Raw genomic sequence first — 50,772 nt, 5'->3', positions numbered from 1 at the left:
CCGCCTTCCATGGGCCTGCTCGTCGGCCGGTCTCGCGCCTGCCGGGGCCTGGCTCGCGGGCTCGCCGCCTCGCGCTGCTGCCGCTTGCGCGGGTCTGGTGTCTGCCGCGGGCTCTGTGAGCCGCCTTCCATGGGCCTGCTCGTCGGCCGGTCTCGCGCCTGCCGGGGCCTGGCTCGCGGGCTCGCCGCCTCGCGCTGCTGCCGCTTGCGCGGGTCTCGTGTCTGCCGCGGGCTCCGTGAGCCGCCTTCCATGGGCCTGCTCGTCGGCCGGTCTCGCGCCTGCCGGCCCAGCTCGCGGGACCCGTACCTGCTGCCGCCTCCGCGACCGCCTTCCGGGCCCTGCTCGCGGGCTCTCCCCGCTCCGGCCGCGCTGGCGCCTGCCCGCCCAGCGCTTGCCGTGTCTGGGTCCGCCCCCGTGAGCGCCGCTCCGACCGCCGCCTCCGGGGGCGTGCGGAGCGTGGTTCGTGCGCGGGCGCGTGATACGGCTCCAACAGCGTGTCCAAGGGGGCGGATACCGTTCAACCTCTTGACGGGAGGGGACCCGAACAGCTCAGCTTAGAGTTCACTAGTTGGACATGGACGGGGCCTCGCCGATGCGGCCCCGCGCTCAGGAGGTCGTCGTGGAGACTCCAGGGTCGCAGTCGTCGCTGCACCGAGCCAACCTGGAGCGGGTCGTACGTGCCGTGCGCCTTGCCGGATCACTCACGCAGGCGGAGATCGCGCGGACCACGGGCCTGTCCGCGGCGACGGTCTCCAACATCGTGCGCGAGCTCAAGGACGGTGGAACGGTCCAGGTCACGCCCACTTCCGCAGGTGGGCGCCGGGCCCGCAGCGTCTCCCTGAGCGGGGACGCCGGTATCGTGATCGGCGTCGACTTCGGGCACACCCACCTGCGGGTGGCGATCGGCAACCTCGCCCACCAGGTGCTCGCCGAGGAGTCCGAGCCGCTGGACGTGGACGCCTCCTCGGCGCAGGGCTTCGACCGGGCGGAGGAGCTGGTCAACCGCCTCGTCGCGGCCACCGGCGTCGACCATTCCAAGATCGCCGGCGTGGGTGTCGGCGTACCCGGCCCGATCGACGTCGAGTCCGGCACGCTGGGCTCCACGGCCATCCTGCCGGGCTGGACGGGCGTCAGGCCCGCCGAGGAGCTGCGGGGGCGCCTCGGAGTGCCGGTGCACGTGGACAACGACGCCAACCTCGGCGCGCTGGGCGAGCTGGTCTGGGGCAGCGGCCGGGGCGTGCGCGACCTGGCCTACATCAAGATCGCCAGCGGGGTCGGCGCGGGCCTGGTGATCAACGGCAGGATCTACCGCGGCCCCGGCGGCACGGCGGGCGAGATCGGCCACATCACGCTCGACGAGTCCGGCCCGGTCTGCCGTTGCGGCAACCGCGGCTGCCTGGAGACCTTCACCGCCGCCGGGTACGTGCTCCCGCTGCTGCGGCCCAGTCACGGCACCGACCTGACCATGGAGGGAGTCGTACGGCTGGCGCGGGACGGCGATCCGGGCTGCCGCCGGGTGATCGCCGACGTCGGCCGTCACATCGGCAGCGGGGTCGCCAATCTCTGCAACCTGCTCAACCCCAGCCGGGTGTTGCTCGGCGGGGACCTCGCCGAGGCCGGTGAGCTGGTGCTCGGCCCGATCAGGGAGTCGGTCGGGCGGTACGCCATTCCCAGCGCCGCCCGCCAACTCTCCGTGCTTCCCGGCGCACTTGGCGGCCGCGCCGAAGTACTCGGCGCGCTGGCCCTCGCGTTGAGCGAGATGGGTGATTCGACCCTTTTGGACGGCACGCTCCACGCGGCCACCCCTGCCTTCACTTAGAGAACGGATGGCACCGTTGCCATCTCGTTAAGGATTTACTTCTTGACGTCGCACGCGCGGCCGAGTTGACTTCCAGCCACCTCGGCCGCAACGTCGCGGCCTCGTCAGGGAGGTTCGAAGAAGTGAACACGCGTATGCGTCGCGCGGCCTTCGCCGTTGCCGCTGGTGCCATGGCCGTCTCGCTCGCGGCCTGTGGGAGCGCCAAGGAGTCCGGTGGCTCCTCGAAGCCGTCCGGCAGTGAGAAGAAGGGCGACGCCATCACGGTCGGCCTGCTGCTGCCGGAGAACCAGACCGCTCGTTACGAGAAGTTCGACAAGCCGATCATCGAGAAGCAGATCGCGGAGCTGACGAACAACAAGGGCAAGGTCGAGTACCTCAACGCCAAGCAGGACGCGACCCTCCAGGCGCAGCAGATCGACACGATGATCACCAAGAAGGTCGACGTGCTGATCCTCGACGCGGTCGACTACAAGGCCGTCGCCTCGGGCGTGAAGAAGGCCAAGGAGGCCGGCATCCCGGTCGTCGCCTACGACCGCCTCGCCGAGGGCCCGATCGCCGCCTACACCTCGTTCGACAACGAGGAGGTCGGCAAGACGCAGGGCGAGGCCCTGCTGAAGGCCATGGGCGACAAGGCCAAGTCCGGCAAGATCGTCATGATGAACGGCGCCGTGACCGACCCGAACGCCGCGCAGTTCAAGAAGGGCGCCCACGCCGCCCTCGACGGCAAGGTGGACATCGGCAAGGAGTACGACACCAAGGAGTGGAAGGCGGAGAACGCCAACGCCAACATGGAGGGCGCCATCGCCGCCCTCGGCAAGGACAAGATCGTCGGCGTCTACTCCGCCAACGACGGCATGGCGGGCGGCATCATCACCGCGCTCAAGGGCGCGGGCCTCAAGACCCTTCCCCCGGTCACCGGCCAGGACGCGGAACTCGCGGGCGTGCAGCGCATCATCACCGGCGAGCAGTACATGAGCGTCTTCAAGTCGTACCCGCAGGAGGCCGAGACCGTCGCCAAGATGGCCGTCTCGATCGCCAAGACCGGCAAGGTCGACAGCTCGCTGAACACGAGCACCGTCGACAGCGGCAGCGAGAAGGGCATCCCGGCGGTCATCGTCCCCGTCGTCTCGCTGACGAAGGACAACATCAAGGAGACCGTCATCCACGACGGTTACTACACCCTCGGCGAGATCTGCACGGCCAAGTACAAGGCCGCCTGCGACAAGATCGGCCTGAAGTAACACCCCCGGGGCCGCCCGCGCGGCGGCCCCGCCGACCTGCACGGGATGCCGCGTCCAGCCGTGACGCGCGCCCGTGTCGGCGCGTCCGGCGCCCCGCCGCCGACAGCCCCGCAGCACAACGGCGGGGCGCCGGACGGAACACACCCCCCTCACTTTTGTCCAACCTCCCGCCGGGGTCAGGCTCAGGCGGCGAAGGAGATGGTTCACGTGTCCGCTACGCCCGTGCTGGCGTTGCGCGGGGTCTCCAAGCGATTCGGTGCGGTCCAGGCGCTCACCGACGTAGAGCTTGAGGTCCACGCCGGAGAGGTCGTCGCCCTCGTCGGCGACAACGGCGCCGGAAAGTCCACCCTTGTCAAGACGATCGCCGGCGTGCACCCCATCGATGGCGGTGCCATCGAGTGGGAGGGCAGGCCGGTCACGGTCAACAGGCCGCACGACTCCCAGGACTTGGGCATCGCGACGGTCTACCAGGACCTCGCCCTGTGCGACAACATCGATGTCGTCGGCAACCTGTTCCTCGGCCGTGAGATCAGGCGCCGCGGTGTCCTGGACGAGGTCGAGATGGAGCGCCGCTCGCGCGAGCTCCTGGACCAGCTCTCGATCCGCATCCCGAGCGTCCGCATCCCGATCGCCTCGCTCTCCGGCGGTCAGCGCCAGGTCGTCGCCATCGCCCGCTCCATGCTCGGCGAGCCCAAGCTGGTCATCCTCGACGAGCCGACGGCCGCCCTCGGTGTCGAGCAGACGGCCCAGGTCCTCGACCTCGTCGAGCGGCTGCGCGAGCGCGGCCTCGCGGTCATCCTCATCAGCCACAACATGGCGGACGTGAAGGCTGTCGCCGACAAGGTCGCCGTTCTCCGGCTCGGCCGCAACAACGGCGTGTTCGAGGTCGGGACCACCTCGCAGGAAGAAATCATCTCCGCCATCACCGGTGCCACGGACAACGCCGTGACCCGTCGTGCGGCGCGCACCAACGCGGAGGCTCAGAAGTGAGCATCGACAAGTCCCAGGCCGCCCCCGCCGACGCCCCCGTGGACGCGCCCGCCGCCGCGGCCGACGCCGCCCCCGCCGTCGACCCCCGTCTTCTCGTGCGTGAGCAGGGATTCGCCGGCTACATCGGCGAGTTCAAGCGCAAGATGCGCGCCGGTGACCTCGGGGCGATCCCGGTCGTCGTCGGCCTCATCGTCATCTGCGCGATCTTCCAGAGCCTCGACTCGGCCTTCCTGGGCGCGGAGAACCTCAGCAACATCTTCGTCGCCATGGTGGCCACCGGCATGATGTCGGTCGGCATCATCTTCGTGCTGCTGCTCGGCGAGATCGACCTGTCCGTCGGCTCCGTCTCCGGTGTCTCCTCGGCGATCATGGCCGTGATGAGCATCACCCACGGCGTGAACGAGTGGCTCGCCGTCGTCACCGCCCTCGCGGCCGGCGCGGTCATCGGAGCCCTGCACGGCTTCTTCTTCGCCCGGATCGGTGCGCCCGCGTTCGCCGTGACCCTGGCCGGTCTGCTGTTCTGGAACGGCTTCATGCTCCAGGTCCTGGGTGACAACGGCACGATCAACATCGACGGCGACGGCGTGGTCGGCAAGCTCACCACGTACTACTTCTCGGACGTGGCGGCCGCCTACTTGCTGGCTGTCGTCGCGGTCGCCGGATACTTCCTGTCGGCCTTCTTCGGCAACCGCCGCCGCGAGGCCGCGGGCGTCCCGTCCCGCCCGCTGAGCGACATAGTGCTGCGCACCGTGCTGCTCGCGGTCGCCGCGTTCGCCGTCGCGATCATGTTCAACCAGTACAAGGGCCTGCCGCTCGCGGTGCTGCTCTTCGCGGTCGTCCTGGTCGGCAGCGACTTCGTGCTGCGCCGCACCGCGTACGGCCGCAAGGTCTTCGCGCTCGGCGGCAGCGTCGAGGCCTCCCGCCGTGCCGGTATCAACGTCACCGCGGTCCGTGTCTCGGTCTTCGCCATCGCGGGCCTCTTCGCCTCGGTCGGCGGTCTCTTCTGGGCCTCCAAGATCGCGGCCGCGAACCAGAGCGCCGGCTCCGGTGACCTGCTGATGAACGTCATCGCCGCGGCCGTCATCGGCGGCACCAGCCTCTTCGGTGGCCGGGGCCGCACCTGGAACGCGCTGCTCGGTGTACTCGTCATCACGTCGATCCAGTACGGCCTCGCCCTCCAGGGCATCGCCACCCCGGTCCAGTACATGATCACCGGTGGTGTGCTCCTCGCCACGGTCGTCATCGACTCGATCACCCGCAAGACCCAGAAGTCGGCCGGACGCGCCTGAGCGCCGCCCGCACCATGGCCGTGCCCGGCGCCGACGACGGTGCCGGGCACGGCCATGCCTAACAGGTCTGCTGCCGGGTACCGCCGTTCGCGTGACGTACGACCCCCGGCCCGGACACCGGTCGCCCGGGCGGAACATTAGACTCGTCGAGCCCGGCAACAGCTCGATCAGCTCTACGCAAGGAGGCACGGGTGCCGCTGCTGACCCGCATCAGGGGACCGCGCGATCTGGACCGGCTCAGCCTGGAGGAGCTGGACCTGCTGGCGCAGGAGATCCGGACCTTCCTCGTCACCGAGGTCTCCAAGACCGGCGGCCACCTCGGCCCCAACCTCGGCGTGGTGGAGCTGACCATCGCCCTGCACCGCGTCTTCCAGTCGCCGAAGGACAAGGTGCTGTGGGACACCGGCCACCAGTCCTACGTGCACAAGCTGCTCACCGGGCGCCAGGACTTCTCCAAGCTGAAGATGAAGGGCGGCCTGTCCGGCTACCCCTCGCAGGCGGAGTCCGAGCACGACGTCATCGAGAACAGCCACGCCTCCACCGTGCTGGGCTGGGCCGACGGCATCGCGAAGGCCAACCAGCTCCTTGAGCGGGACAGCCACGTCGCCGCCGTCATCGGCGACGGCGCGCTGACCGGCGGCATGGCCTGGGAGGCGCTGAACAACATCGCCGACGCCAAGGACCGCCCGCTCGTCATCGTCGTCAACGACAACGAGCGCTCCTACGCCCCCACCATCGGCGGCCTCGCCAACCACCTCGCGACCCTGCGCACCACCGACGGCTACGAACGCTTCCTGGCCCGCACCCGTGAGGTGCTCGAGCGCACCCCGGTCGTCGGCAGGCCGCTGTACGAGACCCTGCACGGCGCCAAGAAGGGCCTGAAGGACTTCATCGCCCCGCAGGGCATGTTCGAGGACCTGGGCCTGAAGTACGTGGGTCCCATCGACGGCCACGACATCGAGGCCCTGGAGTCGGCGCTGGCCCGCGCCAAGCGGTTCAACGGTCCCGTCATCGTGCACTGCCTCACCGAGAAGGGCCGCGGCTACCAGCCCGCCCTCCAGGACGAGGCCGACCGCTTCCACGCCGTGGGCAGGATCCACCCCGACACCGGACTGCCGATCGCCACCTCCGGCGCCGACTGGACGTCCGTCTTCGGCGAGGAGATGGTCAGGCTCGGCAAGGAGCGCAAGGACATCGTCGCCATCACCGCGGCGATGCTCCAGCCGGTCGGCCTGGACAAGTTCGCCAAGGCTTTCCCCGACCGGGTCTACGACGTCGGCATCGCCGAGCAGCACGGCGCCGTCTCCGCCGCCGGCCTCGCGCACGCGGGCGTGCACCCCGTCTTCGCCGTCTACGCCACCTTCCTCAACCGCGCCTTCGACCAGGTCCTGATGGACGTGGCCCTGCACAAGTGCGGGGTCACCTTCGTGCTGGACCGGGCCGGTGTCACCGGCACGGACGGCGCCTCCCACAACGGCATGTGGGACATGTCGATCCTTCAGGTCGTCCCGGGCCTGCGGCTGGCGGCCCCGCGCGACGCCGACCAGGTCCGCGCCCAGCTCCGCGAGGCCGTCGAGGTCGACGACGCGCCGACCGTGGTCCGCTTCTCCAAGGGCGCCGTCGGCCCCGCCGTACCCGCGGTGGGCCGCGTCGGCGGCATGGACGTACTGCGCGAGCCCGGCACCGAGACCCCGGACGTCCTCCTCGTCTCCGTCGGCGCCCTCGCCCCGATGTGCCTGGAGGTGGCGTCGCTCCTCGACAAGCAGGGCATCACCACCACCGTCGTCGACCCGCGCTGGGTCAAACCCGTCGACGAGGCCATGGCGCCGCTCGCCGCTCGGCACCGCGTGGTCGTCACCGTCGAGGACAACTCGCGCGTCGGCGGTGTCGGCTCGGCGGTCGCCCAGACCTTGCGGGACGCGGGCGTGGACGTGCCGCTGCGCGACTTCGGCATCCCGCCGCGCTTCCTCGACCACGCCTCCCGTGCCGAGGTGCTGGCGGAGATCGGCCTGACCGCGCCGGACATCGCCCGTCAGGTCACGGGCCTGGTCTCCAAGCTGGACGGCCGGTTCGAGCGGCCGGAGGCCGAGACGGGGGTCGACGCTTCGGTGCAGTCCGCGCGCGACTGACCGCCGGGACCTCCCCGACCCGGTACGGGCCGGTCGTGCCCCTCTTACGGGTGGCGCAACCGGCCCGTCTGCGTGAACCTGCCAGTGCCGGGGCATACGCATCCCCAGCTCTCTCGATCATGCCGAGCCCTGTCGAGCCGGATCGAGGACGACAAGCAGGGGAGGTCACGCCGTGAGCAGCACGCTCTTCAGGACGAAGAACGTCGAGCAGTCGATCCAGGACACCGAGGAACCCGAGCACGCGCTCAGAAAATCCCTGTCCGCCCTCGATCTGACGGTCTTCGGCGTCGGCGTCATCATCGGCACCGGCATCTTCGTCCTCACCGGCACGGCGGCCAGGAACACCGCCGGCCCCGCCGTCTCCCTGGCCTTCGTCGTCGCCGGGGTGGTCTGCGCGCTCGCCGCGCTGTGCTACGCGGAGTTCGCCTCCACGGTCCCGGTGGCCGGCTCCGCCTACACCTTCTCCTACTCCTCCCTCGGCGAGTTCCCCGCCTGGATCATCGGCTGGGACCTGGTCCTCGAACTCGCGCTCGGCACGGCGGTGGTCGCCGTCGGATGGTCCGGCTACATCCACTCGCTGCTCGACAATGCGGGCTGGCACCTGCCGGAATACCTCAGCGGGCGTGACACGGCGTCCGGATTCGGCTTCGACATCCTCGCCGCTCTCCTGGTCCTGGTCATCACCGTCATCCTCGTGCTCGGCATGAAGCTCTCCGCGCGGGTCACCTCGATCGTCGTGGCCATCAAGGTGGCCGTGGTGCTCGTGGTGATCATCGCGGGCGCCTTCTTCATCAAGGGCGGCAACTACGACCCGTTCATCCCGAAGGCGCAGCCGGTGCCCGCGGGCGGCAACCTCAAGGCACCGCTCATCCAGCTGATGTTCGGCTGGGCACCCTCGAACTTCGGTGTGATGGGCATCTTCACCGCCGCGTCCGTCGTCTTCTTCGCCTTCATCGGCTTCGACGTCGTCGCCACGGCGGCCGAGGAGACCCGCAATCCGCAGCGCGACGTGCCGCGCGGCATCCTCGGCTCGCTGATCATCTGCACCGTGCTGTACGTCGCCGTGTCGATCGTCGTGACCGGGATGCAGAAGTACAGCGCGCTGTCCATCGACGCGCCGCTCGCCGACGCGTTCAAGTCCACCGGGCATCCGTGGTATTCGGGCCTGATCAGCTTCGGCGCGGCCATCGGCCTGACCACCGTGTGCATGATCCTGCTCCTGGGCCAGGCCCGGGTCTTCTTCGCGATGAGCCGGGACGGACTGCTGCCCCGGTTCTTCTCGCACACCCACCCGCGGTTCCGCACCCCGTACCGGCCGACCATCCTGCTCGGCGTGATCATCGCCGTCGTCGCAGGGTTCACCAGTCTCAGCGCACTCGCCGAACTCGTGAACATCGGGACCCTGTTCGCGTTCGTCGTCGTCGCGATCAGCGTGATCATCCTGCGCAACACCCGGCCCGACCTGCCCCGCGCCTTCCGCACCCCCTGGGTCCCGGTGATCCCCATCCTCTCCGTCTGCGCCTCCCTCTGGCTGATGGTCAACCTCCCCGCGGAGACCTGGCTCCGCTTCGCCATCTGGATGGTCATCGGCTTCGTCGTGTACTTCCTCTACGGCCGCACCCACAGCAGGCTCGCCGAACGCCAGGCACTGGAACGCCGCACGACGGGCGACGGCACGCCGTAGCGGCGGCAGGCGGTTCGCAACGGTGGCCGACGGGCCCTCCGGGCGGTCGGCGCTCCGACGCTCGGTAATGTGCGGGGGCACGGGGTCGGACGGGTCACCCCGGCGGCAGCGAGCCGGAGAGGGAGCACGTGACGACCACCCTGATCGCCGAGGTGGCGCTGGTCACTGTGCTGGCGTCGTTCGCGCAGGCGCTGAGCGGCTTCGGGTTCGCGCTGGTGGCGGTGCCGCTGCTGACCCTGCTCACCACCCCTCAGAACGCCGTCGTCGTGGTCACCGCGCTGGGCGCGGTGCTCTCGCTGGCGGTCTGCGTCCACCAGAGGGAACACGTCAGTGTGCGCACCGCGGGCCTGGTGAGCGGAGCGGGACTGGTGGGCATGCCGCTCGGGCTGCTCGCGGTGACCGTGCTGGGCGCCCGCTCGCTGTCCGTCCTCATCGCCTGTGTGGTGCTGGTGTTCGCCGTCCTGATCGGCCGGGGTCTGACCTTCCGGCGCGGTACGGGCCCCACCGTCGCCGCGGGTGTCGCCAGCGGGGCGCTGCTGACCGCGACCGGTATGAACGGGCCGCCACTGGTCGCCGCCTTCCAGGCCATGGGCCTGACGCCCCGGGAGTTCCGGGCCACGCTCCAGGCCACGTTCTCCGTCCAGGACGCCCTGGCCCTCGCCGGGTTCCTCGCCGTCGGCCGGCTGACCGCGGACAGCCTGCTGCTGACCGGCGCCGGGCTCCCCGGTCTGCTTGTGGGATGGTGGCTCGGCGACCGCCTCTTCACCCGCACGGACCCCGCACGCTTCAAGAAGATCGTCCTCGGGGTGCTGGTCGCCAGCGCCTGCGCGGCGCTGTACCAGGCCACACTGACCTGACCCGGCCTCTCAACCCCGCCCGGTCGGGCGGTCAACGATTCTGACCCGAGATGTCCTGGCCGCCGGGGCCGTACACCGTGCGGGGACCCACCGTGGTGGCCCCCGTCGCGGTCACCCTGCGGCGCAGTCCGCGGTCGGCGGTGACGACCACGCGGGGCCGGTCCGCCGTGGCGACGGCCAGCCGGACGATGTGGTCGTCGCCGTTGCCCGATGCCTCCTCGACCCGTACGCCGGGCACGGACGGCACGCCCCGGGCGGCGCCCTCCAGGACCAGGACGATCTCCAGCGGACCCGGCACACCGGGCACGCCCTCCTCGACGTACCCGGCGAGCCGGTCGCGCAGGCGTTCGGCGGCGGCCCGCCGGTCGCGCCACCATCCGTCCGGGACGGAGCCGACGACGTTGGCCCCGTCCACGATCAGCAGGGTCGGCATCCTGGGTCGGTCCTTCCGGTCGGGATCAGACGCGGTTCCAGTGTCCGTGACGTCGCGCGTCCGCGGGCTCGTCGCCCGGTCCGTCCGCCCGGCGGAGGCCTCCCCGTGGATGCGGGCGGCACCGCGGCGTGGATCAACCGCCCGTCGCCGGGGACTTCTTGGCGGACTCCGGGATGGTGGTGCCGTTGCGCAGCGCCTTCCACAGCTCCGTCGCCTGGGGCTCCGCGGCCACGACGCGGTTGGGGTCGATCTTGTCGTACATCACCGGCAGCATGATCGTCTCCATGCTGGACGGGTCGACCCCGTTCAGGCTGCGCCCGAACTCCGCCAGCTTGGTGAGGGAGGCGAGGTCGGAGTCGGTGGTGAGGGCCGCGGTGAGGCTGTCGGCGATCTTGTACGTCTTGCTGGGGCTGCCCAGGAGGTCCTGCTTCTTGATCTCGCCCAGCAGGTCCAGCATGAACTGCTGCTGGAGGCTGATGCGCCCGAGGTCGCTGCCGTCGCCGATGCCGTGCCGGGTGCGGACGAACTGCAGGGACTGGGTGCCGTCCAGACGGTGGGTGCCGGCGGTCAGGTCCAGCCCGCTGGACTTGTCGTGGATGTCCTGGTCCACGGTGACGTCGACCCCGCCTATCGCGTCCACCAGCCCCTTGAAGCCGGAGAAGTCGATCTCCACGTAGTGGTCCATGCGGATGCCGGACATCTGCTCCACGGTCTTCACCACACAGGCGGGACCGACCTGACCGTAGATGGAGTTGAACATCACGCGCTTCGCCGACGCCACCGCGGTGCCGTCGGACTTCGTGCACTCGGGCCGGGTCACCAGGGTGTCGCGGGGAATGCTGATGGCGACGGCCTGGGTGCGGCCCTCGGGTATGTGCATCACCAGCGCGGTGTCGGAGCGGGCACCGGCCACCTTGCCGGTGTTCAGCGCGGCGTTGGCGCCGGAGCGGGAGTCGGAGCCGAGGATCAGCACGTTCTGCCCGGACGTGGGCAGCTTCTCGGGCCGGTCGTCACCGATGGCGTGGTCGATGTCGACGCCCTTGATGTTGCCGTTCAGGCCGCTGTAGAGCCAGTAGCAGGCGCCGGCCCCGGCCAGCACGAGCACCAGCAGTGTCAGCAGAACGATGCGTCCCCAACGGCGCTTCTTCCGCTTCTCGTCGGGGAGCGGGCCACCCGGCGGCGTGCTCGGGCTGCGTCCCTGCAGTGTCGGGGCATGGCTCATCCTGTCCGAGTCCTCACAAGTCGTGCCCACGGGGGGCGAATGCTGATCGAGTGGGACTCGGGTGGGGGGCGGCCGGTCCGCGTACTACTGCCTGAGGATCAAGACTATAGACACACGTTCGGACATGTATGCGGGCCTGTGATGTTCTTGTGACCGCAGCGTGTTTCCCGGTAAGCGCTTCAGTGGCCTCGAGTCCGTTTCTCACCCTCCATCAACCCCGGATCTCCCTTCCGTTCCCGATCGAGTCGGATTAAATTTGCCTCTAAACTGGGGCATTCACGTCAAGTAATCAGATCGTTTCTGGACAGGATGTTGAAAGTGGTGTGAAGATCCCATGAGCGGCAGCTCTGTGTGCGTGGGGGTGCACCAGGAGTGCTGACGGGGGTTGAGGTGGAGTTCGACAAGGACAGTGCTGTCGAAAAGTGCGGCCCCACTGCTCGTGTTGTGAATCCGCCGACCGGGATCCCTCCGGCTGGCCCTGATGTTCTGGAGTCGAGGCAGCGCCGGTGAAGCTTTCCGTCATCGTGCCGATGTACAACGTGCGTGATTACTGCGCGACGGCACTCAAGTCGCTGGCGCTCAACGCCCGGAGCGACTTCGAGTTCATCGTGGTGGACGACTGCTCCACCGACGGCACGTTCGAGATCCTCCAGCGGGAGATCCGCAAGGTCCCCGGGGGAGTGCTCTGCCAGAACCCGCAGAACTCCGGCATCTCCTTCACCCGCAACACCGGCCTGAGGATGGCTCGCGGGAAGTACATCGCGTTCCTCGACGGCGACGACTGGTTCGCGCCTGGCTATCTGCGGCAACTGGTCGCGGCGATAGAGCGCTTGGGCTGCGACTTCGTCCGGACCGACCATGTCCGGGTCGTCGGCCGCAAGCGGGAGATCGTCCGCGCGCCCCAGGCCGTGCGCGACACCCTGCTGGCGCCGATCCAGTCGATCATGCCGGCGAACGCGTCGACCATGGTCGACTACCCGCTGGTCTGGGCCGGCGTCTTCAACCGTGAACTGCTGGCCCACCGCGGCCTGCTGTTCTTCGACGAGAAGCTGCGCACGGCCGAGGACCGGATGTGGACTTGGCGCCTGCACCTGTACACGCACTCCTACGCGGTGGTCGACCTGGCCGGCGTCTTCTACCGCCGCGACGTCAGCACCTCGCTCACCCGCATCCCGGACGAGCGTCAGCTCGACTTCATTCCGTGCTTCGAGCGGGTGGCGCGCGAGGTGTCGGCCCACCCCCGGGGATCCCACATCATGCCGAAGGTGATTCGGACCTTCTGCGCGATGACGGCCATTCACCTGGACCGGGCCGATACCTATGAGGACGACGTCAGGGCCCTGCTCAAGAGCAGGGTGTCCGCGGCGCTGGACCGGCTGCCGCAGGATCTGCTGGAGCAGACTCTCGACGAGGTGGGCGAGCGCCGGGCCAAGCTCATCAACTCCGTGCGGGGAACCGCGCCCGTCGCCGACCTGTACGAGGGCGTACGGGTCGTGCCCGATAGCGGGCGCCGCCCCGGCGCGGAGGCAATCCCCCACCCGCCGGCGGGCCGCCGGGAACTCGGGGTAACGGCCCGATGACCCAGATCTTCGTCGCCTCCACTCTGTACGGGGCGCTGACACTGACCGCCGCCATCGACGCCGCTCAGTTCGGCCCGTCCGGAGACGGCCGGCGCATTCTCGTCGTCTGCACCAACACGGAGATCCCGGAGGTCACCACACCCCTCGACGCCATGGAGGGGTTCGAGCCGCTGCGGTCCCGCTTCGACGCGGTCATCTCCTGGAACGAGGTGATCTACCCGTACCACCCGAGCATGTGGGACCCGCGCGGCGAGGACGTGCCCATGTGGCGCGAACTGCTCGGGCTGCGCTGGGACATCGCGGACGAAGGGCTGGAACTCGTCGTCGAGTCCATCCAGGTCAAGCCCGCGCTGACGTTCTGCAAGATCTTCCGCGACGCGCGCATCACGGTGTACGCCGACGGCCTGATGACCTACGGCCCCACACGCAACGAGCTTCCGCGTGACGTGCACACCCGTATCCGCCGCACGCTGTACCTGGACCTCATTCCCGGCCTGCGACCGCTGCTGCTGAGCGAGTACCAGGTGCCGGCCGAACCCGTCGAGACGGCCGCGGTGCAGGGCGTGTTCGCCGAACTGGGCGAGGCCTGCGCACCGGCCCTGGCCTCCCTCGTCCCGGCCGCCTTTCCCACGGGGCGCTCGGGCGCGGCCATGCTGCTCGGCCAGTACCTCTCCAGTCTTGGGATCCTCACCGAGGAGGAAGAGGAGGGGCTGCACCTGCGGATGTTCGAGTCCGCCGTCGACCTCGGCTTCACCTCGGTCCTCTTCAAGCCGCACCCGAGTGCGCCGCAGAGCCTGACGGAGTCACTGGTGCGGCGGGCCGGGGAACTGAACGTCGACCTGCTGGTGCTGGAGACGCCGTTGCTCGCGGAGGCCGTGTACGGATACATCCGGCCCGTCGTCGTCATCGGCTGTTTCTCCACCGGCCTGTTCACTGCCCGCGCTCTCTACGGCATCCCGGCGGCCACCGTGGGCGTCCGCGAGGTGCTGCGGAAGCTGCGCCCGTACCCCAACAGCAACCGCGTCCCCGTCACCATCTGCGAGGTTGCCCTGCCCGATCTGGAGGGCAACGGCTTCGCGGAGCCCGACCTGTTGGGAAGCCCCGAGTGGGTCCGCGACGAACTCACCGAGTACATAGCGGCGGTGGGGTACTGCATGCAGGCGCAGCGTTATCCCCATCTGCGGGAGCGGGCCGTGGCGTACGTGACCCGGGTACTTCCGCAGTTGGAGGTGCGTCCGGTGCTGCGTATGCACTTCAAGCCGGACCTGCTCCACAAGTTGTCCCTGCCGGGGGCGCCCTCCGAGGCGGACATCCGGGCGATGGAGCGGGCGAAGAAGGCCGCCGGGAGACAGGGCGGTGTCCAGGAGAAGCCGGCCGAGGAAGAACTGACGGTCGGCGCGTTCACGGAACGCTTCGAAGCCGGTGAATTCGCTGTCGCCCGGCGTATCGGCGAACGCATCCTCAAGGAGCGCAAGCCGCTGGACGTGCTCATCGGAATGGCGCGCATCTTCGTCCGGGACGATGACTTCGAACAGGCGAAGCGAATGCTCTCGCTCGCCGCGATGGCGGGGGACGAACGCGCGATGGCGTGGATCAAGATCGCGGAAGTCGCCGCCCTGATGGGCCGCGAAGGCAAGCCGCTACGGATTTTCGCGGCCCAGGAGGCGCTGCGCATCAACCCCGAATCCGCCGCAGCGGCCCGGCTGTTGAAGGACCGGGGTGCGCGCAGGGTCGCCAAGGCGATGGCGACGGGCTGACACGAGTCACCCGGCCCGCGGAAGGGCGAGATCAGTTCCACATATGCCATTACGCGAAGAAGAGAAACGGCAGAGGCGATGCGCATCCACGTACTCGCCGACTCCGACACCCGGTGGAAATGGGGTGGGGAGTTGGCGCAGCGGCTCCACTCACGTCCCCGGCTGCACGCGCACATGCTCAACGGCCGCTCCACGCCGACGGCCCGGCAGATGGAAGAGGTCGGTATCCGCACCGAGTCCATCAGTCACTCCTCCGTCGCCGAGTTCGTCACCGATCCGGAGCTGACCTCGGCCGACGTTCTGATCATCGGTTCCGTGGGCGGAACGACCCAGGCGATCCTGCACGGTCTCGCCCGCGGCCTCGGCCGGCAACCCCGCAGGCCGGTGCTCGTCACCGGGTATGTGGGTGTCGTCTACGAGAACCTGACGGACGGTCTGCTGCTGCGTGCCGGAGCCGACGTGGTGCTCGCCAACAGCCCGTTCGACGCGGGCCGCTTCCGTGAGATCTACCGGGGGCTCGGGATACCCGACAACTGCGTCGTTCAGACTGCACTGCCCTTCCTCGCCGAACACCGGTACGACCCCACGCGCACCGGCGCGACCCATCCCTTCACGGTCACCTTCGCGGTCCAGCCCTCCGTTCCGGAGGACCGTGAGGGCCGGCTCTATGTACTGCGCCGCGCCATCCAGCACGCCCGGCTGCGCCCGGGGCGCGAGGTGCTGATCAAGCTTCGCTCCAAGCCGGGTGAGCAGACCACCCACATCGAGCCGTTCCACTACGAGACGCTCGCCGAGTCGCTGGACGAACCACTGCCGCGCAACCTGCAGTTCGTCTACGGCAACATGGGGCCGGTCCTCGACCGTACCGACCTCCTGGTCACCGTCAGCTCGACGGCGGCCCTGGAGTCGATGCACCGGGAGATTCCCACGGCCATCCTCAGTGACCTGGGTGTCCGGGAGCCCCACGGCAACCACTACTTCACCGGCTCCGGCTGTGTCGTCTCCTGGAACGAGATTGACGAGGGGGTACTGCCGTACGCCCGGCCCGGTTGGCTGGAGGAGCAGGGCATCCTGGCCCGCGATCCGTACGCCCAACTGCGCGACCGGGTGGCGACGCTGGCCGGCTCGTCGTCGCTGCCGCCGATCCGGCCGTACTACACGATGCAGAACGCTCCCGCCTATCTACCCAAGTTGCTGGCCCGCCGGGGGCTGGACCCGAACGGTGAACCGCTGCCCCATGCCGTGGCCGCCGCCAGGGGCCGGCACGGACTCCTGACCCGGGCCTCGCGGAAGGCGTTGCGCCGCGCCTACCGGTTCGGAGTCCAGACGGTGGCTCCCAAGATCCAGCGCTGGGGCGGCCTGTAGGCCGCCCTCGTCCTCCGTCACCCAGCCTCCCCCCACCTCGCCACCGTCTGTACGACCGACTCATCATGAGGTCCGCTATGTTCCCATCTGTCCCTGATCGCATCGTTACCGCTGTGATCCCCGCGCGAGGCGGTTCCAAGGGCATCCCGGGCAAGAACCTTTCCCGTGTCGCCGGGGTCTCGCTGCTCGGGCGGGCCGTGGACGCCTGCCGCACGGCGCGCCGGGTCACCCGCGTCGTGGTCTCGACGGACGCCGCGGACATCGCCGCCGAGGCCCGGCGCCACGGTGCCGAAGTGGTCATGCGACCGGACGAGTTGGCGTCCGACACCGCCTCCAGCGAGTCCGCGCTGCTGCACGCGCTGGACACGGTCGAGGAACGGCACGGCGAACTCACCGACGTGCTTCTCTTCGTCCAGGCCACCAGCCCGTTCCTGGCCCCCGAGGACATCGAGGGCGTCGTCTCCGCCGTACTCGACGGCGGCGCCGACTCGGCCTTCACCGCGTCCCCCTTCCACGGCTTCGTCTGGCGCGGGGTCCGCGACGGCGGCGACACCTCCGTGGTCGTCGCCGCCCAGGGTGTCAACCACGACAGCGCCGAGCGGGCGCGCCGCCAGGACCGGCCCGAGGAGTTCCTGGAGACCGGAGCCGCCTATGCGATGAGGGCTCAGGGCTTCCGGGACAAGGGACACCGCTTCTTCGGAAACGTCGCGGCCGTGCCCGTCGGTCCCGCCCGCACCCTTGAGATCGACGAGCCCGCGGACCTGGAGCGTGCCCGGGCCCTCGCCCCCCTCCTCGACAACCCGCGGTTTCCGACCCGCGCGGCCATCGATGCCGTCGTCCTCGACTTCGACGGCACGCAGACCGACGACCGGGTGTGGATCGACGCCGACGGACACGAGACGGTCGTCGTCCACCGGGGGGACGGCATGGGGATCTCCCGGCTGCGCGCAGCGGGCGTCCCGGTGCTCATCCTCTCCAGCGAGACCAACCCCGTGGTCGCCGCCCGGGCCCGCAAGCTCGGCATCCCCGTCATCCACGGCGTGGAGCGCAAGGACGTCGAACTCCGCAGGTGGTACGAGGCCGAGGGCATCTCCCCGGAGCGGATCCTCTACGCCGGCAACGACGTCAACGACCTGCCCTGTTTCGAACTTGTCGGCTGGCCCGTCGCCGTGGCCGACGCCCACGACATCGTCCGTGAAAGAGCACGCGCCGTGACGACGTCACGCGGCGGCCACGGCGTTGTCCGCGAGATAGCAACACACCTTCTTGGAAAGGCTCTCTGAACCCATGCACTACCCCCGTACCCGGAAGATCGGTTCCCGACTGGTCGGTCTCGGCTCGCCCGCCTACGTCATCGGTGAGATCGGCATCAACCACAACGGCGACCTCGAGAACGCCTTCAAGCTGATCGACGCCGCCGCCGAGGCCGGCTGCGACGCCGTCAAGTTCCAGAAGCGCACGCCCGAGATCTGCACTCCGCGGGACCAGTGGGACATCGAGCGCGACACCCCCTGGGGCCGGATGACCTACATCGACTACCGCCACCGCGTGGAGTTCGGTGAGGACGAGTACCGCGCCATCGACGAATACTGCCGCAAGCGGGGTATCGACTGGTTCGCCTCTCCGTGGGACACCGAGGCCGTCGTCTTCCTGGAGAAGTTCGACGTGCCCGCCCACAAGGTGGCCTCCGCCTCCCTGACGGACGACGAGCTGCTGCGCGCCCTGCGTGCCACCGGCAAGACGATCATCCTCTCCACCGGAATGTCGACCCCGGCGCAGATCCGCCATGCGGTGGAGGTTCTGGGCAGCGAGAACATCGTGCTGCTGCACGCGACGTCGACGTACCCGGCCAAGGCCGAGGAGCTCAACCTGCGGGTCATCAAGGCCCTGCAGACCGAGTACCCGAACGTCCCGATCGGCTACTCCGGCCACGAGATCGGCCTGCAGACCACCGTTGCCGCGGTGGCCATCGGCGCCTGCATGGTCGAGCGACACATCACCCTGGACCGTGCCATGTGGGGCTCCGACCAGGCCGCCTCCGTGGAGCCGCAGGGCCTGCAGCGCCTGGTCCGCGACATCCGCACCATCGAGGCCTCCCTCGGCGACGGCGTCAAGAAGGTCTACGACTCCGAGCGCGGCCCGATGAAGAAGCTGCGCCGCGTCACCGGCGTGATCGCCGAGGCGGCGGTCCCGGTCGCATGACGAGAACCCTCGCCCTGGTGGAGAGTCCGGCCCAGCTGCTGAACGTGGCGGAGTGGGCCTACTTCGCTCGCCAGGGCGAGGGCGCGGTCCGCCGGGGGGAAAACACCGCCGTTCAGGTGGCGGTCCTCCTTCCCATGGATCCGTGGTCGAGGGTGCAGCTCGCCCGGGTGGCCGAGCTGACCGCGGGCAGCGGACTGGACATCACGCGGTTCGAGATCAGGTCCGGAACGGTCAGCCGTTTGCGGCAGTTCACCGCGGTCCGGAAACTGGTGGCCCGGGCCGAGCGGCTCGTCGTCGGTGATCTGTTCTCCGGAATGGTGCAGATGCTGCTGCCCTCGGCCACTGCCCGGGAATTGGTGATCGTCGACGACGGAACCGCCACGACCGAGTTCGTGCGCATCGTCACCGAGGGCCGCGACCTGACTCGGTGGCACCAGCAGGCGGCCCGGGCCGGCCGCAGCGTCAAGGCGATGGGCTGGCTCACTGCCCCGTCGCTGCGGCGCTGCCTGTTCACCTGCATGGAGGTGGCGCCGCCGCCCGGCATCACGATCGTGCCGAACCAATACGCCTGGACGCGCTCCCGGTTCACCCGTCCCGTGGCCCGCTCCGGTGCCGATCTGCTGGGCACCTCCCTGGTCGAGACGGGGATCGTGGGCGAGGAGCGCTATCTGGAGGCCGTTCGCGCCATCGTGCGCACGCGCGGAGTGGACCGGTACATGGCCCACCGCCGGGAAAGCAGGGAGAAACTCCGGCGCATCACCGAGAGCACCGGAGTCACGGTGCTGCGGCCCGACCTTCCGCTGGAACTCCTGGCGGCGCAGGGGCCCATCGGGCACACGGTCCTGACGTTTCCGTCCACGGTCGCCCACACACTGCCGATCGTGCTGCGCGGACTGGGCATCCGTGTCGGACTCTGCGAGATCGACGAGTCCTGGTACACGTCGGGCACGACGTCCCACGCGGTGAGCTTCCTGCGGACCATGTCGGAGTCCGCGAAACACAGACACGGTCTGCCGAGCATACGGCTCACAGCCGGTGCCACTGACCCAAGGTGAGGCCCGAGGACGACGACTGCCGGGTGATGTGGGGAGAACCGTCGGCGGCGATCATCGCCAGCGTGATACGGCCGTGCGCGTCCAGCACCAGCGCCGGATCACCGAGACACGGGTGGCCGACCTCCGCCCACTGCACGCCCAGTTCCTCGGTGTTGGTCACGAACGCCCCGAAGATCGGGCTGTCGGCCAGTCCGCGGTGGGTGAGGATGGTGCAGTCCTGGCCGTCGATCAGGGTGCGCAGGGCGGACGGAGCACCGCCCGCCGGGGCCCCGCCGATCTGCACGAGCGACCCGTCGGGGCGGATGGCCAGCAGGCCGGAGGAGGACGCGTCCTTGACGTAGTACGTGAGCTGGTCCCCGGAGGTCTCCAGCGCCACGCCACTCCCCGGGACCATCGTCACGTGCACGTCCTCAAGCCGCTCGAACTCGCCGCCGCATACGCTCTGTTGCCAGTGGTGCAGGGGCTTGTCCGAGGGTGCGAGCACGCCGATCCGGCCCTTGGAGGTCACGCCGGCGGTCGCCCCCTCGTGCAGCGCGCTGCCGCGCAGGTCCTTCCAGGGATGCCACTTGCCGTCCTTGTCCTCGTGCCGCAGATGCAGACCGCGGCCCGCGTTGCGGACGAAGACGTGGAGCGTTCCGGCGGTGTCGACGACACCGGTGGGATGTCCGAGACGGGGATGCCGATCGTCCCCTTCTTTGTACGGGTTGGCGAGCGCGCGCCAGTCGTTGATCGGCCGGCCCGACTGGTATTGCATCGTGTACATCAGATCGGTCGCCGTGCGGCCGTCCTCGTGCCGCCGGATGCGGTGCGCCAGAAAATGCAGATAACCATTGGCGCCCTGGGTGATCGACAGGTGACTCAGACCCGGAGGAACGGGGAAAAGCCGGGGCCCTTCCCACTCCGGCCCGCCGGGGCGTATCTCCGTCCAGCGCAGCAGGCCCTCGGGGGACAGGGTGAATATGGTGAGACGGCCGTCGCTTCCGCGGGTGAGCCATTTGCCTTCGACGGGACTCCCGGCCCTGTGCGCGGAAGTTGCCGCCTCATGACTCTCGACTCGGGGTGCGCGCCGCGGTGCCTTCGCTCTTCCCCCCATGATGTGCCGTCATTCCTTCCGTGGTCCCGAACGGCCTCCCCCTACGGTGACCAGGATTCGCCTATTGTAGGCCGAAAGCTTTCACATCCCTTCACTTCGTCTCTTCTTTGTAATTTCCGTTGCACGCCGATGCCCGGCACACTCACCGGTGTGCCGGGCACCTTCGTCGTCCGGAAACCGCGACGGGCGGGCTACGCCGGGACGCTCGCCACCCCCGCCTCCAGGAACCGCCTGCCGTTCACGCGTTCCGACACGCCCTCGCGGTCCAGGTACGGGGTGATGCCGCCCAGGTGGAAGGGCCAGCCGGCGCCGGTGATCAGGCACAGGTCGATGTCCTGGGCCTCGGCGACGACGCCCTCGGCCAGCATCAGGCCGATTTCCTCCGCGACCGCGTCGAGCACCCGCGCCCGCACCTGCTCCTCCGTCAGGACGGTGTCGCCCTGCTTCAGGAGGGCGGCGACCTCCGGGTCCAGCTCGGGGGCGCCGCTGTCGTAGACGTAGAAGCCGCGCTTGCCGGCCTCGACCACCGCCTTGAGGTTCGGGGAGACCGTGAAGCGGTCCGGGAAGGCCTGGTTGAGGGTCTCCGAGACATGCAGGCCGATCGCCGGGCCGACCAGTTCGAGCAGGACCAGCGGGGACATGGGCAGGCCGAGCGGCTCCACCGCACGCTCCGCCACGTCGACCGGGGTGCCCTCGTCGATGACGTTCTGGATCTCGCCCATGAAGCGGGTCAGGATGCGGTTCACGACGAACGCCGGGGCGTCCTTGACCAGGACCGCGGTCTTCTTCAGCTTCCTGGCCACCGCGAAGGCGGTCGCCAGCGAGGCGTCGTCCGTCCGCTCGCCGCGGACGATCTCCAGCAGGGGCAGGATCGCGACCGGGTTGAAGAAGTGGAAGCCGACGACCCGCTCGGGGTGCTTCAGCTTCGACGCCATCTCCGTGACGGAGAGGGAGGAGGTGTTGGTGGCGAGGATCGCGTGCGCCGGGGCGACCGCCTCCACCTCGGCGAACACCTTCTGCTTGACGCCCATCTCCTCGAAGACCGCCTCGATGACGAAGTCGGCGTCCGCGAAGCCCTCCGCCTTGTCCAGGACACCGGTCACCAGCGCCTTGAGGCGGTTGGCCTTGTCCTGGTTGACACGGCCCTTGGCGAGCAGCTTGTCGATCTCCGCGTGGACGTAGCCCACGCCCTTGTCGACGCGCTCCTGGTCGATGTCCGTGAGGACGACGGGCACTTCGAGGCGGCGCAGGAAGAGCAGGGCGAGCTGGGAGGCCATCAGGCCCGCGCCGACCACGCCCACCTTGGTCACCGGGCGCGCCAGGTTCTTGTCCGGGGCGCCGGCCGGGCGCTTGGCGCGCTTCTGCACCAGGTTGAACGCGTAGATGCCGGCCCGCAGTTCGCCGCTCATGATCAGGTCGGCGAGGGCCTCGTCCTCGGCGTCGAAGCCCTGCTGGAGGTCGCCGTTCTTCGCGGCGGCGATGATGTCCAGGGCCCGGTAGGCGGCGGGGGCCGCGCCGTGCACCTTGGAGTCGGCGATGAACCGGCCGCGTGCGACGGCCTGGTCCCAGGCCTCGCCCCGGTCGATCTCCGGGCGCTCGACCTCGATCTCGCCCTTGAGGACCGCCGTCGTCCAGACCAGCGACTGCTCAAGGAAGTCCGCGCCCTCGAACAGGGCGTCGGCGATGCCGAGTTCGTGGACCTGCCGGCCCTTGAGCTGCTTGTTCTGGTTGAGGCTGTTCTCGATGACGACGGTGACGGCCCGGTCGGCGCCGATCAGATTCGGCAGCAGCGTGCAGCCGCCCCAGCCCGGGACCAGGCCCAGGAACACCTCGGGGAGCGAGAACGCGGGGAGGGCCGCGGAGACCGTGCGGTAGGTGCAGTGCAGGCCGACCTCGACGCCGCCGCCCATCGCCGCGCCGTTGTAGTACGCGAAGGTGGGGACGGCGAGGTGCGACAGCCGCTTGAAGACCTCGTGGCCGCCCCTGCCGATGGCCAGCGCGTGCTCGCGCTCCTTGAGCAGTTCCACGCCCTTGAGGTCGGCGCCGACCGCGAAGATGAACGGCTTGCCGGTGATGCCGACGCCGACGATGTCGCCGTCCGCGGCCTCCTTCTCCACCTGGTCGATGGCCGCGTCCAGGTTGGCCAGCGAGGCGGGCCCGAAGGTGGTCGGCTTGGTGTGGTCCAGGCCGTTGTCCAGGGTGATGAGGGCGAAGCGGCCCGCTTCCCGGGGCAGGTCGAAGTGGCGTACGTGCGCCTGTGTGACGACCTCGCCCGGGAACAGCTCGGCCGCGCCCTTCAACAGCTCAGCGGTGGTGCTCACTTGTCGCCTCCGGCAGCGCTCTCGAAGTGGGGGTTCTCCCAGATGACCGTCGCGCCCATGCCGAAGCCGACGCACATGGTGGTGAGGCCGTAACGGACCTGCGGCTGCTGCTCGAACTGGCGGGCGAGCTGCGTCATCAGGCGGACGCCGGAGGAGGCGAGCGGGTGGCCGAAGGCGATCGCGCCGCCGTACTGGTTGACGCGCTTGTCGTCGTCCGCGATGCCGTAGTGGTCGAGGAAGGCCAGGACCTGCACGGCGAAGGCCTCGTTGATCTCGAACAGGCCGATGTCGGAGATCGACAGGCCCGCCTTGGCCAGGGCCTTCTCGGTGGCCGGGATCGGGCCGTAGCCCATGACCTCGGGCTCCACGCCCGCGAAGGCGTAGGAGACCAGGCGCATCTTGACCGGCAGGCCGTGCTCGCGGGCGAACTCCTCGCTCGCGACGATCGAGGCGGTGGCGCCGTCGTTCAGACCGGCCGCGTTGCCCGCGGTGACCCGGCCGTGCACACGGAACGGCGTCTTGAGGCCGGCCAGGTTCTCCAGGGTGGTGCCCGGACGCATCGGCTCGTCCGCCGTGACCAGGCCCCAGCCGGTCTCGCCGCCCTCCGGATCGGTGCGGCGCACGGAGATCGGGACCAGGTCGGCCTGGATGCTGCCGTCGGCGTACGCCTTGGCGGCCTTCTCCTGCGAGCGCACCGCGTACTCGTCGGCGCGCAGCTTGGTGATGTGCGGGAAGCGGTCGTGCAGGTTCTCCGCGGTCATGCCCATGAACAGGGCGGACTCGTCGACCAGCTTCTCGCTGACGAAGCGCGGGTTGGGGTCCACGCCCTCGCCCATCGGGTGGCGGCCCATGTGCTCGACACCGCCCGCGATGGCGACGTCGTACGCGCCGAACGCGACGGCGCCGGCGACCGTGGTCACGGCGGTCAGCGCGCCCGCGCACATCCGGTCGATGGAGTAGCCGGGGACCGAGGCGGGCAGGCCGGCCAGGATGCCGGCGGTGCGGCCGATGGTCAGGCCCTGGTCGCCGATCTGCGTGGTCGCGGCGACGGCGACCTCGTCGACCTGCCGCGGGTCGAGACCGGGGTTGCGGCGCAGCAGCTCCCGGATCGCCTTGACGACGAGGTCGTCGGCGCGAGTCTCGTGGTAGATGCCCTTCGGGCCCGCCTTGCCGAACGGGGTGCGGACGCCGTCGACGAAGACGACGTCCCTGACGGTACGAGGCACGATGGCTCTCCTCCAGGGTGCGGGACGGCACTGCCGCGCAGCGCTGAGCGCGCGCTCACCCCCATGCTACTCATGAGTAATGTAACTGCCCAGTCCCCGCGCCCACAGCGGCGAACGTCACACGTCCGGCGGTGCCGTCGAACCCCGCGGAGTCAGCACCGGAGTCGGCACCGGATGCGAGCCCGGACCCTCGTCGAGCAGGACCCCGAACAGCGTACGGGCCACGTCCGCGCCGAAGCCGTGCACGTCGTGGCTCATCGCGGACAGCGTCGGATGGGTCAGCCGGCACAGCTGGGAGTCGTCCCAGGCCAGCAGGGACACGTCGGCCGGGACCCGCAGGCCCATCTCCGCCGCCACCGACAGCCCCGCCACCGCCATGATGTCGTTGTCGTAGACGATCGCCGTGGGCCGCTCCGGCGGAGCCGCGGACAGCAGCGACCGCGTCGCCCGCGCCCCCGTCTCACCGGAGAAGTCGGTCGCCACCTGCCACGCCCCGGCCAGCTCCAGGCTCCGCGCCGCCGCGTCGAACGCCGCCGCGCGGATCGCCGTGTGCCCGAGGGCCGCCGCGCCGCCGACCCGGGCGATCCGCCGGTGCCCGAGCGCCGCCAGATAGCGCACGGCCTCGGTGACCGCGGTGGTGTCGTCGGTCCACACCGAGGTGAGGTCGCCGGTCAGCGACGGGTGTCCCACGGCCACCGCGGGCAGCCCGATTCGCCGCGCCACGGCCGGCCGGGGGTCGTCGGTGCGGAAGTCGACCAGGATCGAACCCGCGATCTGCCGGGCCTTCCACCACGTCTCCAGCAGGCCCGCCTCCTCCTGCGGCGCGCGCACGAGCCGCAGCAGCAGCGAGCAGGAGTGCTCGGCCAGGACGCTCTCCACGCCCGAGATGAACTCCATGTAGAAGGGTTCGAGCCCGAGCAGCCGGGCCGGCCGGCAGATGGCGAGCCCGACCACGTCCACGCGCGAGCCGGCCAGCGACCGGGCGGCCGGGTTCGGCGCCCAGCCCAGCTCGCGCGCGGCCCGGAAGATGCGGTCGCGGGTCGCCTCGGACAGACCCGGCTTGCGGTTGAAGGCCAGCGACACCGCCCCCTTGGACACCCCGGCACGGGCGGCGACGTCCTTGATGGTGACGCGGGGTGCCGTCATCGGGCGGGCTCCACGCAGTACAGGGCCGCCCGGACGGCTTCGGCCGCCTCCCGGCCGCCGGGGATCCGCCAGCCGTCGACCCCGATGGTCACCCGTTCACCGGGGAGCAGGGTGACCAGCCCCGTGTCCGCCCGCGCCGACGGGTCAAGACGGTCGGCCTGGAGCAGCAGGTCCCGCACCAGGGTGCGGGCGGTCACGGTGACCGCGCCCGGCGCCACGGACACGTCGAACTCCGGCCGCGGATAGGGGATGTCGCGGTCCGGCGCCGGGAAGTGCAGGGCGCGCAGGCCGTCCGCGTCCGCGACCAGGAACTCCTTCGGGCCGGCCGGCACCAGTTCGGGCGGCACGGCGACGTCCGCGACCGTGCGCGCCCCGGCACGCAGGGCCGTGTGCGTGGCGGCGACCACCTCGCCCGCCACGGACATCCGTCGCAGGGCGAGTTCTCCCGACCACGGCACGGCCGACTGGTTGACCGCGGCCAGCACCAGTCCGCCGTCCTGCTCCCTGAACGTCAGCAGCCGGTCCGCGTAGAGCCGTTTCAGCTCGTGGTACAGCGGCTTCTCCCGCCCGTCGCCGTCGATCGCCGCCCAGGACGTCACCGGCCAGCAGTCGTTGAGCTGCCAGACGACCGTGCCCGCGCACACCGGCCAGTGCGCGCGCCAGTGCTCGACGCCCGCGGCCACCGCGCGCACCTGGTTGAGCTGGGTGAGGTAGTGCCAGCGGCCGAAGTCCCCGTCGGGCACCACGAAGTGCGGGGCAAGTCCGCGTTCCAGCTTGCCGTTGCCGTCCTCGGCCTTCTGGTGGTGCAGCATGCCGGGGGAGTCCGGGGCGAGCTCCTCGCCGGGCAGGGCGCGCCGCAGGGTCGCGTACGCGGGCGGCGCCTGCCAGCCGAACTCGGCCACGAAACGCGGCACGCTGCGCCGGTAGTCCGCCCAGTCGCGCCGGTTCCACACCTCCCACGAGTGGTGCGTGCCGTGCGCCGGGTCGTTGGGGTGGTGCGCCCAGGATCCGGACCAGGGGCTGCCCGCCGTGTACGGCCGGGTCGGGTCCAGCTCGGCCACCACCCGGGGCAGCAGCCCCAGGTAGTAGCCCTCGCCCCACGAGTCGCCCGCGAGCTCCGGCTCCCAGGCCCAGTCCCTGAAGCCCCACAGGTTCTCGTTGTTGCCGTTCCACAGCGCGAGCGAGGGATGCGGCATCAGGCGTACGACGTTCTCGCGTGCCTCGGCCTCCACCTCACCGCGCAGCGGCTGCTCCTCGGGGTAGGCGGCGCAGGCGAACGGGAAGTCCTGCCAGACCAGCAGGCCGAGTTCGTCGCAGGCGTCGTAGAAGTCCTCGCTCTCGTAGATCCCGCCGCCCCAGACCCGGACGAGGTCGACTCCCGCCGCGGCCGCCTGGCCGAGCCGCTCCCGGTAGCGTGCGCGGGTGATCCGGGAGGGGAACACGTCGTCCGGGATCCAGTTGACGCCCCGTGCGAACAGCCGCTCCCCGTTGACCACGAGGGTGAAGCCGCTGCCGTGTGCGTCGGCCGAGGTGTCCAGCTCCACGGTCCTGAAGCCGATCCTGTGACGCCGTACGTCCAGCACCTCCGCGCCGTGCATCAGCGTCAACTCCAGCTCGTACAGCGGTTGTCCGCCGTACCCCCGGGGCCACCACAGGTCGGCGTCCGGCACCCGGAGCCGTACGACCGCGGCCGTCCCGTCGACGGCCGCCCGCGCCGGCACCCCGCCCATCCGCGCCTCGACGGTGAGTTCGGCCTCCGGGCGGGTGCGCTCCACCTCGATGTGCGCCTCGACCACGCCCGTGCCCTCCTCGACGGTGACGAGAGGGCGCACCCGGTCGATCCGGGCGGTGGACCACGACTCCAGCCGCACCGGGCGCCAGATGCCCGCCGTGACCAGGGTCGGCCCCCAGTCCCAGCCGAAGGAGCAGGCCATCTTGCGGATGTGGGCATAGGGCTCGGCGTAGGCGGCGGGCCGCTCGCCGACGTGTGCGCGCACGGCCTCCGCCTCGGTGTACGCGGAGTCGAAGCGCACCGCCAGGCGCCCCTGACGGTCCGTCACATCGAAGCGGTACGAGCGGTGCATGTTGCGCACCCGGCCCAGCGGTTCGCCGTCGAGGCTGAGCTCGGCGGCGGTGTCGAGCCCGTCGAGGACCAGGTCGGTCCGCTCGTGCTCCGAGCCGGTCTCCAGCCGCCTCTCGTACGTCCACTCCCGGCGGCCCACCCACGCCACGTCCGCCTCGTTCCGGCCGAGGAAGGGATCCGGGATCAGGCCCGCGGCCAGCAGATCCGTGTGCACGCAGCCCGGCACGGCCGCCGGGAGCGCCGCACCCGTGTCGTCGGGGTGCCGCAGGATCCATCCCTCGGTGAGCGGTGTGGCCAGAAGCATGCGCTCTCCCTAAACCGGTTCAACCCAACTGGTCTGCGGTGTCGCGGCGTTGGCGAGATTCGGACTTTACCGGTTGAGAAAGCGCTGTCAGAGTGCCGAACCAGCCAACCCGGCCGTCCGGCCGGGGCACCGGCCCATCCGCAGTGCTCGTCCGTCCGCAGAACGGAGCTGACGCACATGAACCGCCGCACTTTCCTCGCCGCCACAGCCCTGACCACAGCGGCCCTGTTGCTCGCCGGGTGCACCGGCACCGGAGGCGCCTCGAAGCAGCAGGACGCCCGGGCGCCGAAGGACCCCGCGAAGGTGAGCGGGACCATCACCGTCCTCACCCAGCGCACCGACCTGGTGCAGGACGGCACGATGAAGAAGTACGCCGCCGCGTTCAACCGGACGTATCCGAAGGTGAAGGTGGAGTTCCAGGCCCTCACCGACTACGAGTCCGAGGTCAAGATCCGGATGAACACCGAGAACTACGGCGACGTCCTGATGATCCCGGGCGTGATCAAGAAGAGCGACTACCCGAAGTTCTTCGCCTCGCTCGGCACCCGGGCCGAACGCGCCGAGAAGTACCGGTTCACCGACTTCACCACCGTCGACGGCAAGGTCTACGGGCAGAGCCCGATCGGCGTGATGCCCGGCTTCGTCTACAACAAGAAGGTCTGGGAGCGGGCCGGGATCACCCAATGGCCCACCACGTCCGCCGAGTTCCTGGCCGACCTGAAGGCCGTCAAGGACAGGACCGGCGCCATCCCGTACTACACCAACTTCGCCGCCCAGTGGCCGCTGACCTCCTGGACCTACGTCAACGGCTCCGTCCACTGCGACACCGGCGCGACCACGAAGCTGGCCGAGGGCGACCCGTGGGCGCGCAGCGCCGACCTGCGCGTCGGCGACACGCTGCTGTACGACATCGTGCGCGGCAGCCTGGCCGAGAAGGACCCGACCACCACCAACTGGGAGGCATCCAAGGCCCGGCTGGCCAAGGGCGAGATCGCCACGCAGTGGCTCGGCACCTGGGCGATCATCCAGTTCCAGGACGCGGCGAGGAAGGCCGGAGCCGACCCCGCCGACATCGGGTTCATGCCCTTCCCGGCCCGGACGGACGGCACGTTCTGCGGGGTCGTGGGCCCCGACTACAACCAGGCCGTCAACATCCACTCCCCGCGCAAGGAGGCGGCCCGCGCCTGGATCGACTGGTTCACCGACAAGTCCGGCTACGACAAGGACAACCTCGCCATCTCCCCGCTGAAGGACGCGCCCCTGCCGGCGGTCCTGGCGCCGTACCGGGACGCGGGCGTGAAGCTCATCGAACTGGACGACACCGCCGGCGCCCGGGTGAAGCTGATCGACGACGAGTCCGAGGTCGGCATCTACAAGCCCGGTTACCGGCAGAACCTCGTGGACCTCGCGCGCGGCGCCCGCAAGGGCAGCCTGGACGGCTTCCTCGGCGACCTCGGCGCAAAGTGGACCGCCGCGCGGAAGAACGCGGGGTCCTGATGACGGACACCGCCGCCAGACCGGCCGCGCCGCCCGTCGCCGCCCCGGCCGCCCCCGCCCCCCGCCGCGCGCGTGTGCGGCGGGGGCTGACCCCGTGGCTCTTCCTGCTCGCCCCGCTCGCGCTGCTGATCACCTTCACCTACGCGCCGGTTGCCAACATGGTCGCGTACAGCTTCACCGACTGGGACGGGGTGAGCCCCGAGCTGCACTACACCGGCGCCCACAACTACGCCGAGCTGTTCACCCGCCCCGAGCTGTTCGAGGTGTTCTTCGTCAGCGGCTACTACCTCGCCGCCTCAGCCGTCCAGATCGCCGCCGCCCTCTACTTTGCCACGGTGCTCAGCTTCGAGGTGCGGTTCAGGAACTTCTTCAAGGGTGTGCTCTTCTTCCCGTACCTGATCAACGGGGTCGCGATCGGCTTCGTCTTCCTCTACTTCTTCCAGGACGGGGGCACCCTCGACTCCGTCCTGGCCCTGTTCGGCCACCACTCCTCGCACGCCTGGCTGGGTACGCCCGTCTCCGCGAACACCTCGCTCGCCGGGGTCTCCGTCTGGCGCTACCTGGGCCTGAACTTCGTCCTGTTTCTGGGCGCGATCCAGTCCATCCCGGGGGAGCTGTACGAGGCCGCCGAGCTGGACGGGGCGAACCGGTGGCAGCAGTTCCGGCACATCATCGCGCCCGGTATCAAGCCGGTGCTGACCCTGACCGTGATCCTGTCCGTCTCCGGCTCGCTGTCGGCCTTCGAGATCCCGTACATCATGACCGGCGGGGCGACCGGCACCGAGACCTTCGTGATCCAGACCGTGAAGCTGGCCTTCCAGTTCAACAAGACGGGGCTCGCCTCGGCGGCGGCGGTCGTGCTGCTGCTGATCGTCCTGGCGGTGACCTGGGCGCAGCGGCGCCTCGTCCCCGACGACAGGGTGGACCTGGTATGACGCGCCGTATCGTCGCCCGGACGCTGGTGTACGTCTCGCTGGCCGCCGCGTCGGTGGTCGTGTTGCTCCCGCTCGGCGCGGTCCTGCTGACCTCGCTGAAGACACCGGAGGAGATGGCCGACGACGGCGGGGCGCTCACGCTCCCCGGCGATCTGCTGAACTTCAGCAACTACGGCACGGCGTTCCAGGACGGCCGGATGCTCTCCGCGTTCGGCAACACGGCCTTCATCCTGGTCTTCGCCGTCGGCGGCACGGTGCTGATCGGCTCGATGACGGCCTACGCCATCGACCGCTTCACCTTCCGCTTCAGGAATCTCGTGGTGGCGCTGTTCCTGGTCGCCGCGCTGGTTCCCGGGGTCACCACCCAGGTGGCGACCTTCCAGATCGTCAACGGCTTCGGCCTCTTCGACACGCGCTGGGCGCCGATCGCGCTCTACATGGGCACGGACATCGTGTCGATCTACATCTTCCTGCAGTTCGTCCGCTCCATCCCCCTGTCGCTGGACGAGGCGGCCCGCCTGGACGCGCCAACTCCTTCACGATCTACCGGAAGATCATCCTCCCGCTGCTGAAGCCCGCGATCGCGACGGTCGTGATCGTGAAGGGGATCACCGTCTACAACGACTTCTACATTCCCTTCCTCTACATGCCCTCCGAAGACCTTGGCGTGATCTCGACGTCCCTGTTCCGCTTCCGGGGCCCCTTCGGCGCCCACTGGGAGACGATCTCGGCGGGAGCGGTCCTCGTGATCCTGCCGACCCTGGTCGTCTTCCTGTTCCTTCAGCGCTTCATCTACAACGGCTTCATGAAGGGGGCGACCAGGTGAAGGGGGCGCCCAGGTAGGACGACCAGGCACGGCACCACAGGCGAGGGAGGAGGCGCCGGACAGGCCCTACACGCCCCGGGCCGCCAGCGCCTTCACCAGCACCGGCGTGACCTGCTCCACCTGCCAGGGCCGCGCACCGTACCCGGTGAGGGCGGCGCCGACCGAATCGGCGTCGGCGTCCTTCGGCGGCTCCCAGCACAGACGCCGCACGGCGTCCGGCGAGACGAGGTTCTCCTGCGGCATGTTCAGCCGTTCGGCCAGCTCCGACACCCCGGCCTTGGCCGCGGCGAGCCGTGCCGCCGCCACCGGGTCCTTGTCGGCCCACGCCCGCGGCGGAGGAGGACCGGTCACCTGCTGCCCCTGCTGCGGCAGCGCCGACTCGGGCAGGGCCTTGGCCCGCTCCACCGCGCTCTGCCACTGCTCGAGCTGCCGCCGGCCGGTCCGGTGCCCGAAGCCGTTCAGCGCGGAGAGCGCGTGCGCGCTGGCCGGCAGGGCGAGCGCGGCCTCCACGATGGCGGCGTCCGGGAGCACCTTGCCCGGCGAGACGTCCCTCCGCTGGGCGATCCGGTCCCGGGTCTGCCACAGCTCCCGTACGACGGCGAGCTGCCGCCTGCGCCGCACCTTGTGCATCCCGGAGGTGCGCCGCCAGGGATCCTTGCGCGGTTCGGCCGGCGGCGCGGAGGCGATGGAGTCGAACTCCTGGAGGGCCCACTCCAGCTTGCCCTGCCGGTCCAGTTCCTTCTCCAGGGCGTCGCGCAGGTCGACGAGCAGTTCCACGTCGAGGGCCGCGTAGCGAAGCCACGGGTCGGGCAGCGGGCGGCTCGACCAGTCGACGGCGGAGTGGCCCTTCTCCAGGACGAAGCCCAGCACCCCCTCGACCATCGCGCCGAGCCCGACCCGCGGGAACCCGGCGAGCCGGCCGGCCAGTTCGGTGTCGAACAGGCTGGTCGGCAGCATGCCTATCTCGCGCAGGCACGGCAGGTCCTGGGTGGCCGCGTGCAGCACCCACTCGGACCCGGACAGCGCCTCGCCGAGTCCGGACAGGTCGGGGCAGGCGACGGGGTCGATCAGCGCGGTGCCGGCGCCCTCGCGGCGCAGCTGCACCAGGTAGGCGCGCTGGCCGTAGCGGTAGCCGGAGGCCCGTTCGGCGTCGACGGCGACGGGGCCGGAGCCCGCCGCGAACGCGGCGGTCACCTCGGCGAGCGCGTCGGCGTCGGCGATCACGGGCGGGACGCCCTCGCGGGGCTCGAGCAAGGGGATCGGCGCCCCGGTACCAGAAGATCCGCCGTCTTCCGGAGGGGCGCCTCCGGTGGTTCGCAGTGAGCTGTCTGCTGCGGTCTCTTGGGCGTCGGTCACATGTCAAGAGTATCCGTGGATGGACGGCGCCCGCCGACGGAACGTTCCGTCGGCGGGCACCGGGGGGTCGTAAACCGGTCAGGCAGGTGAAACGTCCGGTGCACGACCGGCAGGGGGCACGCGCGGGGCGCGACCGGGGGGACGACGGGGAGGAGGGGACGTTTTCTCGGGCGGACGGATCGGGTGCGGAACGTGCTGGTGGGGGGTGGGGGGAGGGACGAGCGGGGAATCGCGGACGGGGCCGGACAATTCGAGAAAGAGGCTGGTCAGGGCGGTCAGTGGATGATGCCGGTCCGCAGGGCCACGGCGACCATGCCGGCCCGGTCGCCGGTGCCGAGTTTGCGGGCGATGCGGGCGAGATGGCTCTTGACGGTCAGTGCGGACAGGCCCATCGAGACGCCGATGGCCTTGTTCGACTGGCCCTCGGCGACCAGTCGCAGCACCTCGACCTCACGGCCGGACAGCTCACGGAAACCACCCGGGTGGCTCGGGGCACCCGGGGGACGGCGGTGCAGTCGGGCGGCCGCGGCGCCGATGGGGGCGGCGCCGGGCCGGGTGGGAAGCCCGACGTTGGTGCGGGTACCGGTGACGACGTAGCCCTTCACACCGCCCGCCAGGGCGTTGCGGACGGCGCCGATGTCGTCGGCGGCGGACAGGGCCAGGCCGTTGGGCCATCCGGCGGCACGGGTCTCGGACAGCAGGGTGAGCCCTGAGCCGTCGGGCAGGTGGACGTCGGCTACGCAGATGTCCCGAGGATTGCCGATACGGGGACGGGCCTCCGCGACGGACGACGCCTCGATGACGTCACGGACTCCGAGCGCCCACAGATGACGGGTGACGGTGGAACGGACGCGCGGGTCCGCCACGACGACCATGGCGGTCGGCTTGTTCGGGCGGTAGGCGACCAGGCTTGCGGGCTGCTCGAGGAGAACGGACACCAGGCCTCCTGGGGGGTGGGGGGACGGGGCCGGCTTGTGGGGATGAAGCCGGAAGAACCGTGCTTGCAAGGTCACAGTGGTCTTCGGCACCAAACCCGGTGTCCTTTAGAGAATGATCACGATCTGGTGACTGCCCGAGCGTTTAATTCGAACACGTTGGCGATAATCCGAAGGTCGAATCGGTTCGCTTGGGGCCGTTCGAGAGCGATACCTGCCTGAAAGTGGCCGTATCGACAAAGAAACGGCAAGAAGCCGGTAAGCCACCCGGACAGGTGTACGCGCATGGGTGAGGGGCCCGTCGTCAGCGAGGGTGCGGGACCGCCGTCGGCGGCCCGCCGGTGGTCAGCGCGGCTGCGGGCCGCGCCGCTGCGGCAGCGTCACCACCGAGGCGTCCCCGGGACCGGCCGGCGGCAGCCCGGCGACCTGGGCGAGCAGATCGCACCAGGACGCCAGGTGCGCCGCGGTGTCCGGCACCCCGCCCAGCCCCTCCCGGGGCGTCCAGGAGGCGCGGATCTCGATCTGCGAGGCGGCCGGGCGCGACGAAAGGCCGCCGAAGTAGTGCGAACTGGCGCGCGTGACGGTCCCGCTCGGCTCGCCGTACATGAGTCCGCCCGCCTGGAGCGCCCCGGTCAGCCACGACCAGCACACGTCCGGCAGCAGCGGGTCGGCGGCCATCTCCGCCTCCAGCTCCGCGCGCACCAGCGTCACCAGCCGGAACGTGCCCCGCCAGGCGTCGTGCCCGGCCGGGTCGTGCAGCAGCACGAGCCGGCCGTCGGCCAGGTCCTGCTCCCCGTCGACGACCGTGGCCTCCAGCGCGTAGGTGAACGGAGCGAGCCGCTGCGGCGGCGGCACCTGTTCGATCTCCAGTTGCGGCCGCAGCCGCGCCGCCCTCAGCGCGTCGACCGCCGCCCGGAACGGCGACGGAGCCTGAGCCGTCCTGCTCGCATCGCCGTCCCCCTTTCCCGGATCCTTCGGATCGTCCATTCCGCCAGTGCCGTCCGACAGTCGTCCCTGAGCCGCAGCCATGCCGGGAAGATTAAGGGGAACCGGGCCTCTGTGCAGGGCAAGACACCCCGCCGCCGTCGGCGGTGCCGTCCGGGACCGCACACCGGGGCCTTCGTGTCATCGGGGGCATGCGAGACTTGCGGGCGTGAGTGCGAACCAGACGCCCGCAAGCCGGCAGCCGCAGACAGCCACCTACGACTCCGCCTTCCTGAAGGCGTGCAGGCGTGAACCCGTGCCGCACACCCCCGTGTGGTTCATGCGGCAGGCCGGGCGCTCCCTGCCGGAGTACCGCAAGGTGCGCGAGGGCATCCCGATGCTCGAGTCCTGCATGCGTCCGGAACTGGTCGCCGAGATCACCCTCCAGCCGGTCCGCCGGCACGACGTGGACGCGGCGATCTACTTCAGCGACATCGTCGTGCCCCTCAAGGCCATCGGCGTCGACCTGGACATCAAGCCCGGCATCGGCCCGGTCGTCGAGCGTCCGGTGCGCACCCGCGAGGACCTCGCCCGGCTGCGCGACCTGACCCCCGAGGACGTCTCCTACGTCACCGAGGCGATCGGCCTGCTCACCCGCGAACTGGGGTCCACCCCGCTCATCGGCTTCGCCGGCGCCCCCTTCACCCTCGCGAGCTACCTCGTGGAGGGCGGCCCCTCCCGGACGTACGAGAACGCCAAGGCGATGATGTACGGCGACCCCGAGCTGTGGGCCGACCTGCTCGACCGCCTCGCCGCCATCACGACCGCCTTCCTGAAGGTGCAGATCGAGGCGGGCGCGAGCGCCGTGCAGCTCTTCGACTCCTGGGCCGGCGCCCTCTCGCCCGTCGACTACCGCCGCTCGGTGCTGCCCGCCTCCGCCAAGGTCTTCGAGGCCGTCGCCGGGTACGGCGTACCGCGCATCCACTTCGGTGTCGGCACCGGTGAGCTGCTCGGCCTGATGGGTGAGGCGGGCGCGGACGTCGTCGGCGTCGACTGGCGGGTTCCGCTCGACGAGGCCGCCCGCCGTGTCGGCCCCGGCAAGGCGCTCCAGGGCAACCTCGACCCGACCGTGGTGTTCGCCCCGCGGCAGGCCATGGAGGCCAAGGCCCAGGAGGTGCTGGACACGGCCGCCGGGCTCGAGGGCCACATCTTCAACCTCGGCCACGGCGTCATGCCCTCGACCGACCCGGACGCGCTCACCCACCTCGTCGAGTACGTCCACACGCAGACCGCGCGCTGAGCCGCCGCCCTTCCCCGGTGCCGGCCGCACCGGGGGAGGGCGTCGTGGCGTTGTGCCGCCCGCCGTCAGTAGCGCAGGCGCGTGTCCGCCACGATGCTCCGCGGCGTCGCCCCCTCGAACCGGGCGGTCTCCGCCCGGCGTACGGCGACGACCGCGCCGAACAGCGCCTTGCCCAGCGCCTCGCGCAGCACCGCCGACCGCTCGAAGTGCGCCAGCGCCTCGGTGAGCGAGCCGGGCAGCCGGGTCTGCCCTCCCACCTGGGCGGGATCGTCCACCACGGACGGCGGGAGGGTCGCTGCGGCATCGATCCCGGCGAGTCCCGCGGCGATGACCGCGCCCACCACCAGGTAGGGGTTGGCCGCCGCGTCAAAGCTCTTGATCTCGGCGTTCGCCGCCCAGCCGGCGTCCGGCGCTCCGGCGACGAAGCGGATCGCGGCCTCCCGGTTCTCCGGGCCCCAGCACTGGAACGCTCCGGCCCAGCGCGAGGGCTCCAGCCGCAGATAGCTGGCGGCGGAGGGCGCGCCGAGGGCGAGCAGGGCGGGCAGTTCCCGCAGGACGCCCGCGAGGAACGCCTCGCAGACCGCCGTCATACCGGCCGGTCCGTCCCCCTCCCGGCACAGGTTCCGGCCGTCCTGCCAGAGGCTGAGGTGCAGGTGGCGTCCGTTGCCGACCGCCCCCGGCTCGACGACCGGGGCGAACGAGGCCGTCAGTCCGTGCCGCGCGGAGACCGCCCTGACCGTCTCCCGCACGAGCACGGCCAGATCGGCCGCCCCCACCGGGTCCGCGGGCGCCACGGAGACCTCGAACTGCCCGGGCGCGTACTCCGGGTGCAGCTGCTGCACGGCGACCCCCTGCGCGACGAGGGCGTCCAGCACGTCGCGCAGGTAGTCGGACAGTTCGACGAACCGTGCCATGCCGAACGCGGGCCCCGCGGCCGGGCGGGACGGCGTGGGGGAGAAGTCCGCGTCCCGGCCGACCACCCACTCGGTCTCGAAGCCCATGCGCAGGGCGAGCCCGCGCTCGGCGGCCCGCTCGGTCATCCGCCGGGCGAACAGCCGTTGGCAGCCGGGATACTCCGTGCCCCGCTGGTCGTGGCGGTCGGCCGGCGCCCAGGCCCAGCCGGGCTGCGCGGCCAGCGGGGTCAGCCGGTCCAGGTCGGGCAGCAGCCGCAGATCGCCCTCCGCGGTGCCGGAGTGCGCGCCGCCGGCGACGGAGTCGTCGGCCAGGAACAGGTCGAAGACCGGCGGCATGGCGACACCCCACCGCACGGCGTCGGGCAGCGCCGAGACCGGCACCGTCTTGACGCGGGTGATGCCCGCGGTGTCCACCATGGTGAGGGCGACCCCGCTCACTCCCTGCGCCGTCAGCCGGTCGGCCTCCTTCGCCGCCCGGCCCCGCTCCTCTCGCGCGGTGGACATGGCCTCCTCCTTCACCGCGTGCGGCCGTGACCGGCTCCGCGTTCGTGCTCTCGAGTGTGATCGCCCGACGGCCGGATGCGCGTACGGGAACCGGCCGCGGCGGCCGGGGCAGGGGGCGCGCCCGGCGCGGCCGTGGACCGCCCGTGCCGGTCAGCGCCGGTCGAGGAGGTCCATGAACATGGTCTTGTGGAGGTCCTCGACATGCCGGCGTGCCACCTCGGCCGCCTCCACCGCGTCCCCGCGCAGGATCGCCTTCACCAGGGCGCGGTGCTCGTCATTGGAGTGGCGCAGGAAGTCCAGCGGGTAGGGCAGGTAGTAGCGGTACAGCTCGCGGAGCACGGCGCCGTAGGGCTCGGCGACGGAGTCGAGTCCGGTCGCGGCGGCCACCGCCATGTGGAACCGCTCGTCGCAGCCGTGGAACTCCGCCCAGCTCGGGGCCCGGTCCATCTCCTCGACCAGCAGGTCCAGCTCCCGCGCGGACTCGGCGCCGAGGCCGCGGACCGCGGCCAGATGGGCTGTGCCGCACTCCAGGACGAGCCGGTGGTCGATCAGCTGGTGCACGTCCGCGGACGCCGCGCGGTACGTCTCGATGGCCCCGACCGTCGAGTGGGCGGGCCGTTCGGCCACCAGTGTTCCTCCGGTGCGCCCGCGCCGGCGCTCCAGTACGCCCTCCTTGCACAGCGCCACCAGGGCCCGGCGGACCGTGATCTCGGAGACGCCGAGGGCCTCGGCGATCCGGTCGCTGCCGGGCAGCCGCTCACCGGGGGCGAGCAGACCGAGATCGACGGCGAGCGCGATCCGGGCCCGTACGGCGTCCAGGGCGGACAGCCGCCGGATGGCGGTGAGCGGCGGCGCGTTCAGGCCGTGCGCGGCCTGCTCCGCGCGCGCCGCGCGGGAGTTCACGGGGGAGCCGGGCATGGCGACACCGTACTCAAAAGTGCTCACCTTGAACACTCTTGTTTAAGTGCTCATCGTGCTCTATTTTTTTTCGCCATCAGGCCACCTGCTGTCCGAAAGTGGTGACTCCCGTGTCCCGGCCCCTCCCCATCGCCCTCGCACAGGCCCCTCCGCGCTCGTCCCGCCTGCCGCTGTCCGGCTTCGCCGACGAGGTCGAGAGCCTCCTCGCGCGGTTCCCCGGAACCCGTCTGGTGGTCCATCCCGAGCTGCACCTGTGCGGCGTGGAGGGCACCGCGCAGGAGCGGGAGGCCCAGCTGCGGGAGTCGGCGGAGCCGCTGGACGGCCCCCGGACCAGGATGCTCGCCGAACTCGCGGGCGACCTGGGCGTCTGGCTGCTGCCCGGCAGCGTGTGCGAGCGCGGCGCCGGCGGCGAGCTGTTCAACACCGCCCTCGCCTTCTCGCCCGAGGGCCGGCTCGTCGCCTCCTACCGCAAGCTCTTCCCGTGGCGCCCCTACGAGCCGTACGACCCCGGCGACCGGTTCGTCGTGGCCGACCTGGCCGAGGCGGGCCGGATCGGCTTCGCGATCTGCTACGACGCCTGGTTCCCCGAGGTCTCCCGGCACCTGGCCTGGATGGGCGCCGAAGTGATCGTCAACCCGGTCATGACGACGACCGCCGACCGTGCCCAGGAACTGGTCCTGGCCCGGGCCAACGCCATCGTCAACCAGGTCTACGTGATCAGCGTCAACACCGCGGGCCCGGTCGGCACCGGCCGCAGCCTCGTGGTGGACCCGGAGGGCCGGGTACGGGTCGAGGCGACCGACGCCCTGCCCACCGTCCTCACCGATGTGCTCGACCTCGACGACGTCACCCGGGTCAGAACCCACGGCACGGCGGGTCTCAACCGCGTCTGGGACCAGTTCCACGAGGGTGACGCCCCGATCGAACTGCCGCTGTACCAGGGCCGGATCGACCCCCGCCGCTGGACTCCGGACCACCGCCCCGGCCGCTGACCGCCCCGCGTGTCCGCCCCCGGCCCCGTCCCCCACGCCCGCCCGCACCTCCCCGAACGCCCGCCCGGCCCCCACCCGCCCTCCTGGAGCCACCCGATGGAACAGTCCACCCCGACGCTGAACCGGACCCTGACCCTCAGATCAGTCGTCGCCTTCGGCCTCGCCTACATGACCCCCCTGATCGTGCTCGGCACGTACGGAGTCATCGCGCAGACCACCCACGGCACCGTCCCGACCGCCTATCTGCTGGCCATGGTCGCGATGATCTTCACCGCGCACAGCTACGGCAAGATGGCCGCGGCCCATCCGGTGGCGGGCTCGGCCTACACCTACGTGCGGCGGGCCATCGACTCCCGGGCGGGCTTCCTCGTCGGCTGGGCGACGCTCCTCGACTACTTCTTCCTGCCGATGGTCATCTGGCTGATCGGCGGCGCCTATCTGCACGCCCAGTTCCCCGGCGTGCCCTTCTGGGTCTGGATCGTCGGCTTCATCGCGATCACCACCGCGCTGAACGTGCGCGGCATCCGCACGGCCGAGAAGACCAACGACCTGCTCATGACCTTCCAGGTGCTGGTCATCGGCTTCTTCGCGGTCTTCTCGCTGCTCCACGTCTTCCGCCACTCCGGCGCCGGTGGCCTGGTCAGCGCCGCGCCGTTTTTTAACGACAACAGCACCCTGGTCGGCATCTCGGCCGGAGCGGCCATCGCCGCGTACTCCTTCCTCGGCTTCGACGCCGTCACCACCCTCACCGAGGAGACCGTCGAGCCGCGGCGCACCATCCCCCGCGCGATCCTGCTCATCGCCCTGATCGGCGGCGGCATCTTCGTCTTCCTCGCCTACACGACCCAACTCGTCCACCCCGGGAGCACCTTCGCCGACCCGGACTCGGCCGCATTCGAGATCGCCAGGACGATCGCCGGGAGCCTGTTCTCCTCGATCTTCCTGGCCGGTCTGGTGGTCGCCCAGTTCGCCTCGGGCATCGCCGCCCAGGCCAGCGCCTCCCGGCTGCTGTTCGCGATGGGCCGGGACGGCGTGCTGCCCCGCCGCTTCTTCGGGTTCGTCCACCCCCGGTTCCGCACCCCCGCCGTCAACATCCTGCTGACGGGCGTGATCGGCCTCATCGCGCTGCGGCTCAACGTGACGACCTCCACCTCGTTCATCAACTTCGGCGCGTTCACCGCCTTCACCTCGGTGAACCTCAGCGTGATCGCCACCTTCGCGCGCGAGCGCCGCGCGGGCCGCAGACTCAACCCGCTCACCCACGTCGTCTTCCCGCTGATCGGCGCGGCGGTCGACATCTGGCTGCTGACCCGCCTCGACGGCAAGGCCATCACCCTGGGCCTGATCTGGCTGGCCGTGGGCGTGCTCTACCTCGCCTACCTCACCCGCCTGTTCCGGACGCCGCCGCCGGAGATCGACTTCGCCGAGGAGACCAAGGCCCCCGAACCGGTCTGACCGGGAGCCGCGAATCCCCGGCGAGCCGGCTCAGCAGGGCTCGCGCCACACCCCAAGCTCCAGCTTCTTCCGCATCGACGACAGGCCCAGCCTGCGCGACTGCGGACAGAAGCCGTCGGCGGGCACCGCGTACTCCACGTGGAAGACGGCCTTTCCGGCCTTCACGAACGGGCTGAGCCGCTCGCATTCCCCGTACTGCGCGCACTCCTCGTTGACGGCGAAGTCGAAGTCGCCCACGAGCTGCGGAATCTGCGGCAGGTCGTTCTTGAGACCCACCGACAGGCCGCGCTCGTGGGCGACTTCGGCGATCATGCGGTTGTAGCGGAGCTGGTCCCGCGCGGTGAGCGGGAAGCCGGTCCTGTTCGAGTAGCCCTCCACCAGGTCGGGTTCCACCGCGTCGAACCCCTTGTCCCGGCACATGTCGAACCGCCGCTCCATGACGGGGCGCAGGACGGAGAGGCGACGGATGTCGAGCCAGCGCTCGCCGTCCCACCCGTTGGTCGCGCCGAGCACCGAGCGCGGGAAGGCGTCCTTGTCGGGCCGGAAGTCCTCCCAGGCGCCGACGTTGACGTAGCAGATCACCTTGCGTCCGGCCCGGTGCAGACGGGCCACGTCCGCCGCGGAGTTCTCGAAGCCGTCGATGTCGTAGACGGGCACGTCGACCGAGGGATCGGCCCTGCCGTCGAGCTGCCACTGCCAGGCCAGGCCGGGGCGCGGCCGCCACAGCGCCTTCCGCGGGGTGAGGGGGGACGCGTCGGCCCTCGTGTCCGGTTTCGCGCTGCCTGTCGCGGGAGAACGCGTCCCCTCCGGCTCCGCGGCGGCTGTCGTGGAAGAAGGCGTCGCCTCCGGGGCCGTCGGGTGGGCGGGACCGCCCGGTGCCGCGCCGGGGGTGCCCGTCCGTGGGCCCCCGGCCTCGTCCCGGTCGGTGCCGGAGCACCCGGTCAGCAGGGAGGCGGCCAGCGCGGTCAGCGCCGCCGCGCACGTCAGTGTCCTGATCCTCATCGCTCCGTCCCGGTCAGGGCCGGGGTCAACCCGGCCCAGGGGTTCGGCTGTTCTCCCGTCACGGGCCCGCAGACCGCCGCACCGCGCGCGCACGCCGTCCGCACCGCGAGCGGCACGAGCGCCTCCGGCACCCCGTAGACGAGGTGGCAGAACCGCTCGGCGGGCTGCCGGGCCGCCCAGGACGGGCGGCTGAAGGCCGACACGTACGTCGACCAGTGGCCCTCGAAGGTGACCGTCAGATCGGCGATGCGGGCATAGCCGGGCGCCGGATGGACGCCCGGGTTCAGCACCACCGTTCCGGCGCCGAGCCGGCGGGCAGACCGGACCAGCTTCCGGCAGGCGGGCAGCCCGTCGGGCGCCGCCGTCACGCGGTCCAGGAAGCAGCCGTCGGCCGCGTACCACTCGCGGTGCCTGCGCACCTCGTCGGCGACCTCGGCCGCGTCGCGCGTTCCGTAGTCGGTGTCCACGTAGCCGAGCAGCCGCGCACCGGCCGCCCGCAGCGCCTCGGCCACCGCCGTGAACGCCGGGTCGGGACCCGCGCCCGGCCCGCTCGCCGGGTTCAGCACGACCGCATACGTGCGGGCCGCCGACCTGATCAGCCGGTGCCAGGCACCGGGATCCTCGGCCGGGTGGACGTACAGCGGAACCAGCAGGCTCACCGGGCGACCTCGACTCCCAGGGCGCGGGACACCGGCTCGGCGGCCGTCCACAGCGCGGCCAGCGACTCGTCGAGGGTGTACGACGGCCGCCAGCCCAGCGCCTGGGCGGCGGCGCCGATGTCGGAGCACTGCCAGGACACCCGCGCCGAGCGGGCGGAGCCGCCCCCGTCCTCCTCGACACGGCCCCGGAACCCGGCCCGGCCCGCCAGCTCGCGCACCAGACGGCGCACCCGGACGGCCTCGCCGCCGCCGATGTTGAGCACCGGCGGCAGCGGACCGCCGGCCGTGACCGCCAGCTCCGCCGCCCGGGCGACATCGCGTACGTCCACGAAGTCGCGGTGGGCGGACAGGTCGCCGAGCCGCAGCACCGCGTCCGGGTCCCCGCCGGCCGCGCGCAGCAGCGCGGTGATCCGGCCGGGCAGCCCGGTGACCGGAGCCCCCGGACCCACCGGGTTGCCGACGCGCAGCACCACCGCGTCGAGACCGGAGGCGGTCACCGCGAACGTGCCCGCGAGCTTGGTGGCGCCGTACGGACCGAGCGGGCAGGTGGCGGCCGACTCGGTCGCCTTCGTCCCCGGCCGGCCGGGACCGTACTCGGCGGCCGAACCGAGGTGCACCAGGCGGGCGGCCGGGGCCGCCTCGCGCAGCGCCGCGCACAGGACGGCCGGGCCGCGGGCGTTGACCTCCGCGAGCGCGACCGCCTCCCCGCCGGTCACGCCCGCGCAGTTGACCACGGCGTCCGGTGCCTCCGGCGCCAGGAGCCCGGCCAGACGCTCCGGCGGGTCACCGGCGAGGTCGACTCCGACGTCGGCGTCCGCGGAGCGGCCCGCCGTGCGCACCCGCGCGCCCGGCAGCGCGCGCAGACGTGCGGTGACGTGCTGTCCCAGATAGCCGGTGGAGCCCAGGACGAGAATGCGCATGCGCGGTTCAGGCTCCTTTGAGCAGCAGTGACTTGCGGGTGGTGAACTCGGCGTTGGCCTGGTCGTAGTCGTCGGGGCGGCCGATGTCCAGCCAGTATCCGTCGAACTCGTAGGCATACGGCGGACGCCCGTCCGCGAGCAGGTCCAGGACCAGTTCGTCGAAACCCAGCGGCAGCCCCGCCGTGTAGCCGTCGAGCGTCGAACGGGACAGTCCGTAGACCCCCATCGAGACGCGGTAGTCCAGGCTGGGCTTCTCGGTGAAGGCGACGACCCTGCTGGCATCGGTGGTCAGCACGCCGAAGTCGATGTGCACCTTGCGGGCGTACGTGGCGATGGTCAGCGGCGCGCCCGAGGCCCGGTGCCTGTGCAGCACGTCCGCGTAGTCGAGGTCGGTCAGGACGTCGCCGTTCATCACGAGGAAGGTCTCCGGCAGCCGGTCGAGCATCGTCAGCAGGGGACCCATGGTCCCCAGCGGGCTGTCCTCGGTGGAGTAGTCGACCTTCATCCCCCACTGCGATCCGTCGCCGACGTAGGCGCGGATGATCTCGCCCAGGTGGCCGATGGCGATGGTGCACGTGGTGAAGCCGGCCGTGGAGAGCTGGCGCAGCACGATCTCGAGAATGGCGTGCTGGTCGCCGATCGGCACGAGCGGCTTGGGCAGCGCGGTGGTGTAGGGCCGCAGCCGGACGCCCTTGCCTCCTGCCAGAATGACTGCGTGCATGGGGCCTCTCCTTCGTGGACGGGCCGTACGGGGTCAGATGTTGTAGATGCCGGTCTTGTAGCGGGCCAGGTTGGCCGGGTCGCGGAAGAACTCCACGGTGTGGGCGAGTCCCTGCTCCAGGGTGTGCGCGGGCCGCCAGCCGGTCGCCTCGGTGAGCCGGGTCGCGTCCGCCACCAGCCGCATCACCTCGGAGGCCGCTGGCCGCAGGCGTGCGGAGTCCTCGCGCACGTCCAGGGCGGTGTCCATGACCTTGCCGATCAGCGCGACCAGGTCGCCGACCGAGATCTCCCCGCCGGTACCGGCGTTGAAGGTGCGCCCCACGACCCGTTCGGCCGCGGCCGTGCCCACCGAGAGGAACGCCCGCGCGGTGTCCTTGACGTAGGTGAAGTCGCGGGTGGGCCGCAGGTCGCCGAGGGTGATGGTGCGCTGTCCGGCCGCCACCTGGCCGATGACGGTGGGGATCACCGCGCGCATCGACTGCCGCGGCCCGAAGGTGTTGAACGGCCGCAGCGTCACCACGGGGGTGCCGAAGCTCGCGTAGTAGCTGTCGGCGAGCCGGTCCGCGCCCGCCTTCGAAGCGGCGTACGGGGACTGGGTGTTGATGGGGTGGTCCTCGGTGATCGGCACGGTCTGCGCGGTGCCGTACGTCTCGCTGGTCGAGGTGTGCACCAGCCGGGGCGTGCCCAGGGCGCGCACCGCCTCCAGCACGTTCAGCGTGCCGGTGACGTTGGTGTCCACGTAGCTGTGCGGCGCCTGGTAGGAGTACGGGATCGCGATGAGGGCCGCCAAGTGGTAGGCGCAGTCGGCCCCTTCGAGCAGGCCGCGGACCGAGCCGGGGTCGCGCACGTCGCCGAGCACGATCTCCACGTGGTCCAGGACGTCGGCGGGCAGGGTCTCCAGCCACCCGTAGGAGGAGAAGGAGTTGTACTGGGCCATCGCCCTGACCCGGTGGCCGGAGGCGACGAGCGCTTCGGTGAGGTGCGAGCCGATGAAGCCCTCGGCTCCGGTGACGGCGGCGAGCGGTGCGGATGTCAACTCTGTGTCCCTTCGGGGCGTTCGGTGGATTGCTGCGGAGAGCCGCGGAGGTGCGGGAGTCGCGGTGGGGCGAAGTCGTGGTGGGACGGGAGTCGCGGTGGGGCGGAAGGAGGGGTGGTGGCAGTGGTGCCGCGGCGGCCGCACGGGGCCGCGGCCCCGGCACGGTCACAGGTGCGGGGCCGGCCGGCCGAGCAGCCACAGCACGTGCCCCGACAGGCACAGCGCGGCCGCTCCGCAGCACAGCGCGAGCACCGCGGGGCCGGGTGGCAGCCGCAGCAGGATGACCGCGCCCGCGCAGCCCGCGGCGAGCAGGCAGACGACCGCCGGCGGCCAGGCCACGCCGAACGCCTGGAGCAGCAGCGCCGTCCACAACGTGGCGGCGAGCAGTAGCAGTTCGGCGGGACAGGCCCCGGTGAGCAGGGCCGCGGGCAGCAGCGGCAGGAGGTAGGCGGACAGGCAGAGGCCGAGGACGCCGGCCGAGCGCAGCAGGAACGCGGCGGGCGTCGCCGTACGGCGCAGCGCCGCCAGCGACCAGCCGCGGTAGCGGTACAGCAGCAACTCGGCCGGCCCCATGCTCACGGTCAGCACGATCACCGCGTACGGGTGCCGGCGGCCCTCGAGCAGCACCAGTACCGCCGCCGCCAGACCGAACAGGGCGTAGGGGAGGGACGCGGTGAGCGCCGGGCGCGGGCCGCGCGCGACGGCCGGGGCGACGAGCAGCACCCGTACGGCCCCTGCCGTGGCGGCGAGCGTGGCCAGCAGCGCGAGCAGCGGCAGACCTGCGCGGAGCAGCGGTCCCGGCTCCCACCACGGCAGCGCCGCCGCACCGGCGACCAGCGGGGTGAGCGCGGCCAGGAGCCACCGCTCCCGGGCGAGCACCAGCAGAACGCTCGCCGCGCCCAGGTACGCGGACTGCGCGGCCACCACCCAGAGCACCTGGCCCCCGCCGGAGAACGGCACCGCCGCGGCCGTGGCCGTCACCGCCCCCAGTGGTGCGCCGACGAGCAGGGTGCGGCCGGCCTCCCGCCGTGCCGCCGTCATCCGTAGTTGCGCGCGATGCCCCACAGCCTGGCCCCAGGCCCAGGAGACCATCAGCGCCACGACCAGCGCGGAGGCGTGCTCCTGGGCGTGCCAGAGCGGGGCGGCGAGCAGATAGGCCAGCCCCGGCAGCGCGAACAGGACGCCGCGCAGCAGACAGCGCACATGGTCAGGGCGCCAGGGGTCGGGAACCGGGGCGGGTTCGGGGAAGCTCCGGGGCACCCGCTCGTAGAGCGCGGAGGCCAGGGAGAACAGGTTCGGGTGCCCGTACCGGTGTCTGATGACGTCGGTGGACAGGCCCTCGGCCTCCAGCAGCGCGGCCACCTCGTAGGGGTGCACCGCGGGACCGATGCGGTCGGCCAGCAGGGCGGCGAGCCGGTCGACCTGCTCGTCGACCGGACCGTGCCCGGGCAGCCGCAGGGCGACGGTGCTGTCGTCCGTCCCGCGCGGGCGCGGCGCCTTCCCGGCGAGACGGAGCGCTGGCGTGTCCTGCCCGTGCGCCTCCGGTTCGAGTGCCATGGGACCACTCATATCGCCACGCTCCCGGTGACGGGCCCGGCGGGGGCGACGGGAGCGGCCGAGGACTTCGAGGCGGCGGTGTCCGCCGTCTCGTGCGTGCGGGGACGCCGCTCCGCCAGGTCCAGATAGATGGAGCGGAACGTCTCGATGGTCCGGCGCAGCGTGAACTGCTCGATCACGCGCAGCCGGGCCGCCTCTCCCATCGCCCTGCGGCGCCCGGGGTCGTCCAGCAGGCGCAGCGCGGCGGCGGCCATGGCGGCCGGGTCGCGCGGCGGCACCACCAGACCGGTGTCGCCGACGGCCTCCCGCACCCCGCCGACATCCGTGGAGACGGTCGCCCGCCCGCACGACATGGCCTCGATCAGCGTGAACGGGAGCCCTTCGCTGATGCTGGAGAGCATCACCACGTTGCCGGCGGCGTAGGCGTCCTTGATGTCCTTGACCCGCCCCTCGAACCTGACCGCGTCCGCCTGTCCGAGTTCGGCGGCCAGGGCCTCGCAGCGGGCCCGGTACCCCTCTCCGCCGCGTGGCGTGCCGCCGAACAACCGCAGCCGGGCCTCCGGAAGTTGGTCCCGGACCAGGGCGAAGGCGCGGATGAGGGTCTCCAGGTCCTTGATCGGGTCCACCCGGCCCGCCCAGCTCAGGGTGGGCACCTCCGGCTCTGGGCCGGCCGGCGGGAACGCGGCCGGGTCCACCCCGTTGTAGACGGTGCGGATCGACTCCGGTGCGGCGCCGCCCTCCTCCTCCCACAGCCGGTTGTAGCGGTTGCCCGGGGTGATCAGGGTGGCCTTGCGGTAGCTCTCCTGGGCCAGGAGCCGGAAGAAGCCCAGGAGGACCGCCTTCACCGGCCAGCGGTAGGGGGCGGTGCGGTAACCGAGGTAGCGCTCACGCAGATACACCCCGTGCTCGGTCAGCAGCAGCGGCACCCCGTGCTCTTCGAGGGCGGTGAGACCGGGAAGTACGGCGACTCCGCCGCTGACAGCGTGCGCCACCCCGCTCGTGGGCGGCGGCGCGGCCAGCGGACGCAGCGCGTGTTCGAGCAGCCCGACGGCGGTGAGCGCGTCGTGCAGGGTCGGCCGGGCCTCGCGCACCAGCAGACCGGGCCGGTTCCACACCGAGGTCAGGACGGACAGGGCCTGGTCACCGCGGAGGAAGGCGCTCAGAGTGCCGTCGGCGGCGGCCCGCGCCATCGTGTGCAGCGCGGGCGTGAACCCGTCCTCCGCGCACGGGTCGAGCAGCGCGGTCAGGAACCGTTCGTAGGCGCCGGTGAGACGGTTGCGTGCGCGTCCGCGGGGTGGGCGGCCCTCGGGAGGGTCGCCCCACAGCGGCACGGTGACCAGGCGCGACACGTGTGCGGGCAGGTCCCACACGAGTGGCTCGCGGCCGGTGCCGGTGACGGCGAGCACGTCGAACTCCAGGTCGGGCATGCCGTGGACGAGTTGGTCGCACCAGACGCTGACGCCGCCGTGACTGTGGGGATACGTTCCTTCGGTGAGCAGGGTGACGCGCGTCGGGACAGCGGGGCGCGCGCCGTGATGAATGTGCATCGAAGTGCTCCACGGCCGAGGTGTGAGTGGTCGTGCCGGTCCCGGCCGCCGGGTGGCGGCCGGGACCTGTGGGTGGCGCGCTTCAGCCCGCCGCGTTCTGCGCGGGCGGCTCGCTCACGCCCGCGGGGACGCGGGTGCGGGGTGCGGGAACGGTGACCGGTCCGGGCTTGGCCGCCTTCGCGGCGGGGTGCGGCGCGGCGGCGGACGACGGCAGCCCGAGCGTGAACGGCTGCCCCGTGGAGGCCGTCCAGCCGGACAGCGCGCCGGCGTACGCCGAGCCGAAGCCGTGGCCGGCCAGGGTGGTGCCGGCCGGCATGGTGGCGGTGACCGCCACACCACTCGGGGCCGAAACGGTGACCGTGCCGCCGACGCGGTACGCCGTCACCTGCCCGTTCCGCACGGCCCTCTGCCAGTCCGCGCGGCGCTGCATCTCCACGCCGATGTCCTTCATCCGCAGGTTCACCACGGGGGTGTCGTCCGCGAACAGCGCGCGGTAGCCGTCGAGCACGCCCTCCAGGACCGGGTAGGCGAGACGGTCCTCGGCGAGGTTGGACTGGTGGATGAAGTGCGGCTTGGGATCGTTGGCGAGGACGTGCCCGAGGCCGATGCGGGTCTCCAGCGGCACGATGTGGCCGGTGTAGCCGGTGGCGGGGTCCAGGGGGGACGGCAGACAGGTGGTGGTCGCCGGGTTGTCCTCGCAGATGCCGCTGCCGCCCTGGGCGCGGCTGGTGTAGATCCAGTTGTACTCGTCGACCTGTTCGGCCGCCCGCCCGGCGTTGTAGAAGATGTTCATCGGGTAGCGGGAGACGGTCGTGGCGGTGCCGACCTTGCGCAGCACCGGGTCACGGGAGTTGTCCGAGGCGAGCCAGGAGACGCCGTTGTCGGTCAGCGCGGGTGCCAGGTTGGGGTTGTCGTCGGGCTGCTGCGGCAGCACCTTCAGGCCGGAGTGCTCACCGGTCACCAACTCGTCGTTCTGCAAGGGCAGTCCGACGCTCCGACCCCACTGCCGGTTGGTGGCGATCTCGTCCGAGATGTCCTTGCGGCTGACCCACTTGACGCTGCCGTTCGCGTTGGTCGCGCACCGCCACGGCACCACGGTGACGTCCTGTTCGCAGCCGAGGAAGGCGTGCGTGTAGGTGTGGTTGACCCAGCGGAACTTGCCGCGCTCGGCGATCAGCCGGTCGGCCAGCGCGTCGGCCCCGTTGTGCTCCGCGCGCTGGTCGACGCTGCCGGCGCCGTTGTAGACGAGGTCGAGGGTGAAGTCGTGGTCGCGCTGCCAGGCGGTGGCGTGGTCGACGTCGGCGGCGGTCATGCGGATCGGGTCGGGCGTGCCCGCGCCGTTCGGGCAGTCGACGTCGCCGGGCGTGCAGTTGAGTTCGGTGTCCCAGCGGTCGTCGGCGGCGAACACGTCGTCGACGTGCACGGCGAAGTAGTTGCGGGAGGCGCCCAGGTGCACCCCGCCGGTCATCCACTCGACGATGCCGCGGGCGAGCAGCCGGAACTGCTGCTGGTACTGGTTGTAGACGAAGGTGACGACCAGCTCGCGCCGCCCGTCGTGCCGGTACTCGCCGACCAGCGAGCCGCGCGTCGACTGCCCCGGGACCGCCGCCTCGACGTACGGCGTGAAGTCCGCACCGGCCGGCCGCGCGAGGTAGGCGTAACTCTCGGACACCGTCGGCGAGATGTCCTCGAAGGGCACGGCGCCGTCCAGATAGCCGAAGGGCCCGGCCTTGCCGGCGGCCGTCACCTCCGCCTCCACGCCGTCGAGGCCGCCGGAGTAGTCCGGATACTGCAGGCCCGCCTCCGGGCGGGCGTACGTGTAGGCGTCGACCTGCGGAATGTCGTACGTCCGCTCGTAGTCCGCGAGCGCCGCCATCTCGGGCGACCCCGCCGGGAACGGGTTGTCGTTGGGCAGCACGACGGCCTGGAACCTGGCCCGCGGCCGCCCGTCCACCGTGTCCGCGAGGAAACCGGCGTCGATCACCGGTCTGCCGGACTGGTTCAGGTCGATCTTCGTGTAGGGCGTCCCCGCGGTGTCCAGCTCGGCGGCGATCGCGTCGGTGGCCGGGCCGCCGTCGCTCACGATCAGCGTCCGCAGTTCGACGCGTGGCACGGTGCCGTCGGCGTGCGCCGCCCCCGCGGGCATGCCGAGCGCGGCGACGAGCGCGCTCACGGTGAGCGCGGTGGTGCGCATGGTCCGCTTCATGCGGTCGAAGTCCTCCCCCCGGGCAGGGGTGAGCACAGCTCCCATGGAGCGGACGCACCCCCTCCCTCGGCGCCGGCCGTCCCCTCGAAGGCCGGTCGTCGAGGCATCCGTCTGTCACATGGTGACTCCTTTGTGTGATTTTTGTGACCGATTTGCGGGGAGTGGCGAAAACTCGCATGCACACGTCACGTTGAACCCGAATCGGCAACGCTCTCCCGGGACCGGAGCCGGGGCCCGTGGCGCCGGCCGTCCCGGCAGCCGCCCTCCCAGGTCGGGCCGCAACCGGAACCCCGGCGACCTCATGTGGTCCCCCGGTGCCGACGTCACCGGGGACGCTCGCGCCGCCGGGTGCCCCGTCGATCAAATCCAGTCACACCAGGCGGGGTTGGGGGAGTCGGCCGCCTGGAACCGGACAGCCACCCGGGCAAGGGCTGCACCTTCCGCCTCCTCCTCGACTCCGGACCACCGGGGTCCACGGACACCGAGGGGACTCGGCCTCTCCGTCGTCCGCCACTTCGTGGAGGCACACGGCGGGACCGTCACCGCCGACAGCGAGCCCGGCCACGGGGCGGGAGGGCGAAGCCCTGGCCAATCGTTCGCGCATATGCAGAACGCGCGTGCGCCAGGCACTGCCCGAAACCTCTACCCAAGGTTGTGCCGTTGAGCGAGGCATGCACCCCGAATTCCACATCCGTCACCACGACGAGAACGACTGGACTGTCGTCGAGATCCGCGGCGAGGTCGACGTGCACACCGTGCCCCGCATCCGCGAA

General features: G+C 71.1%; 39 protein-coding genes and 1 pseudogene (1 of these 40 running past the window's edge). 20 read left to right on the top strand and 20 right to left on the bottom strand.

Annotated elements, in window-relative coordinates:
- Positions 1 to 619 precede the first annotated feature (619 nt).
- The 7 genes from ACF09J_RS18480 (at position 620) to ACF09J_RS18450 (ending at position 10,009) form a co-directional block, all read left to right on the top strand.
- Positions 620 to 1,819, top strand: a complete 1,200-nt coding sequence (locus tag ACF09J_RS18480; RefSeq protein WP_392306470.1) for an ROK family protein — start codon at positions 620 to 622, stop codon at positions 1,817 to 1,819.
- Between the two features lie 134 nt (positions 1,820 to 1,953).
- Positions 1,954 to 3,060: a sugar ABC transporter substrate-binding protein gene (locus ACF09J_RS18475; protein WP_392306558.1), complete on the top strand. Its 1,107-nt coding sequence runs from the start codon at positions 1,954 to 1,956 to the stop codon at positions 3,058 to 3,060.
- 198 nt (positions 3,061 to 3,258) lie between these two features.
- Entirely contained in the window at positions 3,259 to 4,050 is a 792-nt protein-coding gene (locus ACF09J_RS18470) for an ATP-binding cassette domain-containing protein (protein ID WP_392306469.1), read from the top strand.
- The gene (locus ACF09J_RS18465) at positions 4,047 to 5,339 is read left to right on the top strand and encodes a sugar ABC transporter permease (RefSeq protein WP_392306468.1); all 1,293 of its coding nucleotides are present in this window, start codon (positions 4,047 to 4,049) and stop codon (positions 5,337 to 5,339) included. Before ACF09J_RS18470 ends, ACF09J_RS18465 begins: the two co-directional genes overlap by 4 nt.
- Before the next feature lie 191 nt (positions 5,340 to 5,530).
- Positions 5,531 to 7,468 carry a 1-deoxy-D-xylulose-5-phosphate synthase gene (gene dxs / locus ACF09J_RS18460; protein ID WP_392306467.1) on the top strand — a complete coding sequence of 646 codons (1,938 nt, stop codon included), beginning with the start codon at positions 5,531 to 5,533 and terminating at the stop codon, positions 7,466 to 7,468.
- A gap of 172 nt (positions 7,469 to 7,640) precedes the next feature.
- Positions 7,641 to 9,152, top strand: a complete 1,512-nt coding sequence (locus ACF09J_RS18455) for an amino acid permease (RefSeq protein ID WP_392306466.1) — start codon at positions 7,641 to 7,643, stop codon at positions 9,150 to 9,152.
- Between the two features lie 128 nt (positions 9,153 to 9,280).
- Positions 9,281 to 10,009, top strand: coding sequence for a sulfite exporter TauE/SafE family protein (locus ACF09J_RS18450; RefSeq protein ID WP_392306465.1), 729 nt, complete (start codon positions 9,281 to 9,283; stop codon positions 10,007 to 10,009).
- Positions 10,010 to 10,040: 31 nt separating this feature from the next.
- Here ACF09J_RS18450 and ACF09J_RS18445 read toward each other — a convergent pair whose 3' ends face one another.
- On the bottom strand, positions 10,041 to 10,442 hold the full coding sequence (locus tag ACF09J_RS18445; RefSeq protein WP_392306464.1) for an NTP pyrophosphohydrolase: 402 nt from the start codon (positions 10,440 to 10,442) through the stop codon (positions 10,041 to 10,043).
- 133 nt (positions 10,443 to 10,575) lie between these two features.
- Entirely contained in the window at positions 10,576 to 11,664 is a 1,089-nt protein-coding gene (locus ACF09J_RS18440; protein WP_392306463.1) for an LCP family protein, read from the bottom strand.
- A 506-nt stretch (positions 11,665 to 12,170) separates the two neighbouring features.
- Between ACF09J_RS18440 and ACF09J_RS18435 the strand changes: the two genes are divergently transcribed.
- The 6 genes from ACF09J_RS18435 to ACF09J_RS18410 all read left to right on the top strand — a co-directional run bounded on the left by ACF09J_RS18435 (position 12,171) and on the right by ACF09J_RS18410 (position 19,623).
- Positions 12,171 to 13,244: a glycosyltransferase family 2 protein gene (locus ACF09J_RS18435; RefSeq protein WP_392306462.1), complete on the top strand. Its 1,074-nt coding sequence runs from the start codon at positions 12,171 to 12,173 to the stop codon at positions 13,242 to 13,244.
- Positions 13,241 to 15,001, top strand: coding sequence for a polysialyltransferase family glycosyltransferase (locus ACF09J_RS18430; protein ID WP_392306461.1), 1,761 nt, complete (start codon positions 13,241 to 13,243; stop codon positions 14,999 to 15,001). The genes ACF09J_RS18435 and ACF09J_RS18430 overlap by 4 nt, the downstream gene beginning before the upstream one ends.
- A gap of 78 nt (positions 15,002 to 15,079) precedes the next feature.
- Positions 15,080 to 16,366: a DUF6716 putative glycosyltransferase gene (locus tag ACF09J_RS18425; RefSeq protein WP_392306460.1), complete on the top strand. Its 1,287-nt coding sequence runs from the start codon at positions 15,080 to 15,082 to the stop codon at positions 16,364 to 16,366.
- A 77-nt stretch (positions 16,367 to 16,443) separates the two neighbouring features.
- Positions 16,444 to 17,649, top strand: coding sequence for a cytidylyltransferase domain-containing protein (locus ACF09J_RS18420; protein WP_392306459.1), 1,206 nt, complete (start codon positions 16,444 to 16,446; stop codon positions 17,647 to 17,649).
- 4 nt (positions 17,650 to 17,653) lie between these two features.
- The gene (locus ACF09J_RS18415; protein ID WP_392306458.1) at positions 17,654 to 18,568 is read left to right on the top strand and encodes an N-acetylneuraminate synthase family protein; all 915 of its coding nucleotides are present in this window, start codon (positions 17,654 to 17,656) and stop codon (positions 18,566 to 18,568) included.
- Positions 18,565 to 19,623: a hypothetical protein gene (locus ACF09J_RS18410; RefSeq protein WP_392306457.1), complete on the top strand. Its 1,059-nt coding sequence runs from the start codon at positions 18,565 to 18,567 to the stop codon at positions 19,621 to 19,623. Before ACF09J_RS18415 ends, ACF09J_RS18410 begins: the two co-directional genes overlap by 4 nt.
- On the opposite strand, the gene ACF09J_RS18405 is transcribed toward ACF09J_RS18410, so the two are convergent.
- The 5 genes from ACF09J_RS18405 to ACF09J_RS18385 form a co-directional block, all read right to left on the bottom strand.
- Positions 19,595 to 20,377, bottom strand: coding sequence for a hypothetical protein (locus ACF09J_RS18405; protein WP_392306456.1), 783 nt, complete (start codon positions 20,375 to 20,377; stop codon positions 19,595 to 19,597). The genes ACF09J_RS18410 and ACF09J_RS18405 overlap by 29 nt on opposite strands.
- Positions 20,378 to 20,907: 530 nt before the next feature.
- Positions 20,908 to 23,037: a 3-hydroxyacyl-CoA dehydrogenase NAD-binding domain-containing protein gene (locus ACF09J_RS18400; RefSeq protein WP_392306455.1), complete on the bottom strand. Its 2,130-nt coding sequence runs from the start codon at positions 23,035 to 23,037 to the stop codon at positions 20,908 to 20,910.
- Positions 23,034 to 24,263 carry a thiolase family protein gene (locus ACF09J_RS18395; protein WP_392306454.1) on the bottom strand — a complete coding sequence of 410 codons (1,230 nt, stop codon included), beginning with the start codon at positions 24,261 to 24,263 and terminating at the stop codon, positions 23,034 to 23,036. The genes ACF09J_RS18400 and ACF09J_RS18395 overlap by 4 nt, the downstream gene beginning before the upstream one ends.
- Positions 24,264 to 24,380: 117 nt before the next feature.
- Positions 24,381 to 25,409, bottom strand: a complete 1,029-nt coding sequence (locus tag ACF09J_RS18390) for a LacI family DNA-binding transcriptional regulator (protein ID WP_392306453.1) — start codon at positions 25,407 to 25,409, stop codon at positions 24,381 to 24,383.
- Entirely contained in the window at positions 25,406 to 27,796 is a 2,391-nt protein-coding gene (locus ACF09J_RS18385; RefSeq protein ID WP_392306452.1) for a glycoside hydrolase family 2 protein, read from the bottom strand. Before ACF09J_RS18385 ends, ACF09J_RS18390 begins: the two co-directional genes overlap by 4 nt.
- Positions 27,797 to 27,973: 177 nt before the next feature.
- Between ACF09J_RS18385 and ACF09J_RS18380 the strand changes: the two genes are divergently transcribed.
- The 3 genes and pseudogenes from ACF09J_RS18380 (at position 27,974) to ACF09J_RS18370 (ending at position 31,054) form a co-directional block, all read left to right on the top strand.
- The gene (locus tag ACF09J_RS18380) at positions 27,974 to 29,293 is read left to right on the top strand and encodes an ABC transporter substrate-binding protein (RefSeq protein WP_392306451.1); all 1,320 of its coding nucleotides are present in this window, start codon (positions 27,974 to 27,976) and stop codon (positions 29,291 to 29,293) included.
- Positions 29,293 to 30,228: a carbohydrate ABC transporter permease gene (locus ACF09J_RS18375; protein ID WP_392306450.1), complete on the top strand. Its 936-nt coding sequence runs from the start codon at positions 29,293 to 29,295 to the stop codon at positions 30,226 to 30,228. Before ACF09J_RS18380 ends, ACF09J_RS18375 begins: the two co-directional genes overlap by 1 nt.
- Positions 30,225 to 31,054: pseudogene (locus ACF09J_RS18370) on the top strand (carbohydrate ABC transporter permease). The gene ACF09J_RS18375 and the pseudogene ACF09J_RS18370 overlap by 4 nt, the downstream one beginning before the upstream one ends.
- Positions 31,055 to 31,120: 66 nt before the next feature.
- Here ACF09J_RS18370 and ACF09J_RS18365 read toward each other — a convergent pair.
- From ACF09J_RS18365 to ACF09J_RS18355, 3 genes are all read right to left on the bottom strand, one after another.
- On the bottom strand, positions 31,121 to 32,410 hold the full coding sequence (locus ACF09J_RS18365) for a ribonuclease D (RefSeq protein WP_392306449.1): 1,290 nt from the start codon (positions 32,408 to 32,410) through the stop codon (positions 31,121 to 31,123).
- A gap of 275 nt (positions 32,411 to 32,685) precedes the next feature.
- Positions 32,686 to 33,348, bottom strand: a complete 663-nt coding sequence (locus ACF09J_RS18360) for a response regulator transcription factor (protein ID WP_100572546.1) — start codon at positions 33,346 to 33,348, stop codon at positions 32,686 to 32,688.
- Between the two features lie 342 nt (positions 33,349 to 33,690).
- A complete protein-coding gene (locus tag ACF09J_RS18355; RefSeq protein WP_392306448.1) occupies positions 33,691 to 34,374 on the bottom strand; it encodes a DUF3000 domain-containing protein in 684 nt (227 codons plus the stop codon).
- Positions 34,375 to 34,498: 124 nt separating this feature from the next.
- On the opposite strand from ACF09J_RS18355, the gene hemE reads away from it, so the two are divergent.
- Positions 34,499 to 35,569, top strand: coding sequence for a uroporphyrinogen decarboxylase (gene hemE, locus ACF09J_RS18350; protein ID WP_392306447.1), 1,071 nt, complete (start codon positions 34,499 to 34,501; stop codon positions 35,567 to 35,569).
- Between the two features lie 65 nt (positions 35,570 to 35,634).
- Here hemE and ACF09J_RS18345 read toward each other — a convergent pair whose 3' ends face one another.
- Both ACF09J_RS18345 and ACF09J_RS18340 read right to left on the bottom strand, forming a co-directional pair.
- Entirely contained in the window at positions 35,635 to 36,987 is a 1,353-nt protein-coding gene (locus tag ACF09J_RS18345; protein WP_392306446.1) for a glutamine synthetase, read from the bottom strand.
- A gap of 150 nt (positions 36,988 to 37,137) precedes the next feature.
- On the bottom strand, positions 37,138 to 37,932 hold the full coding sequence (locus tag ACF09J_RS18340; protein WP_392306445.1) for a FadR/GntR family transcriptional regulator: 795 nt from the start codon (positions 37,930 to 37,932) through the stop codon (positions 37,138 to 37,140).
- Positions 37,933 to 38,015: 83 nt separating this feature from the next.
- Between ACF09J_RS18340 and ACF09J_RS18335 the strand changes: the two genes are divergently transcribed.
- The gene (locus tag ACF09J_RS18335; RefSeq protein WP_392306444.1) at positions 38,016 to 38,897 is read left to right on the top strand and encodes a carbon-nitrogen hydrolase family protein; all 882 of its coding nucleotides are present in this window, start codon (positions 38,016 to 38,018) and stop codon (positions 38,895 to 38,897) included.
- 96 nt (positions 38,898 to 38,993) lie between these two features.
- Positions 38,994 to 40,352 carry an APC family permease gene (locus ACF09J_RS18330; RefSeq protein ID WP_392306443.1) on the top strand — a complete coding sequence of 453 codons (1,359 nt, stop codon included), beginning with the start codon at positions 38,994 to 38,996 and terminating at the stop codon, positions 40,350 to 40,352.
- Positions 40,353 to 40,382: 30 nt separating this feature from the next.
- On the opposite strand, the gene ACF09J_RS18325 is transcribed toward ACF09J_RS18330, so the two are convergent.
- The 8 genes from ACF09J_RS18325 to ACF09J_RS18290 form a co-directional block, all read right to left on the bottom strand.
- Complete coding sequence (locus ACF09J_RS18325; RefSeq protein WP_392306442.1) at positions 40,383 to 41,354, bottom strand: endo alpha-1,4 polygalactosaminidase; 972 nt, start codon at positions 41,352 to 41,354, stop codon at positions 40,383 to 40,385.
- On the bottom strand, positions 41,351 to 42,013 hold the full coding sequence (locus ACF09J_RS18320; RefSeq protein WP_392306441.1) for a spherulation-specific family 4 protein: 663 nt from the start codon (positions 42,011 to 42,013) through the stop codon (positions 41,351 to 41,353). The genes ACF09J_RS18325 and ACF09J_RS18320 overlap by 4 nt, the downstream gene beginning before the upstream one ends.
- Complete coding sequence (locus tag ACF09J_RS18315) at positions 42,010 to 42,933, bottom strand: NAD-dependent epimerase/dehydratase family protein (protein WP_392306440.1); 924 nt, start codon at positions 42,931 to 42,933, stop codon at positions 42,010 to 42,012. The genes ACF09J_RS18320 and ACF09J_RS18315 overlap by 4 nt, the downstream gene beginning before the upstream one ends.
- A gap of 7 nt (positions 42,934 to 42,940) precedes the next feature.
- Positions 42,941 to 43,654: an NDP-sugar synthase gene (locus ACF09J_RS18310; RefSeq protein WP_392306439.1), complete on the bottom strand. Its 714-nt coding sequence runs from the start codon at positions 43,652 to 43,654 to the stop codon at positions 42,941 to 42,943.
- Between the two features lie 33 nt (positions 43,655 to 43,687).
- Positions 43,688 to 44,689 (bottom strand): GDP-mannose 4,6-dehydratase, encoded by a 1,002-nt coding sequence (locus ACF09J_RS18305; RefSeq protein ID WP_392306438.1) that lies wholly within the window; start codon positions 44,687 to 44,689, stop codon positions 43,688 to 43,690.
- A gap of 165 nt (positions 44,690 to 44,854) precedes the next feature.
- Positions 44,855 to 46,258, bottom strand: a complete 1,404-nt coding sequence (locus ACF09J_RS18300; RefSeq protein WP_392306437.1) for a hypothetical protein — start codon at positions 46,256 to 46,258, stop codon at positions 44,855 to 44,857.
- A complete protein-coding gene (pelF, locus tag ACF09J_RS18295; RefSeq protein WP_392306436.1) occupies positions 46,255 to 47,793 on the bottom strand; it encodes a GT4 family glycosyltransferase PelF in 1,539 nt (512 codons plus the stop codon). Before pelF ends, ACF09J_RS18300 begins: the two co-directional genes overlap by 4 nt.
- A gap of 82 nt (positions 47,794 to 47,875) precedes the next feature.
- A complete protein-coding gene (locus ACF09J_RS18290) occupies positions 47,876 to 49,999 on the bottom strand; it encodes a hypothetical protein (protein WP_392306557.1) in 2,124 nt (707 codons plus the stop codon).
- Between the two features lie 671 nt (positions 50,000 to 50,670).
- Here ACF09J_RS18290 and ACF09J_RS18285 point away from each other — a divergent pair.
- Positions 50,671 to 50,772, top strand: partial view of an STAS domain-containing protein gene (locus ACF09J_RS18285; protein ID WP_392306435.1) — the start only. Its footprint extends 237 nt past the window's final position; the window shows 102 of its 339 coding nt (coding positions 1–102); it begins with the start codon at positions 50,671 to 50,673; the stop codon falls past the right edge of the window.

It is taken from the genome of Streptomyces sp. NPDC014889 (genome assembly GCF_043081205.1).
Taxonomy (GTDB): domain Bacteria; phylum Actinomycetota; class Actinomycetes; order Streptomycetales; family Streptomycetaceae; genus Streptomyces.
The sequence above is the reverse complement of the archived record's forward strand: the minus strand, read 5'-3'. Positions and strand labels throughout refer to the sequence as shown.

What these genes read in the sequence shown, in the direction of transcription:
- ACF09J_RS18440 (WP_392306463.1), bottom strand. Translation starts at nt 11,664, where the DNA reads ATGAGCCATGCCCCGACACTGCAGGGACGCAGCCCGAGCACGCCGCCG.
- ACF09J_RS18300 (WP_392306437.1), bottom strand. Translation starts at nt 46,258, where the DNA reads ATGAGTGGTCCCATGGCACTCGAACCGGAGGCGCACGGGCAGGACACG.
- ACF09J_RS18410 (WP_392306457.1), top strand. Translation starts at nt 18,565, where the DNA reads ATGACGAGAACCCTCGCCCTGGTGGAGAGTCCGGCCCAGCTGCTGAAC.
- ACF09J_RS18390 (WP_392306453.1), bottom strand. Translation starts at nt 25,409, where the DNA reads ATGACGGCACCCCGCGTCACCATCAAGGACGTCGCCGCCCGTGCCGGG.
- pelF (WP_392306436.1), bottom strand. Translation starts at nt 47,793, where the DNA reads ATGCACATTCATCACGGCGCGCGCCCCGCTGTCCCGACGCGCGTCACC.
- ACF09J_RS18315 (WP_392306440.1), bottom strand. Translation starts at nt 42,933, where the DNA reads ATGCGCATTCTCGTCCTGGGCTCCACCGGCTATCTGGGACAGCACGTC.
- ACF09J_RS18475 (WP_392306558.1), top strand. Translation starts at nt 1,954, where the DNA reads ATGCGTCGCGCGGCCTTCGCCGTTGCCGCTGGTGCCATGGCCGTCTCG.
- ACF09J_RS18430 (WP_392306461.1), top strand. Translation starts at nt 13,241, where the DNA reads ATGACCCAGATCTTCGTCGCCTCCACTCTGTACGGGGCGCTGACACTG.
- ACF09J_RS18425 (WP_392306460.1), top strand. Translation starts at nt 15,080, where the DNA reads ATGCGCATCCACGTACTCGCCGACTCCGACACCCGGTGGAAATGGGGT.
- ACF09J_RS18330 (WP_392306443.1), top strand. Translation starts at nt 38,994, where the DNA reads ATGGAACAGTCCACCCCGACGCTGAACCGGACCCTGACCCTCAGATCA.
- ACF09J_RS18325 (WP_392306442.1), bottom strand. Translation starts at nt 41,354, where the DNA reads ATGAGGATCAGGACACTGACGTGCGCGGCGGCGCTGACCGCGCTGGCC.
- ACF09J_RS18445 (WP_392306464.1), bottom strand. Translation starts at nt 10,442, where the DNA reads ATGCCGACCCTGCTGATCGTGGACGGGGCCAACGTCGTCGGCTCCGTC.
- ACF09J_RS18290 (WP_392306557.1), bottom strand. Translation starts at nt 49,999, where the DNA reads ATGAAGCGGACCATGCGCACCACCGCGCTCACCGTGAGCGCGCTCGTC.
- ACF09J_RS18375 (WP_392306450.1), top strand. Translation starts at nt 29,293, where the DNA reads ATGACGGACACCGCCGCCAGACCGGCCGCGCCGCCCGTCGCCGCCCCG.
- ACF09J_RS18420 (WP_392306459.1), top strand. Translation starts at nt 16,444, where the DNA reads ATGTTCCCATCTGTCCCTGATCGCATCGTTACCGCTGTGATCCCCGCG.
- ACF09J_RS18405 (WP_392306456.1), bottom strand. Translation starts at nt 20,377, where the DNA reads ATGCAATACCAGTCGGGCCGGCCGATCAACGACTGGCGCGCGCTCGCC.
- ACF09J_RS18380 (WP_392306451.1), top strand. Translation starts at nt 27,974, where the DNA reads ATGAACCGCCGCACTTTCCTCGCCGCCACAGCCCTGACCACAGCGGCC.
- ACF09J_RS18310 (WP_392306439.1), bottom strand. Translation starts at nt 43,654, where the DNA reads ATGCACGCAGTCATTCTGGCAGGAGGCAAGGGCGTCCGGCTGCGGCCC.
- ACF09J_RS18355 (WP_392306448.1), bottom strand. Translation starts at nt 34,374, where the DNA reads ATGGCTGCGGCTCAGGGACGACTGTCGGACGGCACTGGCGGAATGGAC.
- ACF09J_RS18470 (WP_392306469.1), top strand. Translation starts at nt 3,259, where the DNA reads ATGGTTCACGTGTCCGCTACGCCCGTGCTGGCGTTGCGCGGGGTCTCC.
- ACF09J_RS18385 (WP_392306452.1), bottom strand. Translation starts at nt 27,796, where the DNA reads ATGCTTCTGGCCACACCGCTCACCGAGGGATGGATCCTGCGGCACCCC.
- ACF09J_RS18415 (WP_392306458.1), top strand. Translation starts at nt 17,654, where the DNA reads ATGCACTACCCCCGTACCCGGAAGATCGGTTCCCGACTGGTCGGTCTC.
- ACF09J_RS18345 (WP_392306446.1), bottom strand. Translation starts at nt 36,987, where the DNA reads ATGTCCACCGCGCGAGAGGAGCGGGGCCGGGCGGCGAAGGAGGCCGAC.